Source organism: Micromonospora arida, assembly GCF_003857035.1.
In the GTDB taxonomy this organism is placed as follows: domain Bacteria; phylum Actinomycetota; class Actinomycetes; order Mycobacteriales; family Micromonosporaceae; genus Micromonospora; species Micromonospora arida.
The window spans coordinates 1-43400 of record NZ_QGSY01000202.1; the positions used below are offsets into that span (position 1 = coordinate 1).

Here is a 43400-nt window from a genome sequence, read left to right on the forward strand (position 1 = left end):
TACGGCGGTCATGGCGGAGGGGAAACGCCCGGTTACATTCCGAACCCGGAAGCTAAGCCCTCCAGCGCCGATGGTACTGCACTCGTGAGGGTGTGGGAGAGTAGGACGCCGCCGGACAATCTTCCAGAAAAGGCCACCCCTGACGGGGTGGCCTTTTCTGCGTCTCCCCGTTCCTGCGTTTCCCCTTTTTCCTGCGTTTCCCTGCCTGGTGGATCGGCCCGGTGATTCCGGATACCGAGGGCTCCCCGATGACCTGGTGAGGTCGGGAACAGGGAGCAGAGCTGCCGCGACGCCGCCAAGGTCACGCCTGTCAGGCCGCCAACAGGGCACCGAGGTGCCCGAAGCCCGCAAGGCCACGCCTGTCAGGCCGGAAACAGGGCACCGAGCTGCCCGATGCCCGCAAGGTCACGCTCGATCCTGGATGTAGTGGCCTCACGACGTGCGGACACCACTACAACCAGGATGTTGCGCGATCTTGCGGTCGGTGGGTCGGTGGTCAAGGGTTCTGCAGGTTAGGGGGTCTGCAGTCTGGGGGCGCGGTCCAGGCCTCGGCCTGGTGCCCCGGGCTAGGCTCGGCCTGTGGATGAGGTCCTGATCTTTGTGGTGTTCGCGGGCTGCGTGGCGGCGGTCCTCGGCATCCTCTGGTGGCTCGCGTCCCGGGTCCGTCGTCGGGGCATCGGTGGCGAGGTCATGGGTCCGTTCGAGGAGATGTGGCACCCCGCGGCGCACCGGTTCCGGGCCGAGGTCCGGGTGCAGGAGACTCGGACGGTGCCGATGCCACCGCAGGGCGGCAAACGCAATGGGCGCGGCGGCAACGCGCTGGGCTGACCCCAGAGCAGGGCTGACCTCAGTGCAGGGCTGACCTCAGTGCAGGGCTGACCTCAGTGCAGGGCTGACCTCAGTGCAGGGCTGACCTCAGTGCAGGGCTGACCTCAGTGCAGGGCTGACCTCAGTGCAGGGCTGACCTCAGTGCAGGGCTGACCTCAGTGCAGGGCTGACCTCAGTGCAGGGCTGACCTCAGTGCAGGACTGACCTCAGAGCAGGACCGACCCGGAGCGGGGGCCTCAGGAGGGCTTCGGCCCGCAGACGTAGCGGGGCTCCGCGTCGTAGCGCCAGGTGAACTTCTCCCGCTTGACCACCACGCCGCCCTTCTTGATGACCCGGAAGGCGTCCTGGGTGAAGCCGTTGATGCCGTTGGTCTCGATGCACGAGGGGCCAGGAGCCAGATGGATCTGCTTCGGCGTGGTGATGTTGCGGCGCGGCCCGTACTCGGTCTTCACGCTGTCGTAGATCTTCGTGCTCCAGATCGACACGGTGATCGTGCTGGACGTGTACGACGTGTCGATGAGTACGCCGTACTCGGTGTTGTTGCGGAACTTGAAGTCCAGATCCGGCCAGAAGATGGTCGACTCGATGACCGCCGGGTACCTGTCGAACCAGTACGAGTGTGGCTTGTGCTCGACGTCCTCCAAGCCGGCGTAGTAGGTCGCGTTGAACAGCGTGGTGGTGAACTGCGATGTGCCGCCGCCGACGCCCGGCACGAGCTTGCCGTCGAGGATGACAGGAGCGTCCCGGTAGCCCTGGGCGTAGCCGCGCTCGCCGGTGTGCCCGTTGAGCGAGAACGTCTTCCCAGGTAGCACGACGGTGCCGTCCACCTTCCTCGCGATGGTCGCGATGTTCTGGCTGCGCGACGAGGCCATGCCGCCGGTGAACCGGGTGGTGAAGGTCGACACCCGTTCCTTGATGCCCAGGCCGGCGAGCTTCTCCCCGGTCAGCTCCGGCGGCGTCGGCGTCAACTCGCCGGTCACCTCGCGGCCCTCCGCCTTCGGCAGCACGGCTAGCAGGTCGCGACTGAGGGCTGCCGTGTCCAGCTGCTGCCCGGCTTTCCCCTCCTTGGCGGTGGGCCGGCCACCGGCAATCGTCATCGTGGCGTTCTTCGGCGGCACCTCGATTGCGGCCAGCTTGTCGCCGAGCGCCGCCCGCAGCCGCTTGACGTCCACCGAGGGGGTGAGCTTGCCGGTCTTGTCGGCGCCGAACCGGAGGCTCTTCGCGATGGCGGCGGGCGGGATCGTCACCTGGCCCTTGTTGGTACGCAGGGTGACCGGCGCGGCGACCGCCGGCTTCGCCAGCTCGCTGACCATCCGGTCCAACTCCTCCGGAGTGGTCGCCGGGTGGGTCTCCACCAGGGGCACGGTGACCGGGGCGCCGGCCAACCAGCCGGCGCGGACCACGTCGGCGGAACGCTCCGGGTTCAGAGCCAGCCCGGGCTTGGGCTGTACGACCTTCGGCGTGGTGCCCTGATAGGTGATCGCCGGCATCGTCATGCCCTGGGCCTGGTTGCCGAGCACCTTACGGAGCGCGTCGTCCAACCGGCCCACGTCGACGGTCACCACCGGCTCGACGGTGCGGGAGCCGACCAACCGGCTGACCGGGTGGGCGTCGGCCTCGGCGGCTGCCGCGACGGTCGCCGGCACGTCGACGGTCAGCCCCACGTCGGCGGGGTTGATCTCGGCGGTGCGCCCGTCGACGGTGACCTTCAGCGGCGTGGCGAGGGCTGCCGCCCGCCGGTCCAGCTCCGCCCGCAACTCCCGGTCGGCATCCGCGCGGCTCCGGCCGCCCAGTTCGGTGCCGAGGACGCTGGTGCCACGGGGAACATCACCGGCGTACGCCCAGGCGCCGGCACCCGCCACGGCGGCGATGACGCCACCGGTGATGCCGGCGGCGAGCAGCATGCGCACCCGACGCGGCCGGCGCGGGCCGCCGTCCGGCTCGCCGGGAGCGGCTGCGGTGATCGGCTCAGCGCCGTCGTCCGGCCAGGTGACCGCGGTGACCTGCACGGTGGGCCGGTCGTCGGCGGGTGGACTGTTTTCGCCGTACAGCGTCACTGCAACCTCGATCGCCAGGGTGCCGCGGGAGGTCCGCCCTCCCGGAGGCACCTACGGTAACGAATGCCCGGCCGTCCTTGTCGGCTGCGCCCGTCAGGCGCTGCTACCGCGTGTCGTTCGGCGTGTCGCACCGGTCCGGGGGCGGTGCCGGTGGAAGACCACGGACGTGGCACGGTGACCGGGTGGACACTGCGGAACGGGTGTTGGCGTACGGGGGCGGATCGCTGGACCGGGCGGGACCGTTGCGCACCGATCCGACGCGGTTGGGTGCGCTGCTCACCGAGGCGACCAGCGTGCTGCTGCCGATGTGGCGGGACCGTTGTCTCGTCGACGGGCACGGGCCGGTTCGGCTCAGCGCGGAGCGCGCGGCGCTGGTCCGGTCCGCCGCCGTCGAGACCGTCTTCCTGGGGCTCGATGGGGAGGCCGCCGTCTTCGCCGCGGATCTTTCCCCGCTCCCCGAGCGGTCCGCCGTCGAGATGGCCGGTGCGGTGCGGTCCGTCGACGTGCGGGCACTGGTCGGGCGGCTCGAACCCGGCGACGCGGCCGTCCAGGCGTACGCCAGGGGTTTGTTGCACTGGCACCGGCAGCAGCGATTCTGCGGGACGTGCGGTGCGCCGGCCGTCGCCGGCGGCGGCGGGCACCTGCGGACCTGCACCGACACGGAGTGTGGGCGTCTGCTGTTCCCCCGGATCGAACCGGCCGTCATCGTGTTGGTCGAGGCACCCGGTCGGTCGGGGCGCTGTCTGTTGGCCCGCCACGCGGGCGCGGCCGAGGACGCGTACTCGACGCTGGCCGGCTTCGTCGAGATCGGCGAGAGCCTGGAAGACGCGGTCCGTCGGGAGATGGGCGAGGAGGCGGGCGTGACGGTCACCGACGTGACCTACCAGGGGTCGCAGGCGTGGCCGTTCCCCGCCGGCCTGATGGTGGGCTTCCGGGCCACCGCCACCTCCGACGAGGTACGCGTGGACGGCGAGGAGTTGCTGGAGGCGCGCTGGTTCACCCGGGCGGAGCTGCGGGACCGGGCGGCCTCAGGTCGTCCGCTCGGTCGGGCGGACTCGATCGACCACCGACTGCTGACGGACTGGCTCGCGGAGGGCTAGTCGGGCTGGGCCGCGGCAACCGGAGCGGGCCGACGGGCCGTCACCGCCATCAGCGCGGTGGTGACGATGGCTGTGCCCAGGGCCACGAGGAGAAGGCCGGGGACGGTGTGGGGCCGGAGGGTCGCGGTGACGGCCACCAGGCCGGCCACGCCCACCCACAGCGGTGCCGCCGCCCAACGCGCGCCGGCCGCGAGGCGGTCGTTGAGCAGCACGAACGTCACCGCGTAGAGCGCACCGACCGCCGCGAAGAGGGGCGCGTACCGGCCCAGGTGGTCGTAGTCGGGCCCACCGGCGAGGCGGAAGGCGAGCCCCCCGGCGAGCGTCGAGCCGAGGACAAGTGCCACGCCACAGCCGCCTGTCACCGCGAGCGCAACCGTTCGGCTGCGTCGGTCGCCGCGGGCCAGCCGCGGTAGGGCGAGGACGGCGGCGACCTGCGGTGCCCAGAGCGCGCCCTTGCTCAGGACGGTGCCGACCGAGTACGCCCCGGAATCCGACGGGGACAGCAGTTGCCGGGCCAGCAGCAGGTCGGCGTAGGAGACGACGAGCATCGCCAGGGTCGCACCGCAGCCGGCGACGACCTGAGCGACGGTCAGCCGTGGCGCGGTGGATGACCGTCGGGGCTCGCGGGCGAGTCGGGCCAGCACCGCAGGGGTGAGGGCGGCGGTCAACGCGCCGACCGCCAGCGCGCCGGTCGGTCCCGCGCCGAGCAGCAACCCGACGATCACGCCGCCGTAGCGGCCGGCGGCGAGCAGGGCCATCCCGACGGCGAGTCGTAGGAAGCGTTGGCCACCCTGCAACTCTCCGAGGGACCGGGAGGAGAGCACGATCGCCGCCGTGGTGACCGCCAGCAGCGCGGGCATCTCGACCGGCAGATCCAGGGCGGTGACCAGCAGTGGTGTCGCCGCGACCAGGGTTACCGCGCACACTGCGGCGGTGACGGCGGTGAGCCGCCGAGTGTCGGAGGCGCCGTGCCGGGCGCGGTGCACGGCGACGGCCAGTTGCAGGCCGAGCCCGGGTACACCGACGATGGCCACCAGACCGAGGGCGGCGGCGAGCGCGCTGAGGTCGGCCGGGTCGAGCCGTCGGGCGGCCAGCACCGGCACCAGGTAGGCCAGGCCGTTGACCAGGACCCCGGCCAGGGTGATGCTGATCCCCGCGGCGCCCAGACCGTTGTTCCGTCGGCCCGGATCCTCCGTCTCCGCCGGCCGCGCCGTCTGCGCCGTCCGCTCTGTCGCTGTCGGACGGACGGGTCGCCAAGGGCTCACGTGACCTCCGAGAAGGTCGGAAGCTGCCCGTCGGCCGGCCCCGCCGGGTCAGGTTTGGTCGGGTCAGATTCGGTCGAGTCCGGCTTGGCCAGGTCCGGGTTCGGTCCCTCCCCGACCAGCGCAGTCGCCGCAACGGCCGAGGTCACGGCGGTCGGCCTGGCCCGGCGTACGGGCCGCCGTCGGGCGGTGGTGGAGAGCCACAGAGCGCCCAGGGCGACGACGATCATGAGTTGCAACAGGGCGTCGGTGTTGCGTTGCGTCGAATTGAGATAGAGCCACCCGGCGAGCAGGACGAGCACGCCGGGGAGCCACGTCTCGACGGCCCGGCTGATCGTCCTGGCCTGACGTGGGTCGGCTGGCCAGGGCAGGCGGCGTGGGCCGGGTACCGCCAGCATGAACCCCGCCGCGACCAGCAGGCCGCCGATGAAACCGCTCCACAACACCAGCGCGGCGGCACCGACGGCCAACAACGGCAGGGATCGGGTGACCCGACGACGGCCCCGCGGTACGGCGGTCGACGACGTGCGCCCGGTGGGCTGCCGGGCGGGTAGCACCGCGAGCAGGACCACCACCGCCAGCAGGATGCCGCCGAGCAGAAGGCCCGCCCGGTACGTCGTGTCCGGGGCGAAGCGGAGTACCACCTCCCCGGAGGTGCCGGCGGGAAGAATCCAGCCCTGTTGCCATCCGTCCACCACCAGCGGCTTCAGCGTCCGCCCGCCGATGGTCGCCTCCCAGCCGGTGTTGGTGTTCTCCCGCACGGCGAGTACGCGGTCGACGGGGTGATCGGCCACCCGTACCCGTCGTTCGGTGGCTTCCCAGGAGCCCACCTCGATGGCGCCGGCGACCGCCGCCGGGGTCGGCGTGGGCGTCCGCGGCACCAGGGCGACCCGAGTCGGCGAGGCGAGCTTGCTCGGTGTGGTCACGAGGCGATGCTCCCCGCGGCCCAGGTCAAGCTGTCGGGGCGTGGCCCGCCCGCACGGCGTCGCCGGCATCTCGCGCAGTTCCAGCAGGTCGCGGAGTGTGCCGCGGAGCGTGGTGGTCACCCGGGACGCGCCGATCTGCAGCGTCGGGCCCGACCCGCAGGCCAGCGTCAGGGGTGCGTCGAGGCGCGGTTTGACGATGGTCGCTCCGGGCAGCACGGTCACCTCGCCGACCGCGACGGGCAGCTTCTCCGGCAACCGCAGCTTGTACGGGTCCGTGCTCGTGGCGGACGGCTTGTCGAGGAACTGGATGGTGATTTCGTCGGTCCGCATCGGCGGGTCCAGGCGAAGGAGCCCATCGTCGCCGAGCAGGCTGCTTTGGAAACCGTCGTCGCCGACCACCCGCACACTGCCGAGGCGGGTGGCGGCTGTGCCGTCGTCGACGGAGAACCGGAGCCCGGTGATGGTCTGCGGCTTGAGCCACGTGAGGCGCAGGATCGGTGCCTCGTCGCTGACCGCCGGTGACCAACTGGTGGTCGGGTCCCCGTCGAGCGCCGCGCCGGCCCGACCGGTCGGGCCGGCAACGGCCGTTGAGGAGGCGCTGACTTGCGCGGCGAGGCGCAGCGGCTGTGCGTCGGCCACCAGCTTGTCGAGAGTGGTGTCCAGGTCCGGGCCGGCCGTCGGCCGCGCCCACAGCTTGGCGTCGTACGCGCCGGCGGCGGGCAGGGTGAGGGTCCGGTCGATGGTGGAGGCGTCCTCGGAACCGCGGACGGCGTCGGTGGAGCAGCGCGGGTGGCCGTCGACGGAGAAGCAGGCCGGTGTGGTGGGCGCCGCCGACACGACGACGGTCGCCGGCCGGTCGGTGGCCGGTGCGGCGGGAAGGACGAGGGTACGGCTGGTCTGGATGCCGGGAATCTTGATCTCGGCGATGCCGACCGACCTGTTGCCGAGCGAGCGGAGGTCGTACGCGTCGTCGATCGTGATCTGGACCGCGCGGGTGGCGTGGACGCCGGGCAGTTCGAAGACCATGTGATCGCTGAACTGTTCGACGGTGCGGCTCTCGTACCCGGCGGTGACGGTCACCTTCGTGGGCAGGGCGTCGGCTTTCACGTCGAACCAGACCTCGACCCGGGTGACCCGTGTCGGGTTGGCGAGGCCTACCTCGACCCACTGGCGGTCGCTGGGCGAGTACGGCGCGGACTGCCAGGAGGTTTCGGGATTGCCGTCCATCGCCGCGTACGGCTGGTGCTCGGGGCGGGCGCCGCCGGGGGAGTCCACCTGCGAGCGGGCGGTCGACGCGCGGATCGCGCTGATGCCCTCGAAACGAGCGACGGTGGACTGCTGCGCTCCCCACTCGGGCAGGTAGTCGTGGGCGGGTGCCGTCACCTCGAAGGTTTCGTCGGCGGTGAGGGTCTGTGAGGCGTTGTCGCGCGCTCGGCCGAATGACACGTCCCGCCTGCGCAGCCCGTCGGTCATCGCGACCGGACCGGCGACGCCGGCAGCCGCCGCATCGCCCGCCAGGATCGTTGGCGCCGCACCGAGCTGCCCTGCCGCGGCGAGGTCGAGGAGCGATTCGGGGCCGCCCACCACGGTGGTCACGGCGTCACGGTCGTATGCGACGACGGGCTCGACTTGCCGGTCGACCCGGTAGACCTCCAACGCCCGGACGGGCACGTCGAGCCCCTGGTCGCGGAACTCGTCCGGGGACGAGGGCTTGCCTCGCAGGGGGCCGAAGGAGGTGACGCGGGTCAACCCGGGTGAGCGCTCCAGTGCCTGCCGGACCACTGCCGGGCGGGCCGTGTCGGAGCGGCCGTGGTCAAGGTCGGCGCGGAACAGGACGTGGCTGATCCCGGACCGGGCGAGCAGGTCGGCCAGCCCGGTCGAGCCGGAGCCGGTGGCGAGTGTCGACTCGATCGCGTCCAACAGCCGGATCGTCGTCGGTGGGGTGAAGGGGATGGCGTTGCGTACCGCCCACCGGCTGTTCAGCAGCGGCTGGGCGATCTCATCGGTGGTGTTGCCCCAGTCGTACGAGGGGAAGCGCGCCCCGGGTACGACGAGCACCCGCCCGCGCCCGGTGTTCGCGTCGAGCCAGTCGGTGGCCTCATGCCAGTAGCCGGGCACCGCCTTGACGCCGCTTGGCGTGGCGAGACCGCCGGCAAGCGCGGGCGTGGCAACCGCCGTGACGGCGACCATGGCCACGCCGGCCGTGAGCCAGGCGCGTGCGACCGTTCGTGGGCGATGCTGCTCGGGCGCGGTGCGTGCCGCGCGGACGGCCAGGCCGATCAGGTGCGCCATGCCCAGGGCCAGGGGCAGGCGGAGCAGGACGTCGAACTTGTGCACGTTGCGCAGGGGGGCACCGACGCTGTCGAGGAACTCCCGCTGAGGGCCGGCGAGGATGTTCGGCAGGTCACCGACGTGCCCGAGACCGACGAGCGCGGCGCCCAGCACCAGACCGGTGATGAGGAACCGGCGGTGCGGCATCCCGCGTCGGGACAGCCCGAGGACACCGAGGGCGGCGACCACCAGGGTGGCGGCGATCAGCAGCGCCTCGTTGGCGAGTCGTGCGCCGGACGGAAGGGTCGCCCCGAATGGGGAGGTCAGGTAGGCGAGCCAGTAGGAGGCGCCGCGGAGCGTCGTGACCGCGTCGGTGACGCTGGTCGTGTTCCGGGCGGTCTCGATGTAGTCCAGGAAGGGTGGGCTGTACCGCCCCAGAACGAGCAGCGGAATCAACCACCACGCCGTGGCCAGCGCCACCGCGCCACACCAGGCGGCGATGGCGGTGACGCGGCGGCGTACGGGTTGGAGGGTGGCGAGCCAGAGCAGGGCGAGTGGCACTACCGCGGCCACGGCTGTGGCGTTGACTCCACCGGCGCAGGCGACGGCGACGGCCGACCCGGCGACGGCGCGCCGCAGGGGGGTGCCGCGGGCGAGGCCCACCAGCGGGATGAGTACCCAGGGGGCGATGGCGCTGGGCCAGGACTCCACCGAGGCGTAGCCGAGCTGGGTGAGGATGCGGGGTGACAGCGCGAAGGCGACACCGGCGATCATGCGTCCGGCGGGCGTGCCGATGCCGAGCCTGCCCGCCAGCCGCACCACTCCCAGGTAGGCGACACAGAAGATCAGCGCCCACCACAGCCGCTGGACCACCCACGGCGCGAGGCCGAGTTCCGATCCGAGCAGGAAGAACGGGCCCATCGGCCAGAGATATCCGTACGCCTGGTTCTGTAGCTGACCGAACGTGCCGGTGGGGTCCCAGAGGTGCAGCGAGCGGAGCAGCCAGCCGGCCGGGTTGACGCTCAGGTCGACCTTGGTGTCGGGGACGACCTGACCCGGGGCCTGCTGGAAGGCGAGGGCGGTCAGCGCGATGCAGATGACCAGGTGCCGGAACCGTCGGGCCGTGTGCCGGCTTCGACTGGACGCCGGAGCGGCGCCACTGGTCACCTCTGCACGCATTTCGGCTCCTGTCTTCACCGGCCGGACGCGCACCTGCAGCCGACGACTGTCGCGCGACGTTATCCGGACCGGGCACGGACGGGCGACCAGGGGCTGCGGTGGCGTTATCGGGAGAACGGCCGTCCCCACGGCGTGTAAGCGTGTGGCAGGCTGCCGACCATGTCAATGCCAGAAGCTGAGGCCGAGACGCGTCCGGAACGCGTCGCGTCCGACGGCGACCGGCCGGGGCCGGTCGGCCGATGGTTCCGTGCCGACCGCGTCCGCGCGGTAGCGATCGCCCTCATCGTCGTGTCCGTCGCGTGGCGCGCCGGCCTTGCCACCCGTGGCTGGTTCTCGCAGGACGAGTTCGTCATCGCTGCCCAGGTCCTCGACACCCGGTTGGACGCGGACTTCCTCCTGCGTACCTTCAACAACCACCTCATGCCCGGCGGCCTGCTGGTGGCGTGGGCGATGGTGCGGGTGGCGGGCTTTGTCACCTGGCCCTGGGTGCTGCTGCTGGCGGTCGGCCAGGCGGCGATCGGGTTCGCCGTCTACCGGTTGCTGCGCCATCTGCTCCGGCCGGGCTGGGGGCTGCTCATCCCGCTGTGCCTGTTCGTGTTCAGCCCGCTGACGCTCGAGGTTTCCTCGCTGTGGCTGGTCGGGCTGCTCGTGATGCCGATGCAGTTGGCCCTGGTCATGGCGGCGACGGCCCAGGTCTGGTACGTGCGGACCGGCCGGCTGCGGCACCTCGTGGCGGTCGTCCTGTGGGTGGTGTTCGGCCTGCTCTTCGACACCAAGTCCCTGCTGATCGTGCCGCTGCTGTTCCTGCTGACCGTCTTCCTCTTCACGTCGGGCGGCGCCTGGCGCAGCCTGGTGACGACGGTCCGCCGACACTGGCCGGCGTGGCTGGTGCTCGGTGCGCTCTCGGGGGCGTACCTGGCGTTCTATCTGACCCGTCCCGCCCGGGAGTTGGACGAACCCACATCCGCCGGTCAGGTCCTCAAATTCCTCGGTGATCTGGTCGGCGAAACCGTCGTTCCGGGTCTGCTCGGTGGCCCCTGGCGTTGGGCGTACGCGGGTGACGGTCCTCCGGCCGTGAACCCGTACGACATCGCCAAGTGGCTGTCCTGGGCGGTGCTGGGGGCTCTCATCGTGGTCACCGCGCGGCGGCGCCCGTCGGCCCGGCGGGCCTGGCTGCTGCTCGCGTGCTACCTCGGGCTGGTCGCCGCGCTCTTCGCCGTGACCCGCCTCGGTGGGCCGCTCGGCTCGTTCGTGGGCATCATTCCCCGGTACGTCGCCGACGTGGTGCTGGTCGCCGCGATCTGTGTCGGCGCGGCCCTGTTGGGGACGAAGGACGCCGATGAGGAGGACGTGTCCGCGTGGCCGGTGCCGACCGTTCTGCGGGAGCCGGGTGCCTTCGCGGTCGGCCTGGTCTCGATAATCGTCGTCCTGGCCACCATCGGGGTGGGCACGCTGTGGAGCACGGCCCGTTTCGGGGACAACTGGAGCACCAAGTACGGACGGGACTACCTCGCGACGACGCAGATCGAGCTTGCCGCCGCTGCGCCGGGCACCGTCTTCCTGGAAACCACCGTCCCGGACCGCGTCATCGCCGGCTACTTCTGGCCGGACAATCTCCAGTCGCACTTCTTCCGCCCGGCCGAGCGTCGGCCCACCTTCGTGGAGGAGGCCGAGAAACCGTTCATGTTCGACGACTTCGGCCGGATTCGTCCGGTCGTGGTTCAGGGGCGGAAGGTCGTGCCCGGCACGGTGCCCGACTGCGGGCACCTGGCGGAGGGTGGTCAGCCCGCCCGGATCCCGTTGGACGGGTACCTGGAGGAGTGGCCGTACGCGATCCATTTCGGCTATGTCAGTTCGGGCGACTCGACAGCAATCTTCCGTCTCGGGGACAGCGTCCGGGTGATCACCCTGAAGCGCGGGCTGAACGACGTGTTCTTCCTGCTGGAGGGGGCTGGGGACGCCGTCGAGGTCACTGTGAGCACCTCGGGGGTCAGGGTGTGCACCCAACTGATCACCGTCGGCCGCGCGGTGCCGGCATCGTGAATGGTTGAGCAGACCACCGGCGTCGGGGCCCCACCGGTGCGGCGGGTGCGGGACGCGCTGCCGCTGTACGCCGTTGCGGCGGCTGTCACGGTGCTGGTGCTGGCCCCGCTCGCGGCACCCGGCTACGCGCTGCTGTACGACATGGTGTTCGTACCCCGGCAGCCGCTGAGTTGGGATCTCGTCGCCCCGGCGCAGACTCTGCCCCGGGCGGTGCCGATGGACGCACTGATGTCCCTGGTCACCCAGCTCGTGCCGGGCTGGGCGGTGCAGCGGGTGGCGCTCGGTGGGGCGGTTCTCCTGGCCGCGGTCGGCGCCGGCCGTCTGGTGCCGACCGAACGGCTCGCGGTCCGGTTGCTCGCCGCGGTGGCGTACGCGTGGACGCCCTACCTTGCCGAGCGGCTGCTGATCGGACAGTGGGGGCTGCTGCTCGCGTACGCCGCGCTGCCCTGGTTGGTCCGGGCGGCGCTGGACCTGCGAGCGGGTCGTGATGGCGCGCTCGCTCGGGTGGTGCTCGCCGCCGCTCCCGCCGCGATCACCCCGACCGGCGGGCTGATCGCGTTGGGCACGGTGGTCCTGCTGGTGTGGGACCGGACGCGCCTTCGCCGGTCGGCGCTCGTGGTGGGCGGCGTCGCGTTACTCAACGCCCCCTGGGTGACCGCGGCCCTGGTCACCGGCGCCGGCGGGTCATCCGATCCGGCGGGGGTGGCGGCGTTCGCGGCGCGTTCGGAGAACTGGGCCGGTCCGCTGGTGGCGCTCGCGGGTACGGGTGGCGTCTGGAGCGCACAGGCGACCCCCTCCAGTCGCGCGGCACCGCTGGTGCCGCTGGCGACCCTGCTCCTGCTGATCCTGGCCGGTGTCGGTGCCGGCCTGCTGCGGCGTCGGCTGCCCCCGGGTACGGCGGTGCGGCTGGCGGTGCTCGCCGGGATCGCCTGCCTTCTCGCTGCCCTCGGGGTGCTCCCCGGCGGGGCCGCCGCGTTGCGCTGGGCGGTGGTGCATCTGCCGGGTGCGGGGCTGCTTCGAGACGGCCAGAAGTTCCTGGCCCCGTACGCCCTGCTGCTGGTGGTGTGTGCCGCGTTGGGAGCCGAGCGGCTGGTGGCCAGGATCGACCGGGAGGTGGCGGGGGTGGTTCTGGTCGGCCTGCTGCTCCTGCCGGTGGCCGTCATGCCGGACCTCGCCTTCGGCGGTGCCGGCCGGCTTCGTCCGGTGAGCTATCCGGCGGACTGGCAGGTGGTCGCCGAGCGGGTGGCCGGCGAGCCGGGGGAGATCCTCGCGCTGCCGCTGTCCGCCTACCAGGCCTATCCGTGGAACCCGGGACGTGTCGTCCTGGATCCGTTGCCGCGCTATCTGCCGGGGACGGTGCTGACCGACGACACACTGCGGGTCGGCGATGTCGCGGTGGCCGGGGAGAATCCACGGCTCCGCGAGGTGCGCCGGGTGTTGGCCGAAGGGCTGCCCGTCTCGGCCACCGGCGTGCGCTGGGTGGTGGTGCAGCACCAACTGCCCAGCGAGGTCGACCCTGCGACCCTCCGTGACCTCGAAGCCGTTCACGAGGGGCCGTTTCTCACTCTCTACCGAAATCCCGCTGTTCCTCCGGAATCGAACCCCCCTGGACTTGGTGCGTGGGCAGTCGTGATGGCGCTCGGCGCTGCCCTTCTGGTGGTCATGGCTGCCGCCATTTCGGCACTACACCGGCGTCCTACCGCGTGGTAACGTCCGCTCGCACGTCTCGCCATTGGAGGATTGGCATGCGTAGAGCTCTGACCCTGGTCGTCTCCGGCATGGTGGCGGCGTTGCTGGGGATCCTGGCCCTCGGCGGGCTCTCGGCCGCCGCGACCGCCACCGACAAAGAGGCGGCCAACGAGGCCAAGAGTGTTTCGGAAGCGGCCAAGCGTGCCGGAAAGAAGGACCCGTACGCCCCCGTGGTCTACGGCGACAGGTAGGACGGCTCGCCCCGCTGCTGCACTGGGCGGGGCGACTCCACACCGCCCAGCAGGTCCGCGAAGTGCCCACCCGCGGCCTGCCAGGTGAAGCTCGCCGCGTGCTCCCGGGCCTGCGCCCCCATCTCTCGCCGCATTTCGTCCTCGTGCAGAAGTGTGCGCACCTTCGCCAGGTAATCGTCGATGTCGTCGGCCAGCAGGCCGGTACGCCCGTCGACGACAGCTTCGGCGACTCCACCCGCTTCCCGGAACGCGACCGTTGGTGTGCCCGCGGAACCCGCCTCGACAATCGTCAGGCCCCAGCCCTCCTTGAGTGACGGGGTCAGGGCGACCCAGGCCGAGGCGAGCAGAGCGGCTTTTTCCTCCTCCGTCACGAAGCCCCGGAAATCCACCCGCTCGGTGATGTCCAGCTCCGCGGCGAGCTCGCGCAGGTGCGACTCCCACCAGCCCTGGCCGGCGACGACCAGCCGAAGCTGGGGCAACTCGTCGGCGAGGGCCGCGACCGCCCGCAACGCCACCTCGACCCGCTTGTGTGGCACCAGCCGATTCAGCGTCACGAGCAGCGGGAACGGCGCCCGCTCGGCGTCGGTGCGGGGCAGCGCCGGGGTGCCGTTGTGCACCACGGCGACCTGCTCCGGCGGTACGCCCAGCACGGCCAGTTCTCTACGGGTGGCTTCGGAGACGGTGACGTATCGGCACCGCCGGTAGACGCGTACGGCGAGCGACGACTCGACCCACCAGCCGAACCGGGCGGCCCACTGCGGAAGGACCACCGGCCACTGCTCGCGATGCACGTGGTGGATCAGCTTGACCACCGGGCGCCGTGTCCACAGCGGGGAGAGGAACGGCAACCCGTTGCAGACGTCGACCAGGATGTCGGGCCGGCCGCCCCGACGGCTCGACAGTGGGCCCACGCCCACTGCGCCGGCCAGGTAGCAGAGCGCCGCCCAGAGGTAGACCGTGACTCTGCCGCCGCGCCGCACCAGCCGGACGCCTGCCTCGTTGACCTCGTCGCCGGGTGCCTCGCTGTGGGCGGCGCAGAAGAGGGTGGCGCGGAAACCGCGCGACACCAACTCGGCGGCGATCCGTTCCACGTACACCTCGGAACCGCCACCCTCGGGGTTACGGGTGTCTCGCCAGTTGAGGAACAGCACGTGTCCGGGCATGCCGAAGCGACGCTCCACGCGAACCCTACTCTCAAGTAATTTAGGGACGCGCGTCACACTAGGGGCTGGGGTGCCGGCCGGCAATGCCCCGATGGGGCAGCGCTGATCGACTGGCGCTACGCGTTGACCGTGGGTGTCGGCGTGACCGTCGGCGCCGCGACGGCCGGTGCGGCCACGTCGACGGCGGGTGTGCCGGACGCCTCCCCGCGCCTGGCCGGTCGCTTCCGACGCTGCGATCCGAGCACCTGCAGGGGCCGCTCGACGCCGTAGTAGCTGACGGTGGCGTACACCAGACCGAAGACCATGGTGAGTGCGAAGGTGTTGAACAGTCCGCCGGTGAAGAGCGGTCGGTCGTCGATCAGGTAGATCAATTCGATGACCAGCGGGTGCCAGAGGAACAGTCCGTACGAGACGGTGCCGAGCCATCGGGCGGACTTGGCGCCGAAGATCTCCTTGACCCGCGTCCGCCCGCCGAAGGCCACCGGGATCAGGATCAGTGTCGCGATCGCGAGGTACAGGGCCAGCTTGATGGCGAACTCGGCGGCTGTCGGACCGGCGAGGTCGCGGGGGCCGGCGATCGGCGTCGTCGCGATCGCCATCAGCCCGACCGCCGCTGCCCAGCAGGCAATCGGTGCGGAGGCGAGGTCGTCCAGCACGCGGAAGGCGGCGGGCGCTGTCCCGGTGCGCAGGGCGACGTGCACAGCCGCCAGGGCCATCCCTGCGCTGAACCAGGCGGCGTACGAGGGGAGCCACATGGTGTGCAGGCCATTGCTGAGCCAGCCGAACCCCAAGAGGGCGAGCCATCCGGCGGTCACCAACAAACCCCCGCAGACGATCACGACGGTTCGGACGGGACGCCATGACCGACCAACAGCGAGCACGGCTACCAGCGGCAGGATCAGGTAGAACGCGACCTCGGTGGCGAGGCTCCAGGTCTGGGTGAGCCCGGAGCGCAACTGGCCAGGCCCGTAGATCTGGGTGAAGGTGAGGTGGCGAATCCAGTCACCGGCGGACGCCGGCTGATTCTGCGGCAGGACGATCAGGCAGACCAGCACCGCCAGCCAGTAGGCCGGCAGGATTCGCAGGGCCCGCCGCCAGAGGTACCGCCCGGTGCGCGGTCGGGCCTGTCCCGTCGCGGCGTTCAGTGCCCACGGTCGGAACAGCAGGAATCCGGAGAGCACGAAGAAGATGGCAACGCCGACGTCGAGCCGGGCCAGCCAGCCGCCCCACGTGGTGTTCATGGTGGCGGCGGTCTGGAACCCGATGTGGTGACCGACGACAGCCACGGCGCCAATTGCTCGCAGCGCGTCGAGGGCGGGGAGTCGGTCGGTTACCGATGTCTGCGGAACTGTTGGCGCGGCGGCTGTGGACATCTGGACATCCAGGGGGTCGCTTTGAAGGTGACCGGGGAGTAACCTCCCGCCATGTTAAGGATCGGGTGCCCCGGACAACAGGTCGTAGGGCGGCAGGCTACAGGAGGATGAGTGAAGCTTCGCGTGGGCGCCGCGCTCTTCGGGCTCGGTGTTTTGTTGCTGGTCTTCGCGGCTGGGCTGCCGTTCTATGTGGCCCCCTCCGTGACCAAGCTCCCTTATGATCTTGAACCAACGACGTCCGTCGCGGAGGCGAAGAACGCAAAGTTCCTGAAGATCACTCGTGTCGGCGAGTCGGTGAGCATCGAGGTTCTGCAAGGTGACCTCGTCTCCAGCGTCGAGGTCATTCCTCAGCCGGACGACACGAGGGACCGGCTACCCGAGGAACTCAAGGGCGACGCGGTGATCTGGGACGTCTACCAGACGGTCCGGCGTGCCGACACCCCGGATGTGGTCAGCCAGTACAGCACCGAGCTGGCCCTGGACCGGATCTCCGGCGCGGCTGCCCCGTGGAAGGAGCAGTGGCTCAACGAGAGCGGCGCGGAGCAGACTCCGGTCGGGAACGTGAGTTACTCCGGCCAGATCTACAAGTTCCCGTTCGGCACCGAGAAGCGGGCCTACCAGGTTTTCGACCGTGACCTGAAGCGGGCCGTCCCGGCGAAGTTCGTCGGCACGGAAAAGATCAAGGACATCGAGGCGTACCGCTTCGAGCAGCGGATCGAGAACGAGGTGCTGAACACCCCGGAGGCGAGCCTCAAGCCGCTACTCGGCAGGTTCGCCCCCGGCGCCACCAGTGGTCAGATCGTCTACAGCAACACCCGTACGCTCTGGATCGACCCGGTGACGGGCTCCTACGTGAAGGTCCGGGAACAGCAGAACAAGGAGTTGCGCCCCGACACCGGCGCCGCCACGGTGCTGCTGGACGCGGACTTCAACTACAACGACGACACGGTCACTCGCAGTGTCGAGACGGCCAAGGACAACCGCTTCAAGATCGGCCTGATCAGTTTCTGGGGCCCGATCGCCGCCGGCGTCCTTGGTCTGATCGCCCTCGTCGTCGGAGTATGGCTGGTGACGCGGACCAACGACGGTGCCGCCCGGCACCGCGCCGACCCGGCTGTGGCACCCGGCACCGACCCGACTCACACGCGGGTGGACCAGGAACCGGTACGCGACGCGGAAACCGCCGAGCAGCCCAGGACCGAGCCCGCAGGCGGTCCACTGACCGACGAGATCCCGCCGGCGTCGACGAACTGGAAGTCCGAGGACCCGACGGTGCCGACCCAGCGCCCGGCGCACGGCGAGGTGGAGCAGCGCTGACGGGTACGACAGGAAGCACGACCGGGGGGTGGGCCGCGATGCGGCCCACCCCCCAGTCGTGGAGCGGCACCTGCCTCTAATGCTCTGCGCGGCGCACGGCGTACCGCATGCAGACCCAGTCGTCGCTGTACAGCAGATCGCGCCACTGCCCGACGATGTCCCCGCCGTGTGCGGCCATGAGGCGCACCATGTCGGCGTGCGGGACGACCGTCATCTTCATCGGCGCCGGATAGTTGAGCAGGTGGCGCTGTGCCCAGCTGATCAGGCGGGACGGTGCCAGATGCCAGACGATGCCCCTGGCCGTACGCCCCCGCTCGGTTGGCAACCCGATGACGGCGGTGCCGCCCGGCCGCAACACGCGCAGGAACTCGGCCAGATAGTGATCGATCGCGGGGCGCGGCAGGTGTTGCAACACCAGAGCGCTGTAGACCAGGTCGAAGTGACCGTCGGGAAACTGGCTCAGGTCCGGTGCGTCGTTGAGGACGAACCGGATGTTCTCGGCGCTCCGGTTCAGTCGCCGGGCGGTTTCCAGCATGGTCGGAGCGATGTCCACACCGACGACCTCGTCCGCGTGTGGGGCGAGTGCCTGCGACAGTCGGCCGACGCCGCAGCCGAAGTCGAGCACCCGCTCCCAACGGGTGGGCAGGCCGAGTTGGCGAAGTTGGCCGGTCGTCTCCTCGACGTCGGTGCGGCCGGTGGCCAGGAACTCCCCGACGTCCCACCGTCCGCCGCGTTTGCCGGGCTCAACGAGTACGGCCCAGAGTGGATCTTCAGCTCCGAGCTTGGTCCAGTGGCGTCGCACGTCGTTCAGATGCACGCCGAAACCCTAGGACCTCGGGCCGTTCAGTGGGGTCCTGCTGTCTCCGGGATCGCCTGGATGTTCGGACGAGAGGACGAGCCGAACGGCCCTCCGCGACCTGCGCACTTTACATCCGTTACCTAATTGTAATTCGTCGATGCCCTGCCACTCTCCGCTGTTGGGGCGCAGGGTTGTGACGTATTTGTCGTACGACGAGGCTTCTGTCCACACGGGTACTTCCACGATTCGTGACGTCGGCCTGCTGTTGGGTCGCCCTCGTGTTGCCGCCGGATGGTCAGGGGGTTGTGAGTCGCGCCGCAACGGGTGCACGATCAGGCTCGATCGTTACCCGCCGGTAACACATGACGGGCCCGGTGCGGGGCCGCCAGTCCGGGACCGGCCACCTGAGGAGGAACCTGTGCAGGATCGGTTTGAGGATCAGGGTCGTACCCGGTGGCGGCGGTTCGCCGCCATGGCGGTCCCCGCCACCGCCGCCGTCGGCGCCATCCTGTTCGGCATGTCGACCGGCGCCATCGCGTCCGACGTCACCGTGTCCGGACAGACGTTCAAGATCGGCGCGGCCCGCCTCGAGGGCGACGGCTTCAAGCAGTACGGCGGCGTCGTCCGCGAGAAGGGTGAGAACGGCAAGACCCACCCGATCGCCGTCGCCGAGATCAGCAGCGCGGAGCTCTACGACCTCTGCCAGTCCATCCGCTCCGACCTGCCCGGCCTGCCGGTGGTGCTCACCATCAACGCCGGTGAGGGCAAGGAGCCTGCCCGGGCCAAGGACCTGCTGATCGCCATGGACTCGCTCGACGGCAACGCGACGTTCACCAACATCAAGATTGGCCGGGACGCGACGGACCTGAACGCCACGGCGCAGAAGGGTTCGTTCGGCCAGAATTCCGACCACGTCACCATCACGAACCTGCAGCAGGTGTCCCGCTACACCACGGCAGCCACCTTCAACCTGGTCGGCCTCCGGTTGAAGGTCAACGTGGGCGATGACGCCAAGGGCAAGGAGTGCTTCTGAGGTGACTGGGTCCGCGCTGGCCGACCACCGCGGGCCCCGGCCCCTGTCCCCGTCCCGCTCCGCCAGGAGGAGTACGTGACAACCGCCAACGCGTCCCACGCCCGGCCCGGCGGTACGGCCCAGGCGTGGCAGACCTTCCGCCGCTGGCAGCGGAGCCGACCGTTCTGGGGTGGTCTCTTCATCGCCCTGGCCGGGGTGGCGATGTTCGCCTCCACCCGGATGACGATCAACGGCCTGAGCTTCCACAGCGGAGCCACCGGCCTGCTCTCGCTCCTGATCCCGGTCATCCTGGTGACCTGCGCCCTGCTGCTCTGGTTGAGCCCGGCGCAGCGGCTGTTCTACTCGGTCGTCGCGGCGGTCACATCGGTCTACTCGCTGATCGGGCTCAACCTGGGCGGCTTCTTCGTCGGTCTGCTGCTCGGCATCGTCGGCAGCGCGCTCGCCTTCGCCTGGACCCCGATCCGACCCGCGCCAGCCGCTGCCGACCTGTCCGACACCGAACTGTCCGTCGCCGAACAGGTCGATGCGGTTCAGGTCGATGCGGATCAGGCCGACGCGGATCAGCACGGCACGGATCAGCCTGGCACGGATAAGCCTGGCGCCGATCAGGCGGACGCGGATCAGCCCCACGCCGAGCAACGCGGAGTCGAGCGGCTCGACACGGAGCGGATCGGAGTCGTGCGGGCCGACGCGGCCGGCGAACCGGTGGACCGCCCGGCGGGCGACGCGACCGACGCGGGCGCACCCCCCGAGTGGCCGGGACGTTCTGCTGATCCTCGGGTGTTCGGAGTCGCACTGCTGGTGCTGGGCCTCGCCGCGGCCGGCCTGGCCACCCAGCCCAGAGCGGTGCAGGCCGCACCGACCCGACCCGCCGCGACCGCCTGCCCGACCCCGTCCCGGTCCGCCACGCCGTCGCCCAGCCCCACCACTCCCACCACCAGGACGCCGACCCCGACACCGAGCGCCAGCCCGGAGCGGGACGGCAACATCATCACCGACATCCTGGACGAGATCGGGGACCTGCTCACCGGTGGACGCAACGAGAAGACCGCGACGCCGTCGGCTACCCCGACCGCCATCCCGTCGGCGAAGCCGACAGTCACGTCGACGGCCCGTCCCGGGTCCACGGCCTGCCCGTCACCGAACCCGGGCGGGTCAGGCAAGCCCGGGGCCACGACACCCGACAAGCCAGACAAAGCAGAGCCGGGCAAGCCGCTGCCCCGCATCGCGGCCGACCCGAATCTGCCAATGGTGGGCCAGATGCCGTCCAAGCTCACCGGCTCCAAGGTCACCATGACCGGGCTGCGGTTCGACGGGACCACCGAACTGCAGACCGAGAAGGGCAGCCTCAAGGTGCTGAAGTTCAGCATGCGGGAGGCGGTGACCGACGACTTCCTGCTGGTCGCCGACGGCCCCGACGGGCGCACCCAGCGATACAAGACCGACCGGCTGACCGTCCGCGGTGACGTGGCCTTCTACTCCACCCGGTTCGTCGGCAAGCTGCTCGGCATCAAGCTCACCCTGACCCCGGACCTGCCGTTGCCGGACGGGATCCCGGTCACCCTGCCGATCTCGATCACGTTCACCGACCCGGTGATGGATCTGGCGTACGTCACCAGTGACACGCTGACCGCCCGGCCGTCGTTGGCGCTGGCCCTCGGCTGAACGACACCCGTACCGATGGCTCCGGGTGCTGGCGGTACGACGAGCCGCCAGCGCCCGGAGCCATCAGCGACTCAGAGCCGGGCCAGCGCCCGACGCAGCGGGTCGAGACCCAGCGCGCCCAGGTCCAACGCCTGCCGGTGGAACTCCCGCAGGTCGAAATCGGCGCCCTTGCGGGCCTTGGCGTCCTCGCGGGCCTGGAGCCAGATCCGCTCACCCACCTTGTACGACGGTGCCTGCCCCGGCCAACCCAGGTAGCGGTTCAGCTCGAAACGCAGGTTCTCGTCCGGAACCCGGCAGTGCGCCCGCATGAACTCCCAGCCCAGCTCGGGCGTCCACCGCTCGCCCGGGTGGAAACCGAAAGGATTGTCCTTCGGGATCTCCAGCTCCAGGTGCATGCCGATGTCCACGATCACCCGTGCCGCGCGCATCGCCTGGCCGTCGAGCATGCCCAACTTGTCGCCCGGGTCCTCCAGGTAGCCAAGCTCGTCCATCAGCCGCTCCGAGTAGAGCGCCCAGCCCTCACCGTGCCCGGAGACCCAGCAGAGCAGCCGCTGCCAGCGGTTGAGCAGGTCGGCCCGGACGGCGGTCTGCCCCACCTGGAGATGGTGACCCGGCACGCCCTCGTGGTAGACCGTGGTCACCTCTCGCCAGGTGGAGAAGTCGCTGATGCCCTGCGGCACCGCCCACCACATCCGACCCGGGCGGGAGAAGTCCTCACTCGGGCCGGTGTAGTAAATGGCACCGTCACTGGTCGGTGCGAGGCAGCACTCGATGCGGCGGACCTGCTCCGGGATGTCGAAGTGGGTGCCGTGCAGCTCGGTGATCGCCTTGTCGGCCAGGGCCTGCATCCAGTCCCGGAATGCCTCCTTGCCCTGGATGGTCCGGGCCGGGTCGGCGTCCAGGGCGGCCACGGCCTCGTCGACGCTGGCACCGGAGCCGGCGATGCGCCCCGCCACGACGCGCATCTCCGCCTCCAGGCGGGCCAGCTCCGCGAAGCCCCAGGCGTACGTCTCGTCCAGGTCGACCTTGGCGCCGAGGAAGTACTGCGAGGCGAGCTCGTAGCGCTCCCGGCCAGCGGCCTGCTTGTCCCGCCCGTGCGGGGCCAGCTCGGTACGCAGGAACTGGCCGAACTCCGCGGTCGCCGCGGTCGCCGTCGCCGCACCCCGACGCAGCTCCGAGCCGAGCGTGCCCTCCGCCCCGAGCCGCTCGACCAGCCCGTGGAAGAAGTTGTCACCGGTCGGATCGACCCAGATGTCGCACTGCTTGGCCACCTCGACGAGCTGCACCTTCGAGCTGACCTCACCGTTGGCGAGCGCCTCACGCAGGGTGGTCTTGTAGCCCTCCAGTGCGGCGCCGAAGCCGTTGAGCCGGGCGGCGATGTTGGCCTGGTCGTCGCTGGTCGCGGTGGGCATCAGGTCGAACACCATGCGGATCTCGTGCAGCCCGCTGGCGATCACGCTGACCTCGCTGGTCACCTCGCCGGCGTCGTACCGGGCGAGGTCCAGGCCGAGCCGTTCCTGCATGGCTTCCTTGGCGGTCCGTTCCGATTCGGTCGCCGGCTCGATCACCTCCAGCTCGGCGAGGGTCCGGCGGGTGAGGTCCGCGCGCGCACCGTAGCCGTCGGGGGAGAGGTCGTCGAGCTGGTCGTCATGGCCGGCGATGCCGACGAAGGTGGCGCCGGTGGGGCTCAACGGCGCCCACTCGGCCACGTAACGGTTGGCGATTTCATCAATTCGTCCCACGCTGCGACCCTACGTGACCACGCCACCCCTGTGTCGCCGACGTTTGTCGTGTTGGAGCTGCGGGTTCAGGCACGGCGGGACGGCCGAAAAGGCGCGCGACTTTGTCGGACGGTTGCGGCAGAGTGTCAGGGGTGACCACCGATACCACTCCTGACAAAGCGCCGGTCCGTGCCTGGCTGCCCGGCTTTGTCGCCCTCGCCGCGATCTGGGGTTCCAGCTTTCTCTTCATCAAGGTCGGGGTGGCCGAGCTGCACCCGGTCCAACTCACCCTCTACCGGGTCGTCGCCGGCGCGTTGACCCTGCTGGTGGTCCTCGCCGTGCTGCGCGACCGGCTGCCTCGCGAGCCCCGGGTCTGGGCGCACCTGACCGTCGTCGCCGCCTTCGGCGTGGCAGTGCCGTTCACCCTCTTCGGCTACGGCGAGCAGCGGGTCGAGTCGATGCTGGCTGGCATCTGGAACGCCACCACGCCGTTGATCGTGCTGCCGCTGGCGGTGCTGGTCTTCCGCACCGAGCGGCTCACTCTGCGCCGTGCGGTCGGGCTCGGGCTGGGCTTCGTCGGGGTGCTGGTGGTGCTCGGGGTCTGGGAGGGCATCGGCGGGGCGCACTTCACCGGGCAGCTCATGTGCTTCGGTGCGGCGGCCTGCTACGGCGTGGCCATCCCGTACCAGAAGCGGTTCGTTGCCGGCAGCTCGTACTCGGGCCTGTCGCTCTCCACCGCGCAACTGCTGCTCGCCGCCGCGCAGCTGGCCATCGTCACGCCCTTCGTCGCCGGCCTGCCGCCGCTGCCCACCGAGCTGTCGGCGGGGGTGGTGGCAAGTGTGCTGACCCTCGGCGCGCTCGGCACCGGGCTCGCGTTCGTGATCAACATGCGCAACATCCGGGTCGCCGGCGCGAGCACCGCGTCCACCGTCACGTACCTGATTCCAATCTTCGCGGTGCTGATCGGTGCTCTGGCGCTCGACGAACGACTCAACTGGCACCAACCGGTCGGCGCGTTGATCGTGCTGCTCGGGGTCGCGGTCTCGCAGGGGATGTTCAGTCGCCGCCGGAGCAGCCCGGTCGTCGGCGTCGGTGCTCCCGCCGCACCCGCCGCCGAACCCGCCCGCAGCTGACAGACCCACGCACCGGGGGCTGGTCAGGCGCGGTTGTGCGTCCAGGCCACCAGTTGTTCTGCCGACCAGGTGTTGATCACGCGGTCGGCGGGGACGCCGCAGAGGGCGGCGCGTTCGCAGCCGAATCGCTGCCAGTCGAGTTGGCCGGGCGCGTGCGCGTCGGTGTTGATGGCGAACCGGCAGCCAGCCTCCAGGGCGCGGCGGATCAGGCGCTTCGGCGGGTCCTGCCGCTCCGGCCGAGAGTTGATCTCGACGGCGGTGTCGTGCTCGGCGCAGGCGGCGAAGACGGCGTCCGCGTCGAAGTCGCTCTCCGCCCGGGTACGCGCGCGGTGCCCCCGATCGCCCGGACCGGTCACCCCGGCCGGGCGGGACGACACCATCCGGCCGGTGACGTGACCGAGGATGTCCAGGTGCGGGTTGGCGACCGCCTTCAGCATGCGCCGGGTCATCTTCGACCGCTCGTCCTTCAGGCCGCTGTGCACCGAGCCGACCACCACGTCGAGCCGCGCCAGCAGGTCGTCGTCCTGGTCCAGGGAGCCGTCGGCGAGGATGTCCACCTCGATCCCGGTGAGGATCCGGAAACCCTCGGGCAGCGCCGCGTTGACCTGCGCCACGTGGTCGAGCTGCCGGCGCAGCCGCTCCGCGGTCAGCCCCCGAGCAACCGTCAGCCGGGGCGAATGGTCGGTCAGCACCAGGTACTCGTGGCCCAACTCCACAGCGGCCAGCGCCATCTCCTCGATGGGCGAGCCGCCGTCGGACCAGTCCGAGTGGGTGTGACAGTCGCCGCGCAGGGCGGCGCGGAGCGCCGTGGCCTCGGCGTCCAGGTCGCTGCCCTCGGTCGCCACCAGCCGGCGGAGGTAGACCGGCTCCTCACCGGCGAGGGACTCCGCCACGCAGCGGGCCGTGACGTCACCGACACCGGCCAGTTCGGTGAGCGTGCCGTTGCCGGCCCGTTCGGTCAGCTCGGCCGTAGGCAGGCCGGCCAGCGCCTTCGCCGCCGACCGGAACGCGCGTACCCGGTAGGTGGCCTCGTTCGCCCGTTCCAGCAGGAACGCGATCCGGCGCAGGTCGGCGATGGGATCTCTCGCGCGAGCCATGTCAGGGCGCCTTCGGGCAGCCGTGCTTGCGTTGCCACGCGGTGACCTCGGCGGCCGGCTCCCGGTTGCCGCCGCGCCGCCAGGAGTCCAGGTAACGCGCCGGCCAGATCACCCCGCGCCGGATCCACCAGCCGTCCTTGCCCGCGCACGCCGGCGAGATGCCGAAGTGCACATGACACACGTTGTTCGCGTTGCCGGTGCGGCCCACCTTGCCGAGCTGCTGCCCGGCGCGGACCCGCACCCCGGCGTCGACTCCGCTGGTCACGACACTCAGGTGCGAGCCGTAGTAGCGCACCCCGTCGTCGCCGAGCAGGGCGACCGACAGGCCGCCGTTGTCCGGGCCCTGCGGCCCGCGCTTGCGGTACCGGTCCACGCGGCTCACCTCCAGCACCGTCCCGTCGGTCACCGCCACGAACGGCTCGCCGCAGTCGGCGAAGAGGTCAGCCGCCGGGTACGCCCCATGCGTCGGGTGATAGTCGACGTCGTCGGCGCGTACCGGAAAGACGTGCTTCAGCCCGGTGCGGGTTGCCGTCGCCGACGGCCCGGCCGACGACGGCGCCGGGGGGCTCGGGTCGGTCGCCTCCGGCGTGGGCGGCTGCGACGCCGGTTGGTCGGCGGTCGCCCAGACCGAAGGTGGCGTCGGCGCGCCGCCGTCGGGCACCCCCGGCCGGGTGGTCGCACAGCCGGCGGCCAGCACCGGGGCGAGCAGCAGCAGGATCGGGTACGCCGGACGAGCGCGGCGGCTGATCGTCGGCGAGGACATCCGGTCATCCTGGCAGAGCCGGTACCGTGGGCACGAGCGGCACGCGTGAGGGAGGGCAGCGACGGTGACCATTGCCCGACCCGACCCTGGCCCGGATGTCGGTGCCGTCCGTCCGGTGCCGCGTACCCCCTCGGGTCTCTTCCCCTCCGGGCCACCGACGCGGCCCATTTACCGCGAGCCGCACCCGGTCACCGGCGGTGGTGTCGCCTCCGGTGGCGGCGCGGCGGCCGGCTGGCTGCTGCTGTTCGGCCTGCTCGGCACCGATGTGACCAGCTACGCGTGGTGGACGGTGTTCGCCGGCCTGCTGGCCTGGGTCACCGCCCTGGTGCTGGTCCGCTTTGGCGACCGAGGGGTGGCCACCGGGGTCGCCATCGTCACGGCGGGTGGTTGGAGCATCGCCGCCGCCGTGGTGGCGGTCCGCTGGGCCACCAGTGGTGACTGGCCGCTGTGGTGACCGGCACGGACGGGCTCCGAAACCCCGCTCGGTGACTGCGCCGTGTGCCCGGTTGGCTGCGTAGCGAACGCCGTCTTGACGTGGCCGCCGAGACTCGGCACGCTCGCAACTATGGCCTGGACCACTCCCCGGCAGGATCCCGATCGCAATCGCCGTCGCCTGCAGTTGCTGGCCGAGTTGGCGGGCGCCCGGGCGGTCCGCCAGCGCAGCCGGCCGCAGCGGCAGCGCACCGAGCGTCTGCGCCAGCTCATCGCCACCCGCCGTCGAGTCGTCGGCTGATCCGACTTTGTCAGGAATGACCCGCCCTTCGGGGCGTTGACGGGTCGCCTGCCGACCCGACCGGCTAACGTGCACGCGTAACGAGTCGACGCTGTGTCGAGGGCTATTGGGGGGACCGTGTCGTACTTCGCTGCGGCCGTGGTGCGCGACGACAGTGGCTGGACCGCCGCCGAGGTCAGCCTGCGTGGCGCCACCGACATCGACGAGGTTGCCGACCGGCTGCGTGACGTCGACCTGGAGGCCGACGTGTCGCTGCTCTTCGTCGAGGCCGATGACGCGTACCTGGTGATCCTGCGCCTCGACGAGGGCGAGGACCTGCGCGTGTTCGGTTCGGACTCCGCGTACGCCGAGGAGTCGCAGCTCGGGGCACTGCTGGTCGGTGACCTGAAGACCTCGGTCACCGGGCTCGACGGTGACGACGAGCCACATCCGGTGAGCACCGGTGACGAGGAGAGCGAGCAGCCCGTCGTCGACCCGGAGGCCGACCCGGTCGGTGAGGCCGACCTGCTGGCCAACCTGGGCATCTCCGCGCAGAAGCTGCTGACCCTCTGCACCCACGAGGGGATGATGCCGGCGGACGTCACCGCCGAGATCTGCCAGGTGCTCGGCTGCGCCGACGAGGTCGAGGAGTTGCGTGAGGTCTGAGCCGGCCGACGCCACCGATCCGTCGCTGGAGTCGATCCGACCGGGCCAGCCGACCCCCGGCGCGGTGGGCCGCGCCGGGCCCGGCGCTCACGAGGGTCTGGCCGACCTGGGCGAGGTCGGCCGACGACAGCGGCACGAGCTGTGGATGCGCCGCGCCCTGGAGATCGCCGTCGCCGGTCCACCCGTCGACGACACGGTCAGCACCGACGTCGACGACGTGCCGGTGGGGGCGGTGCTCTACGGGCCGGACGGCACCGAGTTGGCCACCGGACGCAACGAGCGCGAGCTGACCGGTGACCCCACCGCCCACGCCGAGGTGCTGGCCCTGCGCCGGGGCGCCGAGCGCACCGGCCGGTGGCGGCTGGACGGCTGCACTCTGGTGGTCACTCTCGAACCGTGCACCATGTGCGCCGGGGCGCTGGTGCTGGCCCGGGTCTCCACAGTCGTGTTCGGCGCGTGGGAGCCCAAGACCGGCGCCGCCGGATCGCTCTGGGACGTGCTGCGGGACCGTCGGCTCAACCACCGCCCCGAGGTCTATGGCGGGGTGCTGGAGGCGGAGACCGCCACCGTCCTGCGCGCGTTCTTCCGCTGAGAGGCGCTGCCAACCGTCTGACTCTCTGCGGCCTGGCGGCCTGCTCTCTGCAGCCTGGCGGCCTGATGCGAAAGAGCGTGATGACTCCGAGGCATATTGATGCCACACAGTCATCACGCTCTTCGCGGTATTGCCGCCCGAACAGGTCAGGCGATGATCGTGTCGAGGGCGATCTCGACCATCTGGCTGAAGGTCTGCTCGCGCTCCTCCGAGGTGGTCTTCTCGCCGGTCTTGATGTGGTCGCTGACGGTCAACACGGTCAGCGCGCGGGCCTTGAACCGGGCGGCGATCGTGTAGAGCGCCGCCGACTCCATCTCCACAGCCAGCACGCCGTAGTCGGCGAGGGTGTCGTACAGGTCCGGGCGGTCGGTGTAGAAGGCGTCCGCCGCCAGGATCGGCCCCACGTGCATGGTGATGCCGCGCCGCTCGGCCACCTCGACCGACGTACGAAGCAGCCCGAAGTCGGCCACCGGGGCGTAGTCGATCAGCCCGTCGAAGCGCATCCGGTTCATGTTCGAGTCGGTGGACGACCCGATCGCGGCCACCACGTCCCGCAGTTGCAGGTCGGTGCTGAGGGCACCACAGGAGCCGACCCGGATCAGCGTCTTCACGCCGTACTCGTTGATCAATTCGTGGGCGTAGATGGAGGCCGACGGCATGCCCATGCCGGAGCCCTGGACGGAAACCTCGACGCCGTTCCAGCGGCCGGTGAAGCCCAGCATGCCCCGGACCGTCGAGTAGCAGGTGGCGCCCTCGAGGTAGGTCTCCGCGATCCACTTGGCCCGCAGGGGGTCACCCGGCATCAGGACCCGCTCGGCGATCTCGCCCGGCTTCGCGCCGATGTGCGTACTCATGGCAAAGATCCTGCCAGGCCGGCCCGGGCGATACCGGTTCGGCGTCGGAACCGGCGGTCCTGTACCCTCGTCGGCGGTGGCGTGTCCGAGCGGCCTAAGGAGCACGCCTCGAAAGCGTGTGAGGGTTAACGCCCTCCGAGGGTTCAAATCCCTCCGCCACCGCTCTGAGATGCAGAAACGCCCGGTCGATCCGCGAGGATCGACCGGGCGTTTTCGCGTCAGAGCTGCTGCTCGCCACCGTCGACGAACAACTCGCCGCCGGTCATGAAGCTGCTCTGGTGACGTTCGCGCCGATGCTGGCGACGGCCTCGTCCACCGGGCCCTTGCGGCGTCCGGTGACGAAGACGTACGCGCCTTCGGCGGCGAAGCGGCGGGCGGCGGCCAGGCCGATGCCCGTGGTGCCCCCGGTGACGAGGGCGGTCTTGCCGTCGAGCTGTCCCACGATGGATCTCCTTTGTCGGGGTGTGGTGGCGTGCGGCCGGCCGGGCCTCAAGCAAGTTTTGTACCGAGCGGTACGTATCCGACCGTAGCAACCGCCGGCCGGGTCAGCAGATTTCTGTACCGATCGGTTTTCGCTGCCGGTAGGATGGGTGAGCGACCTCAGCAAGGCGATGGGGATCAACAAGCCCAGCCTCTACGCCGCCTTCGGCAGCAAGGAGGAGTTGTTCCGCAAGGCCGTGGCCCGTAACGCCGAAAAGGACATGGGGTACGCGCGGGACGCCTTCGCCCAACCGACCGCGTACGAGGTGGTCGCCACCCTGCTGCGCGAGAACGTGGTCGCCCCGACCCGGACCGACCGACCGGCCGGTTGCCTGTCGATCCAGGGCGGCACCAGCTGCTCCACCGAGAACGCGCCCATCGCCGGGTTCCTCGCCACCAGCCGCCTGGGCGGTGAAGGTGCCCACGCCGACCGGCTCGCCCGTGCCGTCGCCGAAGGCGACCTACCCGCGCACGCCGATCCGGTAGCGCTCGCCCGCTTCGTCATGATCGTCACCGAGGGGCAGGCGGTGCATGCCGCCGCCGGAGTCAGCAGGGAAGACCTGCGACAGGCCGCAAAGATCGCGCTCGCCGGTTTCGTCGCCGCGTCCGGGGTGCGCCCGCCCGAGCAGGCCGCCGACCCGGTCTGAGCGTTCACCGTTCGAGCAGCGCCGCCATCCCGTCGAGCAGTCGTTGCAGACCGAATTCGAAGAGACTCTCGGCGTTGAGGTCGATCGCCGTCCGGCTCAGTCGGGCCAGATGCGGAAACTCGCCCGCCGCGAGCAATCCACCGAACACGTCGGCCTGGGCCTCCATCCACTCGTCGTCGGTCAGGCCGGTCTCCTGCTCCGCTTCGATTCCTCGCTCCAGGTTGATGGCGGTGCCTCGAACATGGCTGGCCAGTGCGGCCACCAGGTGGAGCTGGGTGTGCTGGTCCAGGCCCTGCCGGGCGAGGGCGCGCAGTGCCCACTCGGTGTGCGCGACGGCGTGCGGTGCCATCAGCGGGCGGGTCAGCGAGACGACCTGGGCCAGCCAGGGATGCCGCCGGTAGATCGACCACTGAAGTCGGCTGAGCAACTCCAGTTGGGCTCGCCAACCGGGCGGGAACGTGCCCGGCAGCCGATGCGCGGCGAACGCCGCGTCCGCCATCAGGACGAGAAGCTGCTCCTTGCCCCGAACCTGCCGGTACAGCGACATGGTGGGGACATCCAACTCCGTCGCGATGCGCCGCATGCTCAGTGCCGGTAACCCCTCGGCGTCGGCGATCGTCATGGCGGTCCGCACCACCTGGTCGCGGTTCAACCCCTGGACGGGCAGCCGCCGACCGGCGGACGGGGCACCCCGACCCGGCGTGGTCGGCGCTGCGCCGGTCACCACCATGCCCACACCCGGCACCGCCCGGACCAGGTTCTCCTGGCGAAGCGCGGTGAGCGCCCGGCTGGCGGTCGCCATGGCGACGTTCCACTCCCGGACGATCTGCCGGGTGGACGGCACCCGGTCGCCGGGGCCCAACTCGCCTGCCACGATGCGCCGTCGCAACTCCCCGACGATGCGCAGATAAGGAGGAGTGGATTCGTCGATCTCCGTCACGATCGCCTCCCGCCGGCCTCGCGGTGACCGTAGCGCACTAGAGCACCAGCAGGTGCCCCCGTCTTTCCTGCCACGGCGCACTAGAGCTCCCTGGCCGGATGGTTGCCAGCTCGACATGCTCGGCGCAGCCCGGTGCGTACGCCGTACCGGCGTCGACGAGATGGGGAGAGCATGAGAAGACTTTCGTACCCCCGATGGGCCGTCACGGTGGGCGCTGTCGCTCTCGTCGGCCCGGCGATGGCCGTCGGTCCGGCCGCGGCCGACGACGACCGCCGGAGCGCGGCCGTCGTCCGGACCGACCAGGGCGCGGTGCGCGGGACCGTCGCTGCCGAGCACCGCTCGTTCCAGGGCATTCCGTACGCGAACCCGCCGGTGGGCGCGCTGCGCTGGGCCCCGCCGCAGCCTGGTCCGACGTGGACCGGAGTACGCGACGCGAGCCGGCCCGGTGCCGCCTGCGCCCAACTGCAAGGGCTGCCGATGGACACACCCTCCGAGTCCGAGGACTGCCTCTACCTGAATGTCACCACCCCGCGCTCGGCCGCGCGAACGCCTCGACCGGTGATGGTCTGGTTGCACGGCGGGGACTTCCGGTTCGGCAGCGGCGACGGATACGGCGGGCAGCGGCTGGCCGCCGGTGGTGACGTTGTCGTCGTCACGGTGAACTACCGGCTCGGCGCACTCGGCTTCCTGGCGCATCCGGCGCTGGCCGGTCGGGACGGAATCACCGGCAACTTCGGGTTGCAGGACCAGCAGGCCGCGCTGCGCTGGGTGCGGCGCAACGCGGCGGCCTTCGGAGGCGACCCGGGCAACGTCACAGTGTTCGGCCAGTCCGCCGGGGCGACCAGCGTCTGCGCGCAACTCGCCGCGCCCGCCACCGCTGGCCTGTTCCACCGGGCGGTCATGCAGAGCAACTCGTGCGCCAACCCGGTCCAGACCCGGGCCGAGGCGGTCGGGGCGGCCCAGGAGTTCGCGCGGAGGATCGGCTGCACCGACCCGGCTGTGGTCGCCGCCTGCCTGCGCGGACGTTCTCCCGCCCAGCTGATCGAGACGGTCGGCTATCCCGGCGCGGGGGTCGACCTGGGCCCGGTCGTCGACGGCCGCACGCTACCGGTGGACCCGGCGTACGCGCTGACCACCGGAAGGCTGCATCCGGTGCCGGTGTTGACCGGGATGAACCGGGACGAGTCCCGGCTCGTGGTGTGGGGGATGGAGCGGGTGGGGCTCAACTGCCCGGAGCCGCCGAAGCGGGACCAGGAGCCGGAGTCGTGCCCGCTCACCGACGACCAGTACCGCGACCAGGTGCGCGCCATGTTCGGTGACCACGCGGGGGAGGTGCTGGCCCGCTATCCGCGTGACCCCGCACATCCCGCCAGCGTGACGTTGGGCGCCGTACTGACCGATCACGACTACGCCGAGCCGGTCTACTCCGCCGCGTTGGCATTCGCGCGGCGGGTGCCGACCTTCGCGTACGAGTTCGCCGACGAGGACGCGCCGTTCTTCACCGACGGTCCGGAACCGACGTTCGCCACCGGCGCGTACCACTGCGCCGAGCTGCCGTACCTGTTCACTGTCGACTACGCCGAGGCGTTGACGCCGACTCAGCGGCGGCTTTCCGACGCGATGGTGCGGACCTGGACCGACTTCGCCCGGACGGGTCGGGCGGGCTGGCCTCGACTCCGCCCTGACGCTCCGTACGTGCGAGGGTTCGCCGGTGGCGGCGGATCGGGCGGGTCGGACTTCGCGGCGGCCCACTCGTACGACTTCTGGCGGTCACTCCGTCGCTGATGCCGTCACGGGCGCGACGAGTGGGCCGGCCCCCGGGGGACCCGGCCCGCTCACCGGCCCGGATCCTTGAGGAAGGTGAGCACGGCGGCGACCCGGCGATGCACGTCGCCGTCGGGTGGCAGGTCGAGCTTGGTGAAGATGTTCCCGATGTGCTTGCTCACCGCGCGCTCGGTGATGACGAGTTGGGCGGCGATGCCCGTGTTGGTGCTGCCTCCGGCCATCAGCGCGAGCACCTCGCGTTCCCGTGCGGTGAGATCGGTGAGCGGGTTGCGCCGGGCGGTGACGAGTTGGGCCACGACCTGCGGGTCCAGCACGGTGCCTCCGGCGGCGACCCGACGTAACGCGTCTAGGAACTCCTCGACCCGGGACACTCGGTCCTTGAGCAGGTAGCCGACGCCGCCCTGCCCGTCGACGAGCAGCTCGGTCGCGTAGGCGCGCTCGACGTACTGGGACAGCAGCAGCACCGGCAGCCCGGGGTGTAGCCGGCGCGCGGCCAACGCAGTGCGCAACCCCTCGTCGCGGAAGGTCGGCGGCAGTCGGATGTCCATGATGACGACATCGGGCCGCTGCCGATCGATCGCCGCGATGATGTCGTCCGGTGTGTCCACCGCTGCCGTCACCTCGAAGCCGGCGGTGCTGAGCAGCAGATTGAGCCCTTCCTGGAGCAGGACGTTGTCTTCGGCGATCAGGACGCGCACGGCAACACCACCCGTAGCACTGTCGGCCCGCCGATCGGGCTGCTCAGTTCGACAGTGCCGTCCAGTGCCGCGACCCGGCGCCGGATGCCGGTCAGGCCGGTGCCGGTCGACGACTGTGCGCCGCCGACCCCGTCGTCGGTCACGTTCACCACCAGCTGACCCGCCTGGTGCTCCACCCGCAGGTCACCCCCGGTCGCCCTGCTGTGCCGAGTGATGTTGGCCAGCGCTTCCGCCACGACGAAGTAGGCGGCGCTTTCCAACGCTGCCGGTAGTCGTCGCAGCGGGGTGACCCGGACCGTCAGCGGCACCGGACAGTCGGCGGCGAGCGCGTGCACCGCGCCCGGCAGCCCTCGGTCAGCCAGAATCGGTGGGTAGATGCCCCGCACCACGGCGCGCAGCTCGGTCAGCGCTGCCTCGACGCTGGTCCGTGCCCGCTCGATCAGCTGGTCCGTCAACGCCGGATCGGCTGCCCGTTGACGTTGCGCGACGCCGAGCTGGATGGCGATCGCCACCAACCGGGCCTGGGTGCCGTCGTGCAGGTCGCGCTCGATTCGCCGCAGCTCCGCCGCGTGGGCGTCGAGCGCGCCGGCCCGGGTGGCGGTGAGCTCAGTGACCCGCCGCTCCAAGCGGCTCCGCGAGGACGGCGCGAACGACACTCGCGCCGCCTGGGCGTACGCCACGGCGCAGGCCGGGACGGCCCACCGGAGAAGTGCCAGCGCGGCGAGCCCCAGCAGGGGCGGCACCAGCAATGCCTGGGCCCAGCTCCGGATCGGCACGACAAAGGTCAGCGGCGCCTCGACCGGCACGGCCCACCACATCAGCGGCACGATCAACCCACCCAGCGCGAGTAGCCAGAGCAGCAGCACACCGGCGGCTAGCGGCACACCGGCGATGGCGTGCACGGTCAGCCAGAGCGCACTTCGGTAGGTGGCCGGATCGCCTGCGGCGGCGCGCAGCCACGCGGCTTGACTGGCGCACAGCACCTGGGACTCGACCGGAATCGCCGGGCCCAGCAACCGGTCTGCGCGGCGCCGCTCCAGGCGAGCGAGCGACCTGATGACACGCACGGTTGGCGGTAGCAGCGCGATGCCGACCAGGACGAGGCTCAAGCCGAGTGCCCCGGCGAGCGCGCCGATCGCTACCGCCGACGCCACCGCAGTGGCCCCGCCGGTCACCAGGTACGTCGTCGCGAACCAAGCACGCCGCATCCTCACATTGTCCGGTCACAGGGGCGGCCGGGGCAGTGTAGCCAGCTACACCATTGATCCGGGTCTCTGCTCCCTCGTGGCCCCGCCTGGCCGTCCCTAGCGTCGACGACATGAGAAGACCGACACGACGACGGCACACATTCGGCGTGCTCGCCGGAGTCGTCCTGCTCACCATTGCCGGCGCGGGAGCACCAGCCGCGGCCCGTCAACCAGGGCCGGCGTGCTCCGACCGACCGGCGACGACCGCCGCGCTGCACGACCTGACCGGCGCCCACCGGTTGGTCGGCGCGGCCATCGAGGTGAGCGGACCCGAGTGCGGCCGGTGGTCTGCTGCCAGCGGCCGGGCTGACCTGCGAACGGGCCGGCCGATGCGGGTCGACGAACGGATTCGGATCGGCAGTTCGACGAAGGCCTTCACCGCGACAGTGGTGCTGCAACTCGTCGCGGAGGGCCAGCTCGTCCTGGACGCTGCGATCGAGAGGTACCTGCCAGGTCGGATCCGTGGCAACGGGTACGACGGCCGACGGATCACCGTCCGTGATCTGCTGCGGCACACCAGCGGCCTGCCCGACCACGTCGATGCGCTCGACTGGGACCGGGTGGATCGTTGGCGGTATCGGCACTTCGCGCCAGCGGAGCTGATCGCGATGGCGCTGGCCCAGCCGCCGCCGACGGCCAGTTGGCACTACTCGACCACCAACTACGTCCTCGCCGGCCTGATCGTCGAGCAGGTCACCGGCCACGACATCAGCATGGAGATCACCCGGCGGATCATCGGCCCGTTGGGCCTGCGCGATACCTACTGGCCGGGCGACTCGGTGCGGATCCGGGGTGACCATCCGCGCGGCTACGCGTTGGTCGGCGCCGAGCGGCGGCGCGACGTCACCGAATTCAGCATGTCGTACGGCGGAGCTGGTGGCGCACTGGTCTCGACCCTCGCCGACCAGAACCGGTTCTTCGCCGCGCTGCTCGGGGGTCGACTGCTGGACCCGGTCCGCCTCGCCGAGATGACCCACACCGTGCCGACCGATCCGGACCGGCTGTGGCCCGACGCCCGATACGGGCTCGGGATCATCTCGACGCCGTTGGTCGACTGCGGCGGAGCCCTGTACTGGGGCCACGGTGGCACGACGCCGGGCTTTCGCACCCTGGGCGGGGTCACCGCCGGCGGTCGCCGGGCGCAGTTGGTGGTGAACGACGAGCCGGCGTCGTACGAGAGCTGGCAGGCGCTGTCCACGACTTTGCACACCGCCCTGTGTGAGGCCCGGTGATCCGCCGCGGGGCTGATTTCCCGACCGAGGAGATGACGATGACCTGGAGCAGATGGACCGCGACCGCGATGAGAGTGGCGGCCACGCTGACTGTGCTGGCGATCACCGCCACTGCCGCCGGGGTGGCGCCGGCCGCCGCCGACGACGACCTGGCCGATCCCCAACGGCAGCGGCTCGACTGGCACACCTGTCAGCGGGGCTCGTCCGACGCGGCTGGCGCCGAGCTGGATCAGGCCGGCGCTTCCTGCACCGAGCTGGCCGTTCCGCTGGATTACGCCCGCCCGGACGGCCGCACCATCAATCTGGCACTGTCCCGGCTGCCGGCGACCGACACCACGCACCGGCTCGGCGTCCTGCTGCTGAACACCGGCGGTCCCGGTGCGCCGGGGAGGTCGGACGTTCTGCCGATCCGACAGTGGCTGGGTGAGGTCGGGGCGAGGTTCGACCTCATCGGGCTGGACCCTCGGTTCGTCGGTCGCAGCACCCCGCTCGACTGCCGCTGGCCAACGGGCACCTGGACTCGCTCCGCCGGGCCGGACCGCGCCACGTTCGACCGGCTGACAGCGTTCGAACGGGACCTGGCCTCCCGATGTGCCCGCCGGCACGCCGACCTGCTGCCGCACATCACCACCCGGAACACGGCCCGCGACATGGATCTGCTCCGGGCCGCGCTCGGCGAGCAGAAGCTCTCCTACCTGGGCTACTCCTACGGCACCTATCTGGGCGCGGTCTACACCCAGATGTTCCCGGAGCGTGCCGATCGGGTCGTTCTGGACAGCGCTGTCGACCCCGCCAACTACGGCGCGAGGGTGCTGCGCGAGGCCGGGCCCGCCAACGAGGTGGCACTGCGCGACTGGGCGGACTGGACGGCCCGCCACCACGAGCGGTACGGCCTGGGCCGCACCGGTCAGCAGGTGCTGGCCGTGGTGGACGGGATCCTCGCCGCCGCGAGCCGCCGCCCGCTACGTGTGGGTGGCTATCAGGTGGACCGGCAGACGGTGCCGTACCTGCTGCTCAATCGGCTCAGCGACGATCGGGACGAAACGCAGGCCGACCTCGCGCAGACGGTTCGGGTGCTCTGGCAGGCCGTGGTGTCGGGCTCCGCGACTCCGACCGCGTCTCTGGCGGACACCCTGTCGTTTCTGTTGACCGGTGCCGAGTCGGCAACCGGCAGCGTGCAGGCCGCGATCCTCTGCGGGGACGTGCCGGTACCCCGTGCTGCCGGGCACTACTGGCGCGATATCCGGCAGCATCAGACCGCTGAACCCCGTTTCGGGGAGTTGACCAGGGCGATCAGTCCGTGTGCGTTCTGGCCTCAGCAACCCCGGGAGCGACCGACAGTCGTGCAGAACTCCGTGCCGGCACTGATCGTGCAGTCCACGGGAGACACCCGCACGATCTACCGGCATGGTCAGGCCATGCACCAGGCGCTCACCGGTTCCCGGCTGATCACCCTGCACGACGCTCGGATTCACGGTGTCTTCGGCAACTACGGCAACGTCTGCGTGGACGATGCAGTCGTCGCCTACCTCGCCCACGGACAGTTGCCGGCCAGAGACCTCGACTGCGCCAGCCGTACGTCGTCCTGATCAGTCCGCGCCGGTCAGCACGGGCCCGCACCCTCGTCGAAGAGGTGGCGGGCCCAGTCCGCGTACCCGGCGATGGTTTTTCGGACCGTGCGCCCGTCGTGCAGGAACAGGTAGGCGCGCGGTCGCCACTGCGGGCGAGCAACCCGTCGAGGCGACGCGTCCCCTGTGGAGCCCGCAGCCGGCTGACCTCCGGGTAGCGGTCCCAGACCTCGTCGACGGGCGAGCCCGCCGTTATGTCCTCGGGTGTCCGCATCGGTTGCCCGGCCGCTGACGCTGGTGTGTTCGGCGAGCCGGCTCTCCGAGTGAAGAGCCGGCTCGCCGCCCGTCACGCGTCGGGGTTGCTGGCGTCGCGGTGGGTCAGCTGGTACGCGGCGTCGACGCCGTCCGCCTCCAGGATCACCGTGACTGGTCCGTCAGGTACCGAGCAGGAAATGGTCCGCTCGACTGCGTAACCGGTCGGGCCGCAGTAGCGACGCCCCTCCGAGTCGAACACCGACAGGCGAGCGTCACCGGTTCCGTCGGTCCGCTTCCACGTGAACGACTCCGTGGCGGCGCGAGCGTCGGCCGGGATCGAGAAACAGACCCCGAACCGGTCGGCACCCGTCGTCACCGTGGCACCCGTCGCACCCGCGGGCAACGTCGGGCAGGCGGGCGGGCCGTCGGTACGTGCGAACGCGAGCGAGTACGGCCCGTCCGAGGCGCCGTCGCGCGAGTTGAGTACGGCGAAGTACGGTGCCTGGCCGGTCAGCTCGCAGTGGTACTGGCGCAGCGCCCAGGAGGAGTCACACATGAACGCCCCGGTGGAGTCGATCACCGTCACGTCGGGCGAGCCGGCTCCGGTGGCGTCACCCGGGAGCAGTTCGGTGATGAGGGCGCCGGAAGGGCTGCTCAGCTGGAGGCAGTCGAACTGCGCGGGGTTGGCGAGCTGCCCTCGTACCGGTGCGTCCTGCCAGCCGGTGTCGGACGCCGGCCGGCAGTCGGACGGCAGCCACGGCAACACCGCGAGGTGGTACCGAAGGTCCTCACCGATCACCGAGTCCGCGGTGCCGCCACCGAGCACCAGCGTGTACCTGCCGGCGGCGGGGATCGGGCACCACTCGTCCACGCACAGCCGGTGTCCGGTGCTGTCGTAGACGCTCGCGTACTGCCGGTAGTTGTCTTCCCCGGCCGCCTTGATCCGGTAGGTGCCCGCGGCGGGGAGGTCCAGGACGCGGCACCGGACGGCGCCGAGCGGGCCGGCCGGGGCGGCGTTGTACGCCCCAGGGGTGACCGTCGGGCAGCCGGTCGCGTCCGAGAGGCTGCGGACCTGCATCCGGTAGGTCAGGTCGGTGTCCTCCGAATTCCAACGGGAGAGGTAGGAGACGACCCGGAAGGTTCCGGTCGACGGAAGGACGCAGCCGTCCTCCCCCTCCGTCGTATCGGCGCACACCACGCCGCCCTGCTCGTCGACGAGCCAGGAGGAGATGTCGTTGTACCGGTCCGGGGTCCGGTACACCATGACGCGCTCACCGGCCTCGCCGTGGAACGGCTGGCAGTTGGTCTGCACCGCCGAGGTCTGGTGCACCGTCAGGGTCGGCTGGTCCCACCCGAGCCCGCTGGGGGCGGCACAGCCCTCGGACTGGTCGAGTCGGGCCACCGCCATCCGATAGGTGACCGGTTCCCAGTTCCAGTTCTGCGCCACGAACGTGTAGTTGCCGGCCGTCGGTGCGGCGCAGGACCGCGAGGAGTCCCACTCCGTGCACACCACTCGTCCGGCCTCGTCGTACACCTGCCAGTTGAGGTACTGGTTCGCGTTCTGCTCCATGCGGACGAGCAGCGGGCCGGGGGTGGTGACTCGCAGCGCTTGACAGCCGATGCCCTCGTACGGGGGCACGGTGCCGGTCCCGACCGCGGCGCCGGGGTCACCGAACGCGGTCAGGGGCAGGGCGGGGCAGCCGACGGCCCGCGAGAGCCGCGGCATCTTGAGCGTGTAGGCGGCCTTGCTGCCGTAGGCCTCCCGCAGGAAGAGCCGGTACGGCCCGGACCCTTCGAGCGTGCACTCCGTGACGTAGCGCACCATGCAGACCGGCTGGAACTGCGCATTCAGGATGGCGCCCTGGATGTCCTCGGCACCGCCCGGGTCGGCCAGGTGCAGGACCGAGCCGGCGGGCTGCTTGAACGTGAAGCAGCGGGCGGCCAGGCCGGCGGGCAGCGTGCCGCTGCGTCCGGTCGAGACGAAGGAGAAGAAGCTCTCGGGCAGGTTGGCGCAGGTGGACGGGGTCCGCATCGACTCTGCCGACAGCGAGTAGGTGCCCTTGCCGGTGCCGTAGTCGAGGCCCACAGTCACCGTGTAGGTGCCCGCGGCGCCGAGCACGCAGTCGGTCAGGTACGAGCTTACGTAGCAGGCGTGGGTGCCATCAGGACCCTTGACCTCGGCCCCGACACCGTCGCCGGAGACCTCCAGAAGCCCGATGTAGAGGGTGTCCTGATCGACAGTCGAGGTGATCGTCCACGTCTGTTTCGTGGTGCCCGAGATCGACGCGCACTTCAGGACCTTGCCCAGCGGAAGCTGCCCGCCACAGGTGGCGGACGTGCCGACCTTCGCCGGGGTCTCGGTGGCCGCGGGGGTCGCCGGGATGACCGGCGCTTGCGCCGGCTTGGTGGCCGGGCGCGGCTGCTCGGTCGTCACTGCCGGTCGCGCTGACGGCTCGCCGGTCGGGGCGGCGGTGGCTGGACCGGCCAGCAGGCCCGCCCCGGCGGCGCTGAGGGCGGCCACGGCCGCCCACCTCGCGATGTGTCTCCACACCGGATCGAACATGGTTGTACGCACGCTTGGCTCCCCCGCTAGAGTCGCGCGATCTGCGCGAGCGCAGGGATAATTTCACGAAGCTCGATAGCCGACAATCGGCTTGTCGGGCATCCGCTGAACGGCGGTTCAGCAGGGGCCGACGCCCTCGTCGAAGAGGCGGCGGGCCCAGTCCGCGTACCCGGCGATGGTTTTTCGGACCGTGCGTCCGTCGTGCAGGAACAGGTACGCGCGGTCGCCACTGCGGGCGAGCAACCCGTCGAGGCGACGCGTCCCCTGTGGAGCCCGCAGCCGGCTGACCTTCGGGTAGCGGTCCCAGACCTCGTCGACGGGCGAGCCCGCCGTTATGCCCTCCGGTGTCCGCATCGGGTCGCCGACCCAGAGCAGCACGAGTTTGTCCTCCACGAAGACCGGGCTGACCATGTCGTGGCCGGCGAGCATCGGCCCGCAGGCGTCCAGGCTGGTACGCAGGATGCCGCGTCGGGTCAGCTCGTCCTCGGTAACACCGAACTCGATGTTGCGCAGGCCGTTCAGGTCGATGATCTCCACGTTGCCGGCGGGCCGGCCGTTCGGAATCGATCCGGTTGGCGGTACGCCGCTGCCCGCGATCGAGGCAGCCGTCAACAGCGTGGCGATAAACGCAAATTGTCGCAATTTCATGGAATCCCCCAGTCCCCAACGGAACGGGAGCGTTCAAGTTGCTGCCGAACGCCGGATTACTGGTTTTCCCACTGTTCGACCAGCTCGTCCCAGTAGTCGGCGCTGAGTCGACGCCGCCCGTGCGCCAGCCAACCCTCGGTGCTCCGTTCCAGATGCAACCCCAGCTCGGCGAACGGGTCGATCCAGGTGCCGGGCTCCACGCCGAGCTGACTCAGCGCACCGTTGATCGGCCACCGCTCGCGCGGCGCGCTCAACTCGTCGTCGAAGCGCGGGCCCCAGGACAGCGCCCCGCCCAACCACACCGCTGCCGACTGGTGGCCGATGCCACCACCGAACTCCGCCTCCAGATAGGCCACCGGCCCCGACTGTGACCATCGGGTCAGCACCTCGACCAGCGCAGTCGACAACACCAGGTCGAACGGGCGCGCGGCGCTCCGGTCGTCAGTGGCGAAATCCGGCAACGACCCGGTCAGCTCGATCACCAGCTGCGGGGTGACCGGCAGCAACGCGAAGTCCTGGCGCAGCTCGCCGAGGACCGCGTGATCCAGCTCGGCGGTCTGCTCGCGGAGCAGCTCAACGTCCGCGACCACCGCGCTGAGCTGGTAAGCCATCGAACCCTCCGCCGTCCACAGCCTGTGGATAGAACATGTGTACGACGGTTGCAGACCGCCGGCCGCCTCCGGACGGTACCCGTCGTTCGCGCTCAGTTGCCCACTGCCGAATGGTCCGTTCCCCGCACTGCCCGTTCGTCTTATTTTGAAGATCGAGTCGGATGCCTATGGTGTCCAGGCGCCCATCGAAACGGGGTATCTATGCAGCGAAGCGCAACTTTTCTGGTTCTCCCAACTGTTCTGGCCAGCCTGGCAATCAGTGCCCCCGCAAAGGCTGCGGAAGGCGTCCGGACCATCACCCGGGACGGCGTCGTTCTCCAGCACCACCAGGTGTCCTGGCTGAAGGCGACGCCCCGGTTGCGGGGCACGGGTGTCGGTCAATCCGACTTCGACGGCGACGGCACCGACGACATCGCGGCCTCTGGCGACCCGTTCAATTACAACTTGCCGCTGGTCCCGGCCGGTGTGGTCACCGTGCGGTATTCATCCGCCGCAAAGGTCGACTACCTCATGGGTGCGTTACCGGAGGGCGGTGGTTCCGTCGCGTTCGGCACGACTCTCGTGGCGGGGGACTTCAACGGCGACCGTTACGACGACCTGGCGATCGGCAACGCTGACGAGCCGGACGCCCGGACCAAGACCCACGCCGGCGGGGTCTGGGTCATTCCGGGAAGCAGCAGCGGCCTGGTGGTCAACTCGGCAATCCATTTCAACCAGGACTCGCCGGGTGTTCCGGACAGCCCGGAGACCTTCGACCAGTTCGGGGGTGCCCTCGCGGCCGGTGACATCAACGGGGATGGCCGCGACGACCTCGCCATCGGTGCCTGGGGCGAGTCGATCGGGACCAAGGCGGCCGCCGGGGCGGTCACCGTCCTCTTCGGTGCGTCGGGCGGCCTCACGGCCACCGGGGCTCAGCACCTTCAGCAGGACCAGGCCGCAGTGCCCGGATCGGCTGAGAGCAACGACCAGTTCGGCTTCACGCTCGCGATCGGAAAGGTCGACAACAACCGGTACCAGGATCTGGTCATCGGCGCTCCGCGGGAAAACGACGGCGCGAGCTGGGACGGCACCGGCATGGTCACCCTGATGTGGGGCTCGGCGAGTGGTGTGTCGTCCACCGGTGCCACCTCGGTCACCGGTGCGGCGATCGAACCCAACGATGGGACCGGCACCGTCGCCTGGTACCTGGGTGACGCGCTCGCGGTCGGCGACCTGAACGGCGACGGGCTGGGCGAGGTGGTCGTCGGAGCCTCCGGCGCGCAGACCCCGCACATCAACGGCGGCCTCATCGCGGCCTTCGCCGGCCGCTCCGGCGGCCTGTCCAGCAGTGCCGTGCAGATCATCACCCAGCGTACGGCCGGTGTGCCGGACGACCCCGAGGACGACGACCGCTTCGGTGGCGTGCTGGCGGTCGGCGACGTGACCGGTGATGGCAAAGCGGACGTGCTGGTCGGTACCCCCGGCGAGGACGTCGGCTCGCGGGTCGACGCCGGCATGATCACCCTGCTCAAGGGGTCCGCCGGTGGGCTGACGGGGGCCGGCGCGCAGGCGTTCGACCAGAACCACGGGGCCGTTCCGGATGCTTCCGAGAACGGCGACAGGTTCGGCTCCTCCGTCGCCCTGCTGAACCTCAGCCGCGCGAGCGGGCTCGACGCCGTCGTGGCGTCAATCGGCGAAGAGGTGAAGGGTGACCTCGCCGGATATCCGTCCGGGGTCATGAATCCGTTCTACGCCTCCGCCGGCGGGCTGGCGCCGCAGAACAAGACGTGGAGCGGTCTGTCCGACCGGACCGAGTTCGTCTGGCCCCAGCGCTACGGTCTCCGGATCGCTGGGCCGCAGAGTGGTGGCACGGTCTTCTGAGTGGTGCTCAGCAACGCCCGGTCGGTCTGTCGTGGACCGGCCGGGCGTTTGCGCGAGTACCGGCCGCGAGCGTGCCGTCAGGCGGGGTCGCTCGGAGTCGACCGTCGTCAGGCCCGCCGGCGACGGCGAAAGCTGCGGTCAGGCGGGCGTACTCCGCTGCCCGCCGGCCCCTACCGGTGCGCGGTGCCCGCCCATCGAGCCTTCCCGGCGTCAAGCTCCAGATCTTGGACAGTTTCCGTCCGGTGGGCGGGCTCAACCGGTGGTTGCAACACCCCTTTTGGTGATCTTCGTTGGGGTGGTTATGGCGTCGAGGTTGAGTCCGTTGGAGCGGGAGCAGATTGGGTTGGGTCGGGCTGCGGGTGAGTCGTTGGG

At 70.7% G+C, this 43400-nt stretch carries 34 protein-coding genes, 1 tRNA gene, 1 rRNA gene and 2 pseudogenes; 20 read left to right on the forward strand and 18 right to left on the reverse strand.

Annotation, left to right across the window (positions count from 1 at the left end):
* Together rrf and DLJ58_RS19245 are read left to right on the forward strand one after the other, a co-directional pair.
* A 5S ribosomal RNA gene (gene rrf, locus DLJ58_RS19240) occupies positions 1-117 on the forward strand.
* 462 nt (positions 118-579) lie between these two features.
* The gene (locus tag DLJ58_RS19245; protein ID WP_208741209.1) at positions 580-828 is read left to right on the forward strand and encodes a hypothetical protein; all 249 of its coding nucleotides are present in this window, start codon (positions 580-582) and stop codon (positions 826-828) included.
* Positions 829-1064: 236 nt separating this feature from the next.
* Here DLJ58_RS19245 and DLJ58_RS19250 read toward each other — a convergent pair whose 3' ends face one another.
* Positions 1065-2885 (reverse strand): VanW family protein, encoded by a 1821-nt coding sequence (locus DLJ58_RS19250; RefSeq protein ID WP_124858352.1) that lies wholly within the window; start codon positions 2883-2885, stop codon positions 1065-1067.
* A 182-nt stretch (positions 2886-3067) separates the two neighbouring features.
* On the opposite strand from DLJ58_RS19250, the gene nudC reads away from it, so the two are divergent.
* Entirely contained in the window at positions 3068-3985 is a 918-nt protein-coding gene (gene nudC / locus DLJ58_RS19255) for an NAD(+) diphosphatase (protein ID WP_124858354.1), read from the forward strand.
* Here the strand turns inward: nudC and DLJ58_RS19260 are convergent.
* Together DLJ58_RS19260 and DLJ58_RS19265 are read right to left on the reverse strand one after the other, a co-directional pair.
* Entirely contained in the window at positions 3982-5250 is a 1269-nt protein-coding gene (locus DLJ58_RS19260) for a polysaccharide biosynthesis protein (protein WP_425271325.1), read from the reverse strand. The genes nudC and DLJ58_RS19260 overlap by 4 nt on opposite strands.
* The gene (locus tag DLJ58_RS19265; protein WP_124858356.1) at positions 5247-9623 is read right to left on the reverse strand and encodes an alpha-(1->3)-arabinofuranosyltransferase; all 4377 of its coding nucleotides are present in this window, start codon (positions 9621-9623) and stop codon (positions 5247-5249) included. Before DLJ58_RS19265 ends, DLJ58_RS19260 begins: the two co-directional genes overlap by 4 nt.
* 165 nt (positions 9624-9788) lie before the next feature.
* Between DLJ58_RS19265 and DLJ58_RS19270 the strand changes: the two genes are divergently transcribed.
* The 3 genes from DLJ58_RS19270 to DLJ58_RS19280 are packed head-to-tail and all read left to right on the forward strand — an operon-like array spanning position 9789 to position 13606.
* On the forward strand, positions 9789-11666 hold the full coding sequence (locus DLJ58_RS19270) for a hypothetical protein (protein ID WP_425271327.1): 1878 nt from the start codon (positions 9789-9791) through the stop codon (positions 11664-11666).
* Entirely contained in the window at positions 11667-13376 is a 1710-nt protein-coding gene (locus tag DLJ58_RS19275; protein WP_124858360.1) for an MmpA family trehalose lipid delivery protein, read from the forward strand.
* A gap of 35 nt (positions 13377-13411) precedes the next feature.
* On the forward strand, positions 13412-13606 hold the full coding sequence (locus tag DLJ58_RS19280; RefSeq protein ID WP_124858362.1) for a hypothetical protein: 195 nt from the start codon (positions 13412-13414) through the stop codon (positions 13604-13606).
* On the opposite strand, the gene DLJ58_RS19285 is transcribed toward DLJ58_RS19280, so the two are convergent.
* Together DLJ58_RS19285 and DLJ58_RS19290 are read right to left on the reverse strand one after the other, a co-directional pair.
* The gene (locus tag DLJ58_RS19285; protein WP_124858406.1) at positions 13591-14769 is read right to left on the reverse strand and encodes a glycosyltransferase family 4 protein; all 1179 of its coding nucleotides are present in this window, start codon (positions 14767-14769) and stop codon (positions 13591-13593) included. The genes DLJ58_RS19280 and DLJ58_RS19285 overlap by 16 nt on opposite strands.
* 116 nt (positions 14770-14885) lie before the next feature.
* Positions 14886-16142, reverse strand: coding sequence for an acyltransferase family protein (locus DLJ58_RS19290; protein WP_124858364.1), 1257 nt, complete (start codon positions 16140-16142; stop codon positions 14886-14888).
* Positions 16143-16253: 111 nt separating this feature from the next.
* On the opposite strand from DLJ58_RS19290, the gene pgfA reads away from it, so the two are divergent.
* Positions 16254-17459 (forward strand): cell envelope lipid trafficking protein PgfA, encoded by a 1206-nt coding sequence (gene pgfA / locus DLJ58_RS19295; RefSeq protein WP_124858366.1) that lies wholly within the window; start codon positions 16254-16256, stop codon positions 17457-17459.
* A gap of 76 nt (positions 17460-17535) precedes the next feature.
* Here pgfA and DLJ58_RS19300 read toward each other — a convergent pair whose 3' ends face one another.
* Positions 17536-18276, reverse strand: a complete 741-nt coding sequence (locus DLJ58_RS19300; protein ID WP_124858368.1) for a class I SAM-dependent methyltransferase — start codon at positions 18274-18276, stop codon at positions 17536-17538.
* A 400-nt stretch (positions 18277-18676) separates the two neighbouring features.
* Between DLJ58_RS19300 and DLJ58_RS19305 the strand changes: the two genes are divergently transcribed.
* Positions 18677-19291, forward strand: coding sequence for a DUF6230 family protein (locus DLJ58_RS19305; protein WP_124858370.1), 615 nt, complete (start codon positions 18677-18679; stop codon positions 19289-19291).
* Between the two features lie 75 nt (positions 19292-19366).
* Complete coding sequence (locus tag DLJ58_RS19310; RefSeq protein WP_124858372.1) at positions 19367-20956, forward strand: DUF6114 domain-containing protein; 1590 nt, start codon at positions 19367-19369, stop codon at positions 20954-20956.
* Positions 20957-21027: 71 nt separating this feature from the next.
* Here the strand turns inward: DLJ58_RS19310 and DLJ58_RS19315 are convergent, their stop codons facing one another.
* Positions 21028-22698 carry a DUF885 domain-containing protein gene (locus DLJ58_RS19315; protein ID WP_124858374.1) on the reverse strand — a complete coding sequence of 557 codons (1671 nt, stop codon included), beginning with the start codon at positions 22696-22698 and terminating at the stop codon, positions 21028-21030.
* Positions 22699-22829: 131 nt separating this feature from the next.
* Between DLJ58_RS19315 and DLJ58_RS19320 the strand changes: the two are divergent.
* Positions 22830-23951, forward strand: a pseudogene (locus DLJ58_RS19320) (DMT family transporter); the annotation flags it as partial.
* On the opposite strand, the gene DLJ58_RS19325 reads toward DLJ58_RS19320, so the two are convergent.
* Positions 23834-24907: a PHP domain-containing protein gene (locus DLJ58_RS19325; protein ID WP_124858378.1), complete on the reverse strand. Its 1074-nt coding sequence runs from the start codon at positions 24905-24907 to the stop codon at positions 23834-23836. The pseudogene DLJ58_RS19320 and the gene DLJ58_RS19325 overlap by 118 nt on opposite strands.
* Position 24908: 1 nt before the next feature.
* Positions 24909-25670 carry a M23 family metallopeptidase gene (locus tag DLJ58_RS19330; RefSeq protein ID WP_124858380.1) on the reverse strand — a complete coding sequence of 254 codons (762 nt, stop codon included), beginning with the start codon at positions 25668-25670 and terminating at the stop codon, positions 24909-24911.
* A gap of 64 nt (positions 25671-25734) precedes the next feature.
* Here DLJ58_RS19330 and DLJ58_RS19335 point away from each other — a divergent pair, with 64 nt between their 5' ends.
* The 4 genes from DLJ58_RS19335 (at position 25735) to DLJ58_RS19345 (ending at position 27640) form a co-directional block, all read left to right on the forward strand.
* Positions 25735-26124, forward strand: coding sequence for a hypothetical protein (locus DLJ58_RS19335; RefSeq protein WP_425271326.1), 390 nt, complete (start codon positions 25735-25737; stop codon positions 26122-26124).
* Positions 26125-26235: 111 nt separating this feature from the next.
* On the forward strand, positions 26236-26403 hold the full coding sequence (locus DLJ58_RS34100) for a hypothetical protein (RefSeq protein WP_167362451.1): 168 nt from the start codon (positions 26236-26238) through the stop codon (positions 26401-26403).
* 117 nt (positions 26404-26520) lie between these two features.
* On the forward strand, positions 26521-27048 hold the full coding sequence (locus tag DLJ58_RS19340; protein ID WP_124858382.1) for a tRNA adenosine deaminase-associated protein: 528 nt from the start codon (positions 26521-26523) through the stop codon (positions 27046-27048).
* Positions 27049-27193: 145 nt separating this feature from the next.
* Positions 27194-27640: a nucleoside deaminase gene (locus DLJ58_RS19345; protein WP_091403639.1), complete on the forward strand. Its 447-nt coding sequence runs from the start codon at positions 27194-27196 to the stop codon at positions 27638-27640.
* A gap of 146 nt (positions 27641-27786) precedes the next feature.
* Here the strand turns inward: DLJ58_RS19345 and deoD are convergent, their stop codons facing one another.
* Positions 27787-28494 carry a purine-nucleoside phosphorylase gene (gene deoD / locus DLJ58_RS19350; RefSeq protein WP_074315244.1) on the reverse strand — a complete coding sequence of 236 codons (708 nt, stop codon included), beginning with the start codon at positions 28492-28494 and terminating at the stop codon, positions 27787-27789.
* A 75-nt stretch (positions 28495-28569) separates the two neighbouring features.
* Here deoD and DLJ58_RS19355 point away from each other — a divergent pair.
* Positions 28570-28656 (forward strand) — tRNA-Ser (locus DLJ58_RS19355).
* Between the two features lie 100 nt (positions 28657-28756).
* Here the strand turns inward: DLJ58_RS19355 and DLJ58_RS34915 are convergent.
* Complete coding sequence (locus tag DLJ58_RS34915) at positions 28757-28936, reverse strand: SDR family NAD(P)-dependent oxidoreductase (RefSeq protein ID WP_279635893.1); 180 nt, start codon at positions 28934-28936, stop codon at positions 28757-28759.
* Positions 28937-29084: 148 nt separating this feature from the next.
* On the opposite strand from DLJ58_RS34915, the gene DLJ58_RS19365 reads away from it, so the two are divergent.
* Positions 29085-29621, forward strand: coding sequence for a TetR/AcrR family transcriptional regulator (locus DLJ58_RS19365; protein WP_244219028.1), 537 nt, complete (start codon positions 29085-29087; stop codon positions 29619-29621).
* A gap of 4 nt (positions 29622-29625) precedes the next feature.
* Here the strand turns inward: DLJ58_RS19365 and DLJ58_RS19370 are convergent, their stop codons facing one another.
* Positions 29626-30561 carry a TetR/AcrR family transcriptional regulator C-terminal domain-containing protein gene (locus DLJ58_RS19370; protein WP_124858386.1) on the reverse strand — a complete coding sequence of 312 codons (936 nt, stop codon included), beginning with the start codon at positions 30559-30561 and terminating at the stop codon, positions 29626-29628.
* Positions 30562-30732: 171 nt separating this feature from the next.
* Between DLJ58_RS19370 and DLJ58_RS19375 the strand changes: the two genes are divergently transcribed.
* Entirely contained in the window at positions 30733-32346 is a 1614-nt protein-coding gene (locus DLJ58_RS19375; protein WP_124858388.1) for a carboxylesterase/lipase family protein, read from the forward strand.
* A 50-nt stretch (positions 32347-32396) separates the two neighbouring features.
* On the opposite strand, the gene DLJ58_RS19380 is transcribed toward DLJ58_RS19375, so the two are convergent.
* The gene (locus DLJ58_RS19380; RefSeq protein ID WP_124858390.1) at positions 32397-33044 is read right to left on the reverse strand and encodes a response regulator; all 648 of its coding nucleotides are present in this window, start codon (positions 33042-33044) and stop codon (positions 32397-32399) included.
* Entirely contained in the window at positions 33032-34252 is a 1221-nt protein-coding gene (locus tag DLJ58_RS19385) for a sensor histidine kinase (protein WP_124858392.1), read from the reverse strand. The genes DLJ58_RS19380 and DLJ58_RS19385 overlap by 13 nt, the downstream gene beginning before the upstream one ends.
* A gap of 110 nt (positions 34253-34362) precedes the next feature.
* Here DLJ58_RS19385 and DLJ58_RS19390 point away from each other — a divergent pair, with 110 nt between their 5' ends.
* Entirely contained in the window at positions 34363-35523 is a 1161-nt protein-coding gene (locus DLJ58_RS19390) for a serine hydrolase domain-containing protein (protein WP_124858394.1), read from the forward strand.
* 38 nt (positions 35524-35561) lie between these two features.
* Positions 35562-37112, forward strand: a complete 1551-nt coding sequence (locus tag DLJ58_RS19395) for an alpha/beta hydrolase (protein WP_124858396.1) — start codon at positions 35562-35564, stop codon at positions 37110-37112.
* Positions 37113-37126: 14 nt separating this feature from the next.
* On the opposite strand, the pseudogene DLJ58_RS35055 reads toward DLJ58_RS19395, so the two are convergent.
* The 4 genes and pseudogenes from DLJ58_RS35055 to DLJ58_RS19415 form a co-directional block, all read right to left on the reverse strand.
* Positions 37127-37374: pseudogene (locus DLJ58_RS35055) on the reverse strand (hypothetical protein); the annotation flags it as partial.
* Between the two features lie 63 nt (positions 37375-37437).
* Complete coding sequence (locus tag DLJ58_RS19405; protein WP_124858398.1) at positions 37438-39867, reverse strand: hypothetical protein; 2430 nt, start codon at positions 39865-39867, stop codon at positions 37438-37440.
* 159 nt (positions 39868-40026) lie between these two features.
* Positions 40027-40521: a hypothetical protein gene (locus DLJ58_RS19410; RefSeq protein ID WP_244219029.1), complete on the reverse strand. Its 495-nt coding sequence runs from the start codon at positions 40519-40521 to the stop codon at positions 40027-40029.
* A 92-nt stretch (positions 40522-40613) separates the two neighbouring features.
* A complete protein-coding gene (locus DLJ58_RS19415; protein WP_124858402.1) occupies positions 40614-41168 on the reverse strand; it encodes a hypothetical protein in 555 nt (184 codons plus the stop codon).
* A gap of 96 nt (positions 41169-41264) precedes the next feature.
* Between DLJ58_RS19415 and DLJ58_RS19420 the strand changes: the two genes are divergently transcribed.
* The gene (locus tag DLJ58_RS19420) at positions 41265-43028 is read left to right on the forward strand and encodes a hypothetical protein (RefSeq protein WP_244219030.1); all 1764 of its coding nucleotides are present in this window, start codon (positions 41265-41267) and stop codon (positions 43026-43028) included.
* The last annotated feature ends 372 nt before the right edge of the window (positions 43029-43400 follow it).

Bases quoted from the DNA above. Each gene is read 5' to 3' on its own strand.
- DLJ58_RS19280 (WP_124858362.1), top strand. From the start codon at position 13,412: ATGCGTAGAGCTCTGACCCTGGTCGTCTCCGGCATGGTGGCGGCGTTG.
- DLJ58_RS19415 (WP_124858402.1), bottom strand. From the start codon at position 41,168: ATGGCTTACCAGCTCAGCGCGGTGGTCGCGGACGTTGAGCTGCTCCGC.
- DLJ58_RS19385 (WP_124858392.1), bottom strand. From the start codon at position 34,252: ATGCGGCGTGCTTGGTTCGCGACGACGTACCTGGTGACCGGCGGGGCC.
- DLJ58_RS19290 (WP_124858364.1), bottom strand. From the start codon at position 16,142: ATGTCCACAGCCGCCGCGCCAACAGTTCCGCAGACATCGGTAACCGAC.
- DLJ58_RS19270 (WP_425271327.1), top strand. From the start codon at position 9,789: ATGCCAGAAGCTGAGGCCGAGACGCGTCCGGAACGCGTCGCGTCCGAC.
- DLJ58_RS19285 (WP_124858406.1), bottom strand. From the start codon at position 14,769: ATGCCCGGACACGTGCTGTTCCTCAACTGGCGAGACACCCGTAACCCC.
- DLJ58_RS19375 (WP_124858388.1), top strand. From the start codon at position 30,733: ATGAGAAGACTTTCGTACCCCCGATGGGCCGTCACGGTGGGCGCTGTC.
- DLJ58_RS19265 (WP_124858356.1), bottom strand. From the start codon at position 9,623: ATGCGTGCAGAGGTGACCAGTGGCGCCGCTCCGGCGTCCAGTCGAAGC.
- DLJ58_RS19395 (WP_124858396.1), top strand. From the start codon at position 35,562: ATGACCTGGAGCAGATGGACCGCGACCGCGATGAGAGTGGCGGCCACG.
- DLJ58_RS19325 (WP_124858378.1), bottom strand. From the start codon at position 24,907: ATGGCTCGCGCGAGAGATCCCATCGCCGACCTGCGCCGGATCGCGTTC.
- DLJ58_RS19390 (WP_124858394.1), top strand. From the start codon at position 34,363: ATGAGAAGACCGACACGACGACGGCACACATTCGGCGTGCTCGCCGGA.
- DLJ58_RS19330 (WP_124858380.1), bottom strand. From the start codon at position 25,670: ATGTCCTCGCCGACGATCAGCCGCCGCGCTCGTCCGGCGTACCCGATC.
- DLJ58_RS19275 (WP_124858360.1), top strand. From the start codon at position 11,667: ATGGTTGAGCAGACCACCGGCGTCGGGGCCCCACCGGTGCGGCGGGTG.
- DLJ58_RS34100 (WP_167362451.1), top strand. From the start codon at position 26,236: ATGGCCTGGACCACTCCCCGGCAGGATCCCGATCGCAATCGCCGTCGC.
- deoD (WP_074315244.1), bottom strand. From the start codon at position 28,494: ATGAGTACGCACATCGGCGCGAAGCCGGGCGAGATCGCCGAGCGGGTC.
- DLJ58_RS19345 (WP_091403639.1), top strand. From the start codon at position 27,194: ATGCGCCGCGCCCTGGAGATCGCCGTCGCCGGTCCACCCGTCGACGAC.